57 protein-coding genes and 2 pseudogenes (1 of these 59 only partly in view) are annotated in these 55917 nt (G+C 68.0%); 19 read left to right on the forward strand and 40 right to left on the reverse strand.

What is annotated here, in order from left to right; all coding sequences use genetic code 11:
* Positions 1-137: pseudogene (locus AC5Y4H_RS08475) on the forward strand (beta-ketoacyl-ACP synthase); the annotation flags it as partial.
* A gap of 71 nt (positions 138-208) precedes the next feature.
* On the forward strand, positions 209-1387 hold the full coding sequence (locus AC5Y4H_RS08480; protein ID WP_499980320.1) for an alpha-hydroxy-acid oxidizing protein: 1179 nt from the start codon (positions 209-211) through the stop codon (positions 1385-1387).
* Here AC5Y4H_RS08480 and AC5Y4H_RS08485 read toward each other — a convergent pair.
* From AC5Y4H_RS08485 to AC5Y4H_RS08500, 4 genes are all read right to left on the reverse strand, one after another.
* Positions 1378-2919 (reverse strand): DNA polymerase Y family protein, encoded by a 1542-nt coding sequence (locus tag AC5Y4H_RS08485; protein ID WP_499980322.1) that lies wholly within the window; start codon positions 2917-2919, stop codon positions 1378-1380. The two genes, AC5Y4H_RS08480 and AC5Y4H_RS08485, sit on opposite strands and share 10 nt — an antisense overlap.
* 55 nt (positions 2920-2974) lie before the next feature.
* Entirely contained in the window at positions 2975-3658 is a 684-nt protein-coding gene (gene imuA' / locus AC5Y4H_RS08490) for a DnaE2-dependent mutagenesis accessory factor ImuA' (RefSeq protein ID WP_499980323.1), read from the reverse strand.
* A 182-nt stretch (positions 3659-3840) separates the two neighbouring features.
* The gene (gene guaA / locus AC5Y4H_RS08495) at positions 3841-5421 is read right to left on the reverse strand and encodes a glutamine-hydrolyzing GMP synthase (RefSeq protein WP_499980711.1); all 1581 of its coding nucleotides are present in this window, start codon (positions 5419-5421) and stop codon (positions 3841-3843) included.
* A 78-nt stretch (positions 5422-5499) separates the two neighbouring features.
* The gene (locus AC5Y4H_RS08500; protein WP_499980325.1) at positions 5500-6141 is read right to left on the reverse strand and encodes a winged helix-turn-helix transcriptional regulator; all 642 of its coding nucleotides are present in this window, start codon (positions 6139-6141) and stop codon (positions 5500-5502) included.
* Positions 6142-6221: 80 nt separating this feature from the next.
* Between AC5Y4H_RS08500 and AC5Y4H_RS08505 the strand changes: the two genes are divergently transcribed.
* The 6 genes from AC5Y4H_RS08505 to AC5Y4H_RS08530 all read left to right on the forward strand — a co-directional run bounded on the left by AC5Y4H_RS08505 (position 6222) and on the right by AC5Y4H_RS08530 (position 13171).
* The gene (locus tag AC5Y4H_RS08505) at positions 6222-7751 is read left to right on the forward strand and encodes an MFS transporter (RefSeq protein ID WP_499980326.1); all 1530 of its coding nucleotides are present in this window, start codon (positions 6222-6224) and stop codon (positions 7749-7751) included.
* A gap of 11 nt (positions 7752-7762) precedes the next feature.
* Positions 7763-8059, forward strand: a complete 297-nt coding sequence (locus AC5Y4H_RS08510; protein WP_499980328.1) for a hypothetical protein — start codon at positions 7763-7765, stop codon at positions 8057-8059.
* A complete protein-coding gene (locus AC5Y4H_RS08515; RefSeq protein WP_499980329.1) occupies positions 8056-8886 on the forward strand; it encodes a methyltransferase domain-containing protein in 831 nt (276 codons plus the stop codon). Before AC5Y4H_RS08510 ends, AC5Y4H_RS08515 begins: the two co-directional genes overlap by 4 nt.
* Positions 8883-9686, forward strand: a complete 804-nt coding sequence (locus tag AC5Y4H_RS08520; RefSeq protein ID WP_499980330.1) for a class I SAM-dependent methyltransferase — start codon at positions 8883-8885, stop codon at positions 9684-9686. The genes AC5Y4H_RS08515 and AC5Y4H_RS08520 overlap by 4 nt, the downstream gene beginning before the upstream one ends.
* A 315-nt stretch (positions 9687-10001) precedes the next feature.
* On the forward strand, positions 10002-10808 hold the full coding sequence (locus tag AC5Y4H_RS08525) for a beta-phosphoglucomutase family hydrolase (protein ID WP_499980332.1): 807 nt from the start codon (positions 10002-10004) through the stop codon (positions 10806-10808).
* Entirely contained in the window at positions 10805-13171 is a 2367-nt protein-coding gene (locus tag AC5Y4H_RS08530; RefSeq protein WP_499980333.1) for a glycoside hydrolase family 65 protein, read from the forward strand. The genes AC5Y4H_RS08525 and AC5Y4H_RS08530 overlap by 4 nt, the downstream gene beginning before the upstream one ends.
* On the opposite strand, the gene AC5Y4H_RS08535 is transcribed toward AC5Y4H_RS08530, so the two are convergent.
* Positions 13165-13740, reverse strand: coding sequence for a TetR/AcrR family transcriptional regulator (locus AC5Y4H_RS08535; protein ID WP_499980335.1), 576 nt, complete (start codon positions 13738-13740; stop codon positions 13165-13167). The genes AC5Y4H_RS08530 and AC5Y4H_RS08535 overlap by 7 nt on opposite strands.
* A 61-nt stretch (positions 13741-13801) precedes the next feature.
* On the opposite strand from AC5Y4H_RS08535, the gene AC5Y4H_RS08540 reads away from it, so the two are divergent.
* The gene (locus AC5Y4H_RS08540; protein ID WP_499980336.1) at positions 13802-14707 is read left to right on the forward strand and encodes a TauD/TfdA dioxygenase family protein; all 906 of its coding nucleotides are present in this window, start codon (positions 13802-13804) and stop codon (positions 14705-14707) included.
* Positions 14708-14756: 49 nt separating this feature from the next.
* On the opposite strand, the gene AC5Y4H_RS08545 is transcribed toward AC5Y4H_RS08540, so the two are convergent.
* From AC5Y4H_RS08545 to guaB, 3 genes are read right to left on the reverse strand one after another with little or no spacing between them, the layout of a single operon-like run.
* Positions 14757-16502 carry a GMC family oxidoreductase N-terminal domain-containing protein gene (locus AC5Y4H_RS08545; RefSeq protein ID WP_499980337.1) on the reverse strand — a complete coding sequence of 582 codons (1746 nt, stop codon included), beginning with the start codon at positions 16500-16502 and terminating at the stop codon, positions 14757-14759.
* Between the two features lie 47 nt (positions 16503-16549).
* On the reverse strand, positions 16550-17677 hold the full coding sequence (locus AC5Y4H_RS08550) for a GuaB3 family IMP dehydrogenase-related protein (RefSeq protein ID WP_499980338.1): 1128 nt from the start codon (positions 17675-17677) through the stop codon (positions 16550-16552).
* A 7-nt stretch (positions 17678-17684) separates the two neighbouring features.
* Positions 17685-19280 carry an IMP dehydrogenase gene (gene guaB, locus AC5Y4H_RS08555; protein WP_499980339.1) on the reverse strand — a complete coding sequence of 532 codons (1596 nt, stop codon included), beginning with the start codon at positions 19278-19280 and terminating at the stop codon, positions 17685-17687.
* 160 nt (positions 19281-19440) lie between these two features.
* Here guaB and AC5Y4H_RS08560 point away from each other — a divergent pair, with 160 nt between their 5' ends.
* Positions 19441-19854: a DUF5319 domain-containing protein gene (locus AC5Y4H_RS08560; RefSeq protein ID WP_007773416.1), complete on the forward strand. Its 414-nt coding sequence runs from the start codon at positions 19441-19443 to the stop codon at positions 19852-19854.
* Positions 19855-19875: 21 nt separating this feature from the next.
* On the opposite strand, the gene AC5Y4H_RS08565 is transcribed toward AC5Y4H_RS08560, so the two are convergent.
* From AC5Y4H_RS08565 to AC5Y4H_RS08575, 3 genes are all read right to left on the reverse strand, one after another.
* Positions 19876-20670 carry an anti-sigma-D factor RsdA gene (locus AC5Y4H_RS08565; protein ID WP_499980342.1) on the reverse strand — a complete coding sequence of 265 codons (795 nt, stop codon included), beginning with the start codon at positions 20668-20670 and terminating at the stop codon, positions 19876-19878.
* Positions 20657-21235, reverse strand: a complete 579-nt coding sequence (locus tag AC5Y4H_RS08570; RefSeq protein ID WP_499980343.1) for a sigma-70 family RNA polymerase sigma factor — start codon at positions 21233-21235, stop codon at positions 20657-20659. Before AC5Y4H_RS08570 ends, AC5Y4H_RS08565 begins: the two co-directional genes overlap by 14 nt.
* 90 nt (positions 21236-21325) lie before the next feature.
* A complete protein-coding gene (locus AC5Y4H_RS08575) occupies positions 21326-22150 on the reverse strand; it encodes a hypothetical protein (protein ID WP_499980344.1) in 825 nt (274 codons plus the stop codon).
* Positions 22151-22504: 354 nt separating this feature from the next.
* On the opposite strand from AC5Y4H_RS08575, the gene AC5Y4H_RS08580 reads away from it, so the two are divergent.
* Both AC5Y4H_RS08580 and AC5Y4H_RS08585 read left to right on the forward strand, forming a co-directional pair.
* On the forward strand, positions 22505-22813 hold the full coding sequence (locus tag AC5Y4H_RS08580; protein WP_499980345.1) for a WhiB family transcriptional regulator: 309 nt from the start codon (positions 22505-22507) through the stop codon (positions 22811-22813).
* Between the two features lie 83 nt (positions 22814-22896).
* Complete coding sequence (locus tag AC5Y4H_RS08585; protein ID WP_499980347.1) at positions 22897-23661, forward strand: superoxide dismutase family protein; 765 nt, start codon at positions 22897-22899, stop codon at positions 23659-23661.
* A gap of 74 nt (positions 23662-23735) precedes the next feature.
* Here AC5Y4H_RS08585 and AC5Y4H_RS08590 read toward each other — a convergent pair whose 3' ends face one another.
* The 6 genes from AC5Y4H_RS08590 to AC5Y4H_RS08615 form a co-directional block, all read right to left on the reverse strand.
* Positions 23736-24158, reverse strand: a complete 423-nt coding sequence (locus AC5Y4H_RS08590) for a Rid family hydrolase (protein ID WP_499980348.1) — start codon at positions 24156-24158, stop codon at positions 23736-23738.
* A 46-nt stretch (positions 24159-24204) separates the two neighbouring features.
* On the reverse strand, positions 24205-25413 hold the full coding sequence (locus tag AC5Y4H_RS08595) for an FAD-dependent oxidoreductase (protein ID WP_499980350.1): 1209 nt from the start codon (positions 25411-25413) through the stop codon (positions 24205-24207).
* Between the two features lie 50 nt (positions 25414-25463).
* On the reverse strand, positions 25464-26978 hold the full coding sequence (locus tag AC5Y4H_RS08600; protein ID WP_499980356.1) for an adenylate/guanylate cyclase domain-containing protein: 1515 nt from the start codon (positions 26976-26978) through the stop codon (positions 25464-25466).
* 119 nt (positions 26979-27097) lie between these two features.
* Entirely contained in the window at positions 27098-27295 is a 198-nt protein-coding gene (locus AC5Y4H_RS08605) for a cupin domain-containing protein (protein WP_499980359.1), read from the reverse strand.
* A gap of 1 nt (position 27296) precedes the next feature.
* Complete coding sequence (locus AC5Y4H_RS08610) at positions 27297-27566, reverse strand: cupin domain-containing protein (protein WP_499980362.1); 270 nt, start codon at positions 27564-27566, stop codon at positions 27297-27299.
* Positions 27567-27698: 132 nt separating this feature from the next.
* A complete protein-coding gene (locus AC5Y4H_RS08615; protein WP_499980715.1) occupies positions 27699-27899 on the reverse strand; it encodes a helix-turn-helix domain-containing protein in 201 nt (66 codons plus the stop codon).
* Positions 27900-27907: 8 nt separating this feature from the next.
* Between AC5Y4H_RS08615 and AC5Y4H_RS08620 the strand changes: the two are divergent.
* Positions 27908-28998, forward strand: a pseudogene (locus AC5Y4H_RS08620) (WS/DGAT/MGAT family O-acyltransferase); the annotation flags it as partial.
* A 26-nt stretch (positions 28999-29024) separates the two neighbouring features.
* On the opposite strand, the gene AC5Y4H_RS08625 reads toward AC5Y4H_RS08620, so the two are convergent.
* The 3 genes from AC5Y4H_RS08625 to groES all read right to left on the reverse strand — a co-directional run bounded on the left by AC5Y4H_RS08625 (position 29025) and on the right by groES (position 32666).
* Complete coding sequence (locus AC5Y4H_RS08625; RefSeq protein WP_499980365.1) at positions 29025-30551, reverse strand: adenylate/guanylate cyclase domain-containing protein; 1527 nt, start codon at positions 30549-30551, stop codon at positions 29025-29027.
* Positions 30552-30607: 56 nt separating this feature from the next.
* Positions 30608-32227, reverse strand: a complete 1620-nt coding sequence (groL, locus tag AC5Y4H_RS08630; RefSeq protein ID WP_499980368.1) for a chaperonin GroEL — start codon at positions 32225-32227, stop codon at positions 30608-30610.
* 136 nt (positions 32228-32363) lie between these two features.
* Positions 32364-32666: a co-chaperone GroES gene (groES, locus tag AC5Y4H_RS08635; protein WP_499980370.1), complete on the reverse strand. Its 303-nt coding sequence runs from the start codon at positions 32664-32666 to the stop codon at positions 32364-32366.
* 281 nt (positions 32667-32947) lie between these two features.
* Between groES and AC5Y4H_RS08640 the strand changes: the two genes are divergently transcribed.
* Positions 32948-33577: a C39 family peptidase gene (locus tag AC5Y4H_RS08640; RefSeq protein WP_499980371.1), complete on the forward strand. Its 630-nt coding sequence runs from the start codon at positions 32948-32950 to the stop codon at positions 33575-33577.
* On the opposite strand, the gene tsaD is transcribed toward AC5Y4H_RS08640, so the two are convergent.
* The 11 genes from tsaD to glmS form a co-directional block, all read right to left on the reverse strand.
* The gene (gene tsaD / locus AC5Y4H_RS08645; protein WP_499980372.1) at positions 33574-34599 is read right to left on the reverse strand and encodes a tRNA (adenosine(37)-N6)-threonylcarbamoyltransferase complex transferase subunit TsaD; all 1026 of its coding nucleotides are present in this window, start codon (positions 34597-34599) and stop codon (positions 33574-33576) included. The two genes, AC5Y4H_RS08640 and tsaD, sit on opposite strands and share 4 nt — an antisense overlap.
* Positions 34596-35063, reverse strand: coding sequence for a ribosomal protein S18-alanine N-acetyltransferase (gene rimI / locus AC5Y4H_RS08650; RefSeq protein WP_499980373.1), 468 nt, complete (start codon positions 35061-35063; stop codon positions 34596-34598). Before rimI ends, tsaD begins: the two co-directional genes overlap by 4 nt.
* Positions 35060-35683 (reverse strand): tRNA (adenosine(37)-N6)-threonylcarbamoyltransferase complex dimerization subunit type 1 TsaB, encoded by a 624-nt coding sequence (tsaB, locus tag AC5Y4H_RS08655; protein WP_499980374.1) that lies wholly within the window; start codon positions 35681-35683, stop codon positions 35060-35062. Before tsaB ends, rimI begins: the two co-directional genes overlap by 4 nt.
* The gene (tsaE, locus tag AC5Y4H_RS08660) at positions 35680-36174 is read right to left on the reverse strand and encodes a tRNA (adenosine(37)-N6)-threonylcarbamoyltransferase complex ATPase subunit type 1 TsaE (RefSeq protein ID WP_499980375.1); all 495 of its coding nucleotides are present in this window, start codon (positions 36172-36174) and stop codon (positions 35680-35682) included. The genes tsaB and tsaE overlap by 4 nt, the downstream gene beginning before the upstream one ends.
* Positions 36167-37216 (reverse strand): alpha/beta fold hydrolase, encoded by a 1050-nt coding sequence (locus tag AC5Y4H_RS08665; RefSeq protein WP_499980376.1) that lies wholly within the window; start codon positions 37214-37216, stop codon positions 36167-36169. The genes tsaE and AC5Y4H_RS08665 overlap by 8 nt, the downstream gene beginning before the upstream one ends.
* Before the next feature lie 52 nt (positions 37217-37268).
* A complete protein-coding gene (gene alr, locus AC5Y4H_RS08670; RefSeq protein ID WP_499980377.1) occupies positions 37269-38435 on the reverse strand; it encodes an alanine racemase in 1167 nt (388 codons plus the stop codon).
* 102 nt (positions 38436-38537) lie between these two features.
* Positions 38538-39902 carry a glutamate decarboxylase gene (gene gad, locus AC5Y4H_RS08675; RefSeq protein ID WP_499980719.1) on the reverse strand — a complete coding sequence of 455 codons (1365 nt, stop codon included), beginning with the start codon at positions 39900-39902 and terminating at the stop codon, positions 38538-38540.
* A 45-nt stretch (positions 39903-39947) separates the two neighbouring features.
* Complete coding sequence (locus AC5Y4H_RS08680; RefSeq protein ID WP_499980379.1) at positions 39948-41369, reverse strand: NAD(P)H-hydrate dehydratase; 1422 nt, start codon at positions 41367-41369, stop codon at positions 39948-39950.
* 126 nt (positions 41370-41495) lie between these two features.
* Positions 41496-42212 carry a rhomboid-like protein gene (locus AC5Y4H_RS08685; RefSeq protein WP_499980380.1) on the reverse strand — a complete coding sequence of 239 codons (717 nt, stop codon included), beginning with the start codon at positions 42210-42212 and terminating at the stop codon, positions 41496-41498.
* A 70-nt stretch (positions 42213-42282) separates the two neighbouring features.
* Positions 42283-43170 (reverse strand): DUF4436 domain-containing protein, encoded by an 888-nt coding sequence (locus AC5Y4H_RS08690; RefSeq protein ID WP_499980381.1) that lies wholly within the window; start codon positions 43168-43170, stop codon positions 42283-42285.
* Positions 43171-43292: 122 nt separating this feature from the next.
* Positions 43293-45179 (reverse strand): glutamine--fructose-6-phosphate transaminase (isomerizing), encoded by a 1887-nt coding sequence (gene glmS / locus AC5Y4H_RS08695; RefSeq protein WP_499980383.1) that lies wholly within the window; start codon positions 45177-45179, stop codon positions 43293-43295.
* A gap of 83 nt (positions 45180-45262) precedes the next feature.
* Here glmS and AC5Y4H_RS08700 point away from each other — a divergent pair, with 83 nt between their 5' ends.
* From AC5Y4H_RS08700 to AC5Y4H_RS08720, 5 genes are all read left to right on the forward strand, one after another.
* On the forward strand, positions 45263-45664 hold the full coding sequence (locus AC5Y4H_RS08700; protein WP_499980385.1) for a DUF2510 domain-containing protein: 402 nt from the start codon (positions 45263-45265) through the stop codon (positions 45662-45664).
* Between the two features lie 367 nt (positions 45665-46031).
* Positions 46032-46229 (forward strand): Rv1535 family protein, encoded by a 198-nt coding sequence (locus AC5Y4H_RS08705; RefSeq protein WP_499980387.1) that lies wholly within the window; start codon positions 46032-46034, stop codon positions 46227-46229.
* A 70-nt stretch (positions 46230-46299) separates the two neighbouring features.
* Complete coding sequence (locus tag AC5Y4H_RS08710; RefSeq protein ID WP_499980389.1) at positions 46300-47139, forward strand: dienelactone hydrolase family protein; 840 nt, start codon at positions 46300-46302, stop codon at positions 47137-47139.
* A 31-nt stretch (positions 47140-47170) separates the two neighbouring features.
* The gene (locus AC5Y4H_RS08715) at positions 47171-47521 is read left to right on the forward strand and encodes an ester cyclase (RefSeq protein WP_499980391.1); all 351 of its coding nucleotides are present in this window, start codon (positions 47171-47173) and stop codon (positions 47519-47521) included.
* Between the two features lie 38 nt (positions 47522-47559).
* Positions 47560-48600 carry an LLM class F420-dependent oxidoreductase gene (locus AC5Y4H_RS08720; RefSeq protein ID WP_499980393.1) on the forward strand — a complete coding sequence of 347 codons (1041 nt, stop codon included), beginning with the start codon at positions 47560-47562 and terminating at the stop codon, positions 48598-48600.
* Between the two features lie 4 nt (positions 48601-48604).
* Here the strand turns inward: AC5Y4H_RS08720 and AC5Y4H_RS08725 are convergent, their stop codons facing one another.
* The 9 genes from AC5Y4H_RS08725 to eccCa all read right to left on the reverse strand — a co-directional run.
* A complete protein-coding gene (locus tag AC5Y4H_RS08725; RefSeq protein ID WP_499980394.1) occupies positions 48605-49948 on the reverse strand; it encodes a hypothetical protein in 1344 nt (447 codons plus the stop codon).
* Between the two features lie 3 nt (positions 49949-49951).
* A complete protein-coding gene (locus AC5Y4H_RS08730; RefSeq protein ID WP_499980395.1) occupies positions 49952-50281 on the reverse strand; it encodes a type VII secretion target in 330 nt (109 codons plus the stop codon).
* A 43-nt stretch (positions 50282-50324) separates the two neighbouring features.
* A complete protein-coding gene (gene glmM / locus AC5Y4H_RS08735; protein WP_499980396.1) occupies positions 50325-51671 on the reverse strand; it encodes a phosphoglucosamine mutase in 1347 nt (448 codons plus the stop codon).
* Between the two features lie 149 nt (positions 51672-51820).
* Entirely contained in the window at positions 51821-52285 is a 465-nt protein-coding gene (rpsI, locus tag AC5Y4H_RS08740) for a 30S ribosomal protein S9 (protein ID WP_499980723.1), read from the reverse strand.
* Positions 52286-52365: 80 nt separating this feature from the next.
* Positions 52366-52809 carry a 50S ribosomal protein L13 gene (gene rplM / locus AC5Y4H_RS08745; RefSeq protein ID WP_499980398.1) on the reverse strand — a complete coding sequence of 148 codons (444 nt, stop codon included), beginning with the start codon at positions 52807-52809 and terminating at the stop codon, positions 52366-52368.
* Positions 52810-53070: 261 nt separating this feature from the next.
* Complete coding sequence (locus tag AC5Y4H_RS08750; protein WP_499980729.1) at positions 53071-53373, reverse strand: WXG100 family type VII secretion target; 303 nt, start codon at positions 53371-53373, stop codon at positions 53071-53073.
* An 11-nt stretch (positions 53374-53384) separates the two neighbouring features.
* Complete coding sequence (locus AC5Y4H_RS08755) at positions 53385-53702, reverse strand: WXG100 family type VII secretion target (protein WP_499980399.1); 318 nt, start codon at positions 53700-53702, stop codon at positions 53385-53387.
* Between the two features lie 43 nt (positions 53703-53745).
* The gene (locus AC5Y4H_RS08760) at positions 53746-54987 is read right to left on the reverse strand and encodes a type VII secretion-associated protein (RefSeq protein WP_499980400.1); all 1242 of its coding nucleotides are present in this window, start codon (positions 54985-54987) and stop codon (positions 53746-53748) included.
* Positions 54984-55917 carry the final stretch of a type VII secretion protein EccCa gene (gene eccCa / locus AC5Y4H_RS08765; protein ID WP_499980734.1) on the reverse strand. 2723 nt of this gene lie beyond the right edge of the window, so 934 of the gene's 3657 nt are visible here — the last part of the coding sequence; the start codon falls outside the window, past its right edge; it ends in the stop codon at positions 54984-54986. The genes AC5Y4H_RS08760 and eccCa overlap by 4 nt, the downstream gene beginning before the upstream one ends.

Raw genomic sequence — 55917 nt, forward strand, 5'->3', positions numbered from 1 at the left:
ACCTGGTAAACCTCGACCCCGAAATCGACCTCGACGTCGTGGCCGGCACACCACGACCGGGCAACTACGAGTACGCGATCAACAACTCGTTCGGGTTCGGCGGACACAACGTGGCCATCGCCTTCGGGCGGTACTAGCGGCGGAGCAGACCGCGGGGTTCATCCTCGAGCGCTCGTTTGGTGATCGAAGCACGGGGAAGTCGGCGACTATGGCTTTCGCCGAGTATCAAAACGAGTTGTACGACCAGTCGCTGCACGGCAATCAGCCGCAGTACCCGATCAGATTCGAGGAGCTGGAGAAGAAGGCCGCGGCGGCGATGACGCCGAAGGTGCTGGGATATGTGGCCGGCGGCGCCGGCGACGAACACACCCAGCGCATCAACTGCGAGGCTTTCAAGCGGTGGGGGTTGTATCCGCGCATGGGGATCGCGCCCGAACAGCGCGATATGTCGGTCGAGTTGTTCGGCCTCACGTTTCCGTCCCCGATATTCATGGCACCCATCGGCGTCATCGGGGTGTGCGACCCCGGCGGCCACGGGGACATGTTGTGTGCGCGGGCCTCGGTCCGCACGGGTGTGCCGTTTTTCGTGGGGACACTGTCGGCCGACCCGATGGAGGATCTCGCCGCCGAGCTCGGCGACACCCCCGCGTTTTTCCAGCTATACACGCCGCCGGACCGCAAGATGGCCACCAGCCTGGTGCACCGGGCCGAGGCGGCGGGCTTCAAGGGCATCGCCGTCACCCTCGACACGTGGGTCACCGGCTGGCGCCCCCGCGACCTGAAGGGCGGGAACTACCCGCAGGTGCCCAGCGGCTGCCTGGCCAACTACACCAGCGATCCGGTTTTCCGCGACAACCTGGGCCCGGACGAAGACGCCACCGAGGCGGCGGTGCGCAAGCTGCCGATCTTCGGTGGGCCGTTCCGGTGGTCGGACCTGGAATGGCTGCGGTCCGAGACCAGCCTGCCGTTGATGGTCAAGGGCATCTGCCATCCCGACGACGTTCGCCGCGCCAAAGATATTGGTGTGGACGGCATTTACTGCTCCAACCACGGCGGTCGGCAAGCCAACGGCGGGCTGCCCTGCTTGGATTGCCTGCCCGCGGTGATCGACGCCGCCGACGGGATGCCGGTGCTGTTCGACTCGGGGGTGCGCGGCGGCGCCGACATCATCAAAGCGCTGGCGCTGGGCGCGACCGCCGTGGGGATCGGGCGCCCCTACGCCTACGGTCTGGCCGTCGGTGGTGTGGAGGGCATCGTGCATGTGCTGCGTTCGCTGCTGGCCGAAGCGGATCTGATCATGGCGGTCGACGGATATCCCTCGCTCAAGGATCTGACCCCCGATACGTTGCGGCGCGTCGAATACGCTGAAGCGCAAAGTTATTCGTAACTTCCCTCCACATACCAGCGTCGCCGGCGGTAGCACAGCAGCAACGCACGCTCACTCTCCAGCAACACCTGGGCGCGGGCGGTGCCCCCCTTACTCAATTCGGGATCCCACCATCGCTCGTCGACCGGCCAGGGCCCGGACCACCAGCACAGCCGCTCGTCGCGGCCATGGGCGATCATGCGCGCGGGGTCGGCGGAGAACAGTCCCCGAATGGTCACCCGTATCGGGTTCCCCTGGGCGTCAAGCAGTTCCACCGGGTCGTCAAGCAGGACCGCCGGGGACGGCTCGGGCAGCCGGCCGGGCCACGGCCGGTCGGGATCGACCCGCGGCACCGGCTCGTCGCCGAGCGGGATCAGCGTGATGCGCTCGGCCGGGCCGCGCCCGCCGGACAGCACCGGCACTCGCACCGCCTCCGGACCGAGCAGGCCCTGCACCCGCACCAGCGCCCGGCGAGCCCGCAGCCTGTCCTCCTCGCCCAGGCCACCCCAGAGCGGCAACTGCAGCGCCTCGGCGGATACCACCTCCACCGCCTCGAGCCGCAACAGCGTCACCGCGGCGGTGGGACGGGGATTGCGCGCGGTGCGGCTGCTCAACCATCCGTCGAGCTGCCAGCGCACCCGGTCGGCGGTGGCGTCCTCGGTCAACGGCTCGGCGCACCGCCACACCCGGTGCAGTTCTTCGCCGTTGGCGGTGACGGCGTGGATGGCCAGCCGGGTGCATCCCACGCCGGCCGCCATCAGCGTCTGATGCAGCCTGCCGGCCAGTGAGCGCCCGGCGAACGCCGCGGCATCGACCCGGTCGATCGGCGGGTCGCAGTCCAGCACGGCCTCGAGTTCGGCCGGCGGCTCCCGGCCCGACGGCGGGCGTTCGGGTTCGCCACGGGCCAACCGGTGCGCGGTCACCCCGTCGGCGCCGAACCGGGAAGCCACGTCGCTGCGCGACAGCGCGGCGAACTGCCCGATGGTGCGAATCCCCATCCGCCACAACAGGTCCGTCAGCTCTTCGCGGCCGGCACCGGACAGGCTCGGCTCGGTGGCGAGCTGGCGGATGGACAGCACCGACAAAAACTTCGCGTCACCCCCCGGCTCGACGACCCGGCCCGCCCGCGCCGCGAAGACCGCGGTGGACAACTGGTCGGCCACCCCGGCCTGACACTCCGCGCCGGCCACTGAACTCACAGCCACCGCGTCGATCAGCCGCTCGGCGGCGATGGCCTCGGACCCGAAATAGCGGGCCGCACCGCGCACCGGCAACACCAGGAGGCCGGGCCGCAGCACCTCGGCGCGGGGCACCAGGTCGTCCACCGCCGCGATCACCGCTTCAAAAAGGCGGGCGTCGCGGTCCGCGTCGGCGGCGGTGACGTGCAGTTGCGGGCATCGGGCGGCCGCCTCCCGGCGTCGCAGCCCCCGCCGCACCCCCGCCGCGCGGGCGGCCGACGAGCAGGCGATCACCCGGTTGGCCAACGTGACCGCGATCGGGGCGGTGGCGGACAGACCCGCGGCCGCGGCCGCCGCGACCGCGGGCCAGTCCATACACCAGATCGCCAAAACCCTTGCTCCAGAAGGGTCAGAAAGACCAGCCACCGGTTTACCCGGCTCGCGCTGGGGTCATCACCTGTCGTCCCGCGCATGTCCCAGTGACCTGCAACCGCACCCCGTCGATCCGGCCGAATCCGGGACGACCGTCTGCGGTGATCTCATAACCACAGACCCGGGCGGCAAGGCGCGTCGGTGCCCCCTGCCAATCGCCGCCGGTGACCAACAGGGTGCAGCCCCTGTTCCGGGCGCGGGCCACCACCGCCCGCGCCCGGGTGGGCGGCACCCGGAGCCCACCCAGCCCCAGGACCACCAGATCCATGCCGTCGACGAGCACCGCGGCGACTTCCACCGGATCGGTGCCGGGATCCGGTATCACCGCGAGCCGGCTCAGATCCGCCCCCATCTCCGCGGCGGCCAGCAGCCCGATATCCGGCTGGCCGACGATTGCGGCGTTGCCGCCGGCCGCCGTGACGGCGGCCACCATGCTCAACAGCAGCGACCGGGCACCCGAGAGCACCGCAACCGATCCCCGCGGCACCGGCACGGGCAGCAGCTCGGCCAGCCACGGCGGGAGGGCCAGCTGGGATTCCGAGTTCGGCAGCAGGTCCTCGGCGGGCGCGGCGGCGGCGGGCGCGGCCTTCTTCCCGGAGATGCTCGCCATCCGCCGGCGAAGCGATTCCAGCTGCTCAGCACGGGTTTCTCGAGGGCGACTGGAGGCAAAAGCCGCGGTCATGACCAGCCTCCTATCACCACGCTTTCCGGGAGCTTCCGGGATGTATTCGAATGTATGTTCGATACATTTCGAAGTAAACACCCGCCCTCTGACAACCGTCAAGCGACGTGAGGGACAGCGTTATGCGATCGGTACTGGTGTGGCTGATGGGTGCAATGTGGCCGCTTTTTCCCGGCGGCCGACTACTCCCATTCGATGGTGCCGGGAGGTTTGCTGGTGATGTCCAGCACCACCCGGTTGACCTCGGCCACCTCGTTGGTGATGCGGGTCGAGATGCGCTCCAGCACCTCGTAGGGAACCCGGGTCCAGTCGGCGGTCATGGCGTCCTCACTGGTCACCGGCCGCAGCACGATCGGGTGCCCGTAGGTGCGGTTGTCGCCCTGCACACCCACCGATCGAACCTCGCCCAGCAGCACCACCGGGCACTGCCAGATCAGGGTGTCCAGGCCCGCCGCGGTCAGCTCCTCGCGTGCAATCGAATCCGCACGCCGCAGGGTGTCCAACCGCGCCGCGGTGACCTCACCGACGATCCGGATTCCCAGGCCGGGGCCCGGGAAAGGTTGGCGCGCAACGATTTCCTCCGGCAGGCCAAGCTCGCGCCCGACGGCCCGCACTTCGTCCTTGAACAGCAGCCGCAGCGGCTCGACGAGTTTGAACTTCAAGTCGCCGGGCAGGCCGCCGACGTTGTGGTGGCTCTTGATGTTCGCGGTGCCGCTGCCGCCACCGGACTCCACCACGTCCGGATACAGCGTGCCCTGCACCAGGAACTCAACGTCGGAGTCCCCATCAGAGCCACTGTCCTGCACGATGTCTCGCACCGCGCCCTCGAAGGCCCGGATGAACTGGCGGCCGATGATCTTGCGCTTGCCTTCGGGATTGGTCACCCCCGCGAGCGCGTCCAGGAAGGTGTCGGCCGCATCGACGGTGACCAGCCTGGCGCCGGTGGCGGCCACGAAGTCGCGTTGCACCTGTGCGCGCTCCCCGGCGCGAAGGAGCCCGTGGTCGACGAAGACACAGGTCAGCCTGTCCCCGATGGCCCGCTGCACCAGCGCGGCGGCCACCGCGGAATCCACGCCGCCGGACAACCCGCAAATCGCCCGGCCGTCACCGATCTGGGCGCGCACCTGCTCGATCAGCACACCGGCGATGTTGGCGGCCGTCCAGTCCGCGCCCAGCCCGGCGAAGTCGTGCAGGAAGCGGCTCAGCACCTGCTGCCCGTGCGGGGTGTGCATGACCTCGGGGTGGTACTGCACGCCGGCCAGACGCCGCTGCCGGTTCTCGAAGCCGGCCACCGAAGCACCGGAGCTGCTGGCCACCACCTCGAACCCGTCCGGCGCGGCCGTGACCGCATCGCCGTGGCTCATCCATACCGGTTGCGAACTCGGTAATCCCGAATGAAGTTCTCCGCCAAGGACTTTCAGCTCGGTGCGTCCGTATTCGCTGGTGCCGGTGTGCGCGACGGTCCCACCCAGCGCCTGCGCCATGGCCTGGAACCCGTAACAGATACCGAAGACCGGGATCCCGAGATCGAACAGGGCGGGATCGAGCTGGGGCGCACCGTCGGCGTAGACACTCGACGGGCCGCCGGAGAGCACCAGCGCCAGCGGGTCGCGGGCCTTGATCTCCTCGACCGTGGCGGTGTGCGGGATGACCTCGGAGAACACCCGCGCCTCGCGGACGCGGCGCGCGATCAGCTGCGCGTACTGCGCGCCGAAGTCCACGACGAGGACCGGCCGGGCCGGCGCTCCAGACGCGTCGGACACCTCGAGTTCAGGGGTTTCGGTGGGGTCGGCCACGCACGCGAGTCTAGTGGCTGGCGGCGTCGTCTCCGCCCCGCAGGCCTACAGCGCAAACGCGGTGCGCAGCGCGTCGACGGCTGCGGCGTCGCCGTCGTACTCGATTCGCCGCAGGGCGGCGTTGCGCTCGGCTTCGTCGGCCCCGAGCCGAGCGGTGACGAGATCCGCCGCCGCGGCGGTGAGGGTCACCGCGGGCTCGCCGCGAGCCGCGCCCAGGCGGCCGTGCGTGACGGCGAATTCGAAACGGCGACCGTCGATCTCGACGCGGAATGTCGCCTCCAGGCCCCCGGCGCCGCCGGAGTCGAAGCCGAGCAGAATCCCGGCCAGGAACCCATTGAGCGGTGATACCGGCGCGTCGCCAACCGGGTCCATGTGATCCACCCCGAACCATGCGAGGCCCCGCAGGATGGGGAGCACCCGCTGCCAGCCCAGGTCACTGAGCGTGTAGACGGTGCGGCCGATCGGCGCCGGCAGGTCGGCGCGCTCGACGAGCCCGGCGTCCTGCAGCTCCTTGAGCCTCTCGGCGAGCAGATTGGTTGCGATACCGGGCAGTTCGGCCCGCAGGTCGCCGTAGCGGCGGGCTCCGCCGACCAGCTCACGCAGGATCAGCAACGTCCACCGCTCGCCCAGCACGTCGAGGCCCCGCGCGATGGGGCAGTTCTGGTTGTAGTTCCTGCGGGACGCCACCCTGCCACCTTACCCGTCTGCAGACATCTTTTTCAACTTACTACTTGATTTATTTGTCTAATAGATTTACTGTCTTGTCCATGCGCACCGACCCAACGTTTCGCAATCACCCCATCGCCGCGCTCGGCGTCATCTGCATCGGCGTCTTCGTCATCAGCGTTGACGCCACGATCGTCAACGTCGCGCTGCCCACGCTGTCGCGCGAACTCGCCGCCGACACCGCACAACTGCAATGGATCGTCGACGCCTACACCCTGGTGATGTCGGGACTGCTCCTCTCGGTGGGCAGCCTGTCCGATCGCTACGGCAGGCGAGGCTGGCTCAATTCCGGGCTCGCGCTGTTCGCCGTCACTTCCGCGGTTGCCGCACAGATGAATTCGGCGGATGCGTTGATCGCGGCGCGAGCGGCCATGGGTGTGGGCGCCGCCGTGATCTTCCCGACCACGCTGGGTCTGATCACCAACATCTTCACCGATCCGATACCACGCGCCAAGGCGATCGGACTGTGGGCGGCCATGGTCGGCGTCGGGGTTGCCGTCGGGCCGATCAGCGGCGGATGGCTGCTCGAACACTTCTGGTGGGGCTCGATATTCATGGTCAACATTCCGATCGCGGCGCTGGCCATCATCGGCGCCAAGCTGTTCGTTCCCACCTCACGCGACCCTGCGGCCCCCCGCGTCGACCTCCCCGGCCTCATCCTGTCGGCGGCCGGGGTCACGACGCTGGTCTACACGGTCATCGAGGCGCCCACCTGGGGGTGGACCGACGGCCGTACGGCGGCCGGATTCGCACTCGCCGCAACCTTTCTCACGGTGTTTGCGCGCTGGGAACAGCGCAGTACCCATCCGATGCTCGATGTCTCGGTCTTTGCCAACCGCCGGTTCTCCGGCGGCAGCCTGGCGGTGACCGCCGGGTTCCTCACCCTGTTCGGCTTCATCTTCGTCATCACCCAGTACTTCCAATTCATCAAGGACTACACCGCGTTTCAGGCCGGCGTGCGCCTGCTACCTGTCGCCGCCTCGATCGCGCTCGCCAGCATCCTGGGCCCGCGGCTGGTCGAACGCGTCGGCACCACCGCCGTCGTCGCCGCCGGCCTCGCCGTATTCGCCGCCGGCCTGGCCTGGGCGTCCACCGCAGACGCCGCCACGCCGTACGTCCAGATCGCCACACAGATGCTGCTGCTCGGCGGCGGCCTCGGCCTGACCTTCTCACCGGCCACGGAGGCGATCATGGGATCGCTGCCCGTCGACAAGGCCGGCGTGGGTTCGGCCGTCAACGACACGACACGCGAACTGGGCGGCACCCTCGGCGTCGCCATCGCGGGCAGCATCTTCGCATCCGTGTACTCCGGACACCTCGGCGGGCCCGCGCTGACGGGACTACCCGCCGAAGCGATGCGCCACTCGATGGCTCTGGCGCACACAGTGATTCAGCGGCTGCCCGCACAGCAAGCCGGCCATGTGCGCGCCGCTGTCGATCGCGCGTTCCTGGACGGGATGCGGGTGAGCTCGCTGGTGTGCGCCGGCATCGCGCTCGGCGCGGCGATCGTCGTCGGCTGGCTTCTCCCAGCAAGGGAGCCGGCGCTTCAACAGGAAAGGACACTCCGATGAGTAGGCGAATATTGGTCACCGGCGCCACGGGCAAGATCGGCGGCGCGGTCGCCGCCCAGCTGCTGGAAACGTCCGCGATGTCGCGGGCGTCGATCCCGAGGACTTCCTCACCATCGCGCGCCGCTACGTCAGGCCCCGAATCCCATGGTGCCGCAACCAATTTCATGCGTCAGGTCAGTAATTTCATGTTGACCGCATTGACACCGATGCACCGGCTGGACAAGTTCGATCGTATCGAGCAACATCCCCGGCCCGCACACCCCCGGTTTTCGGGCCGATCGATCACAGAAAGGACGGGAACGCAATGAGCACCGCACCGCAAGGCAGCACCTACGTCTTGGGCCACGCCGACGCAGAGGTGCAGCGACTCCTCCTGCAAGGACGGCTGTACGACCACTACACCGAGCACGCGCTGCGACTCGCCGGGCTGCGGCCGGGCATGCGGGTGCTCGATATCGGGTCCGGGCCCGGCGACGTGGCGTTTGTCGCCGCGCGGCTGGTCGGTCCGACGGGGACCGTTCTGGGCGTCGACGCCGCACCCGCGATGGTCGAGCTTGCCCGCGCCCGCGCCCACGAAAAGGGCTTATCCACAGTGAGATTCCTGCATTCCGGCGTCGATGAGGTTGTGCTGGACGAACCGGTGGATGCCGTGATCGGCCGATTGATCCTGATGCATTTGCCGGAACCCGCCGCGACACTGCGGCGCCTCAGTTCCTACGTGCGCCCCGGCGGCGTGATCGCGTTCTCCGAGAACGACATCACCGGCGCGCACGGTGTTCCGGACACGCCGCTGTTCCGGCGGGTGACGGGTGGGATCGTTCGCGCCTTCGAGGCGATGGGGCTCAGCCCGCGGTTCGGCACCACGCTGCACACGCTTTTCGCCGACGCCGGCCTTGGCGCGCCGCGGTTGGCCCTCGGCACGCCGATCGGCACGGCCGCGGACGCCGACCTCCTGGCCTACCTAGCAGAAGTGTGGCGGCTGGTCTCCCCTATCGCCGAACAAGGGGGCTTCGCCATCGACGAGTTCGCCGACATCGACGAGTTCGTGCCAAGATTCCACGAAGAGGCGCAGGCCGCCGACGCCATCATCGCGATGCCACCCCTGATCACCGCATGGGCTCAGGTGCAGCGATGAACGACACCATCCAAACCCAGTACTCGACGGGCCTGGCGCGCAATAACGTCGAACGGGCACTCGTCTCCGCCGGCAAGGACCTCGACCGCCTAACCCCCGCCGACCTGGCCTTGCTGGAGGACTTCCACACCATGGGCCGTATCGCGACCGCCCAGTTGGCGGACCTGGCGGGGATCACGAGTGAGAGCGAGGTTCTAGACGCCGGCAGCGGGGTCGGCGGCACCGCCCGCTACGTCGCAGACCGCTACGGCCCGCGGGTCACCGCCGTGGACCTCACCGACGAGTACTGCGAGACGAACCGTTGGCTCAACCGGCTCGTCGGGCTCGACGACCGGATAGCGGTTCGCCAGGCGGACGTCACCGAACTACCCTTCGGCGATGCGACTTTCAACGTCGTCTTCAGCCAGCACGTGCAGATGAACGTGGCCGACAAGGCGCGCCTGTACTCCGAGGCGCGCCGCGTGCTGAAACAAGGCGGCCGGCTTGCACTGTGGGACATCACGATTGGAGACGGCAGCGAACTCGACTACCCCTTGCCGTGGGCCGACCACGCCGCACGCAGCCACCTGGTCACCCCCGCTGAGCTGCGTGCCGTCGTCGAATCCGCCGGCTTCGCCGTCGTGGCGTGGAGCGACCTCACCGACCAGGCGGCCGAGCTCATGCGGGCGATCCTGGCCCAGCCCGCCGCCCCGCTGGGCCTGCATGCCTTTGTCACCGATTTTGCGCGGAAAGCCGAAAACCTCACGCAGGCCCTGGCCGACGGCCGCCTGCGCGCCATCCAGGCCGTATTGGAAGCGTGAATGTCTGGCACCCCAACGGGATTCCGGACCATCGCTACACGTCGGCATGGAGTGGCGACCGCGGCGAAGTCAAGCGCCTCGTCGCGGGTGCGCGATTGACAGCCTCTCCCGCTTCGTCGCGGCACGAAGCCGCTACGCCCAGGTCAAGACCCCCGGCACGCTGACCCACAGCGAGCACGACTGGTCACGTTCGTCCGAGCGCGATCACGTCGTCGGCAAACTCGGTGTCAAAGCCCCCACGATTCCCCGCGCGGGTCATTTCTCGGCCCACGGCGCCATCGCCCGGCGCTGAAGCTGGCGACACGCATAGCAAGCATGGTGAAGTGGGTATCGGTTAACCATCCCCCGAGACCAGGAAGCGAGGAACCGCCGGTGAGCTCAGCGCTGGGTCTGCCCGATAAAGTGCGCGCCTGCCTATTCGACCTCGACGGCGTGCTCACCGACACGGCCAGTGTGCACACCAAAGCGTGGAAGGCCATGTTCGACGCGTACCTGTCCGACCGGGCCGAGCGCACCGGCGATAAGTTCGTTCCCTTCGACGAGGCCGCCGACTACCGCGAATACGTCGACGGCAAGAAGAGAGAGGACGGCGTCCGCTCGTTTCTGGAAAGCCGCGACATCCATCTGCCCGACGGTGGCCCCGACGATCCCGACGACGCGGAGACCGTCTACGGACTGGGCAACCGCAAGAACGACATGTTCCAGAAGGTCTTGAAGGAGGACGGCGTCAAGGTGTTCGACGGGTCGCGCCGCTACCTCGAGGCGGTGTCGGCAGCCGGGCTGGCGATCGCCGTGGTGTCGTCGAGCGCCAACACCCGCGACGTCCTCGAGATCACCGGCCTGGACCGGTTCGTGCAACAGCGGGTGGACGGCATCACCCTGCGCGACGAACACATCGCCGGCAAGCCGGCCCCCGACTCCTACCTGCGGGGGGCGCAGCTGCTCGACGTCGCCGCCGACGCCGCGGCCGTGTTCGAGGACGCCCTGTCCGGAGTGGAAGCCGGGCGGGCCGGTAACTTCGGTTTCGTGGTAGGCGTCGACCGGGTGGGCCAGGCCGAGGACTTGCGCCGCAACGGCGCCGACGTGGTGGTCACCGACCTCGCCGAGCTGCTGCAGTCATGATCACCGACGAATCCTTTCCCGTTGACCCTTGGCATGTGCGCGAAACCCAGCTCGACCTCAATCTGCTGGCGCAGTCGGAGTCGCTGTTCACCCTGTCCAACGGGCACATCGGACTGCGCGGCAACCTCGACGAGGGTGAGCCGTACGGCCTGCCGGGCACCTACCTCAACTCCTTCTACGAGATTCGGCCGCTGCCCTACGCCGAGGCCGGGTACGGCTACCCCGAAGCCGGCCAGACGCTGGTCGACGTCACCAACGGCAAGATCATCCGGCTGCTGGTCGAGGACGAGCCATTCGACGTCCGCTACGGCGAATTGCTTTCCCACGAACGGAATCTGGACCTGCGCGCCGGAACGCTGACCCGCACGGCGCACTGGCGCTCGCCCGCGGGCAAAGAGGTCAAGGTGGTCTCCACCCGGCTGGTGTCCCTTGCCCAGCGCGGCCTCGCCGCCATCGAGTACTGCGTGGAAGCGGTCCAGGAGTTCGTGCGGGTGACGGTGCAGTCCGAGCTGGTCACCAACGAGGACCAGCCGCAGACCTCCGGCGACCCGCGGGTGGCGGCCATCCTGGAGAACCCCCTCGAAGAGGTCGCGCACGAAAAGACCGACACCGGAGCGGTTCTCATGCACCGGACGCGCAGCAGCGCGCTGATGATGGCCGCCGGTATGGACCACGAGGTCGACGTGCCCGGGCGCGTCGAGGTCGGCACCGATGCGCGCGCCGACCTGGCGCGGACCACCGTCATCTGCGGTCTGCGCCAGGGGCAGAAGCTGCGCATCGTCAAATACATCGCGTACGGCTGGTCGAGCATGCGTTCGCGTCCGGCGCTGCGGGACCAGGTCGCCGCCGCGCTGCACAGCGGTCGTTATACCGGCTGGCAGGGCCTACTGGATTCCCAACGCAAGTATCTCGACGACTTCTGGGATTGCGCCGACGTCGAGGTCGAGGGCGACTCCGAATCCCAGCAGGCCGTGCGATTCGGGCTCTTCCACCTGCTGCAGGCCAGCGCCCGCGCCGAACGCCGCGCGATCGCCGCCAAGGGTCTCACCGGAACCGGCTATGACGGCCACGCCTTCTGGGACACCGAGGGTTACGTGCTGCCGGTGCTCACCTACACCGCGCCGCACACCGTGGCCGATGCGCTGCGCTGGCGCGCCTCCACCCTGGATCTGGCCCAGGAGCGGGCGGCCGAGCTGGGCCTGGAGGGCGCCGCCTTCCCGTGGCGGACCATCCGCGGGCAGGAGTGCTCTGCCTACTGGCCGGCCGGCACGGCGGCCTGGCACATCAACGCCGACATCGCGATGGCCTTCGAGCGCTACCGCATCGTCACCGGAGACCACGATCTGGAAGCCGACTGCGGCCTGCAGGTGCTGGTCGAGACCGCCCGGCTCTGGCTTTCCCTCGGCCATCACGACCGGCACGGCGTGTGGCACCTCGACGGCGTCACCGGGCCCGACGAGTACACGGCGATCGTGCGCGACAACGCCTTCACCAACCTGATGGCCGCAAACAATCTGCGCGTCGCCGCCGACGCCTGCAACCGCCACCCCGACGTGGCCAAGGCGTTGGGAGTCACCACCGAGGAGACGGCGTCCTGGCGCGATGCGGCCGAGGCCGCCAACATTCCCTACGACTCCGGCCTCGGGGTGCATCAGCAGTGCGAGGGCTTCACCACCTTCGCCGAATGGGACTTCGAACGCAACACCACCTACCCGCTGCTGTTGCACGAGGCCTACGTGCGGCTGTATCCCGCGCAGGTGATCAAGCAGGCCGACCTGGTGCTGGCGATGCATTGGCAGAGCCACGCGTTCACGCCCGAGCAGAAGGCCCGCAACGTCGACTATTACGAGCCTCGCATGGTGCGCGACTCGTCGCTGTCGGCCTGCACGCAGGCGGTGATGTGCGCCGAGGTCGGGCATTTGGACCTCGCGCACGACTACGCGTATGAGGCCGCCCTGATCGATCTGCGGGACCTGCACCACAACACCCGCGACGGTCTGCACATGGCCTCGCTCGCGGGTGCGTGGACCGCGCTGGTGGCCGGCTTCGGCGGCCTGCGCGACGACGAGGGCTTCCTGTCGCTGGATCCCCAACTGCCCGATGGCATTTCGCGGCTGCGGTTCCGGCTGCGGTGGCGCGACTTCCGCGTCACCGTCGACGTCAACCACGCCGAGGTCACCTACACGCTGCGCGACGGCCCGGGCGGCGAGTTGACCATCCGGCACGCCGGGGAAGAGCTCGAGCTGAGCACGGAATCCGCGACGACAGTCGAGATAAATTGCCGCAAACCACTGCTACCGACGCCGCAGCAACCGCCCGGCCGCCAGCCCATGCACCGACGGGCGCTGTCGCGGGGTCACTGAGGGTCGGCGGGCTCGAGAATCCGTTGCACCTCGGCACCGACGGCCTGGCGTAGTTCGGCATCCGTGAGGTCTTCGATCCCGGTGGCCGAGCGAAGGATTGGCGCGAACAACCGCCAACCGAATTGCAGGGCAAGGGCATTGGCGATCGCAACCCGGGCTTCGACCTCGTCGTCGTAAAGCGGTCGCACGCCGTCGAGCAGCGTCGCGATGTTGGGAAAGCGTTTTTGTAGCTGGCCGGCCGGATAGCCGTCCAGGACGGTGCGGGCCATCACCCGCATCTGCCGATCCAGGGCACTCTCCAGCACGGCCGCGGGCGCATCGGTGCCCAGCAGGGCGCTCAGGCCGGCGCCGAGATGATCGAGCACGGCACCCACCAATTGCTCCTTGGTGCCGAAGTGGCGGAACACCAAGCCGTGGTTGACGTTGGATCGCGCGGCGATGTCGCGGATGGACGTCGCGGCCGGACCGCGCTCGGCGAACAGGTCGGTGGCCGCCTCGAGGATCGCCGCGGCCACTTCCTCGCGCCCGCTGGGCGTTTTCTCGCGACCCGTTGCGGAAGCTGTAGTCATCTGACTACACTACCAAATGTAGTCAGTTGACTACACCATTTTGATCCCTAAGGACGACGACATGACAGGTCAGACAACCGTCACCAAACTGGGCAGCCGCATCGGCGCCCGGGTGGACGGGGTTCGCCTCGGCGGCGACCTCGACCAGGACGCGGTCGAGGAGATCCGCCGGGCGCTGTTGGCCCACAAGGTGATCTTCTTCCGTCACCAGCACCACCTCGACGACTCCCAGCAGCTCGCCTTCGCCGAGCTGCTGGGCACGCCCATCGGCCACCCGGCCGCCGGCGCCCTGGCCGCGAAGAACGTCCCGGTGATCACCCCGATCGACTCCGAGTACGGCAAGGCAAACCGCTGGCACACCGACGTCACGTTCGCCGCCAACTATCCGGCGGCGTCCATCCTGCGCGCGGTCAAGCTGCCGACCTACGGCGGTTCCACGCTGTGGGCGTCGACCGCGGCGGCCTATCAGGACCTGCCCGAGCCGCTCAAATGCCTGGTGGAAAACCTGTGGGCGGTACACACCAACCGCTACGACTACGTGACCACGGAAGCGGCCGTGTCGTCGATGAGCGAGGCCCAGCGGGCGTTCCGGCAGGCGTTCGAAAAGCCGGACTTCCGCACCGAGCATCCGGTGGTGCGCGTGCACCCGGAGACCGGTGAACGCACCCTGCTGGCCGGCGACTTCGTGCGCGGCTTCGTCGGCCTGGACAGCCACGAGTCCAGCGTCCTGCTGGAACTGCTACAGCGGCGAATCACTCTGCCGGAAAACACAATTCGCTGGAACTGGGCTCCCGGCGATGTAGCCATGTGGGACAACCGCGCGACCCAGCACCGGGCTATCGACGACTACGACGACCAACCGAGGCTGATGCACCGGGTCACCCTGATGGGCGATGTGCCGGTCAACGTGCGCGGGGAGCGCAGCCGGGTGGTCAGCGGCGCACCGCTCGAGGTGCTGGCCAGCTAATGGTGACGACCCGCAGCGCGGGCTTCGCCGCGCTCGCGATCGTCACAAGCTAACTGGCGTCGGCGGTGGAGTTGATGTGATTGCTCGGCAACCAGCGCAGCGCGCCGGGCGCTTCGGCCGGGACGACGGGCGCCTTGGGCGGGATCGGCTCCAGCCGGCGATACGGCTCGCCCTGCGCCGGCCGCTGGTCGCTCTCGCCGACGTTCGGCCACAACGACGCGGCGCGCTCGGCCTGGGCGGTAATTGACAACGAGGGGTTGACGCCCAGGTTCGCCGAGATGGCCGCGCCGTCCACCACGGACAGCGTCGGGTAGCCGTAGACCCGGTGGTACGGGTCGATCACCCCGTGCTCGGCGTCGTCGCCGATCACGGCGCCGCCGAGGAAATGCGCGGTCAGCGGGATGTTGAACAGCTCACCCCAGGTGCCACCGGCCACGGCGTCGATTTTGTCGGCAATGCGGCGGGTGACCTGGTTCCCGACCGGAATCCAGGTCGGGTTCGGCTCGCCGTGTCCCTGCTTGCTGGTGTACCAGCGGATGCCCAGTTTGCCGCGTTTGGTGTAGGTGGTGATCGAGTTGTCCAGGTGCTGCATGACCAACGCGATGAGCGTGCGTTCGCTCCACTGATGCACGTTGAGCAACCGCATCAAGCGGCCCGGGTCCTCGCGAGCCTGGTCCAACAGCTGCTTCCAGCGCGGCACGTCGCTGCCCTCGGGGCCGGTCCCGTCGGTCATCAGCGTCTGCAGCAGCCCCATCGCGTTGGAGCCCTTGCCGTAGCGGACCGGTTCGATGTGGGTGTCCGATGTCGGGTGGATCGACGACGTGATCGCCACCCCGTGCGTCAGGTCCAGGTTCGGGTCGACCTCGAGCTTCCCGGCGCCGACGATGGACTCGGAATTGGTGCGGGTGAGCATGCCCAGCCGATTCGAGAGCCGGGGCAGCAGACCCTGGTCGCGCATGTTGAACAGCAGATGCTGGGTGCCCCAGGTTCCGGCGGCCAGGACCACATGCTTCGCCGTGTAGGTGCGCCGGTCGCGGCGCAGCCAACTTCCGGTGCGCACGGTGCGGACCTCCCACAGCCCATCGGGACGCTGCTGGAAGCGCTTCACTGTGGTCATCGGAATCACTTGCGCCCCGGCGGATTCCGCGAGAGCGAGATAGTTCTTCAGCAGAGTGTTCTTGGCGCCGTACCGGCAGCCGGTCATGCAGCAACCACACTCCAGGCATCCGGTGCGCTCGGGGCCCGCGCCACCGAAGTAGGGGTCCGGCACGGTCTTGCCCGGGGCCTTGGTGCCGTCGGGGCCGAAGAACACGCCGACGGGCGTCGGCACGAACGTGTCGCCACAGCCCATCTCGTCCGCCACCTGTTTGACGATCCGGTCGGCGTCGGTGAAGGTCGGGTTCTCCACCACGCCGAGCATCCGCTTGGCCTGCTCGTAGTGTGGCATCAGCTCGTCGCGCCAGTCGGTGATGTGCTTCCACTGCGGGTCGTTGAAGAACGGCTCCGGCGGCACATACAGGGTGTTGGCGTAGTTCAGCGAGCCGCCACCCACCCCGGCGCCGGCCAGGATCAGCACGTTCTTCAGCGGGTGGATGCGCTGAATCCCGTAGCAGCCCAGCTTCGGCGCCCACAAGAACTTGCGCAGATCCCAGGACGTCTCGGCGAAATCCTCGTCGGCGTACCGGCGCCCGGCCTCCAACACGCCGATGCGGTAGCCCTTCTCGGTCAGTCGCAACGCGCTGACGCTGCCCCCGAAACCCGAACCGATGATCAGTACGTCGTAATCCGGCTTCATCGCACCAGTATGGCCTCACCCGCAGGTGACAAGCCAGCGGCCCGGAATCAGCTGCCGACCGTCAGGCCGACCTTCTGGAACTCCTTGAGGTCGCAATACCCGGCCTTGGCCATCGACCGGCGCAGCCCACCGACCAGGTTGAGGCTGCCGAACGGGTCGTCGGACGGCCCGTTGAGCACCTGGTGCAGCGGCGGGCGCTCGCCGACGGCGATCTGCAGCAGCGCCCCCCGCGGCAGCGACGGGTGCGCCGCGGCGGCGGGCCAGAACCATCCCTCACCCAGCGCCTCGGCGGACTCGGCGAGCGGCGTGCCCAGCACCACCGCGTCGGCGCCGCAGGCGATCGCCTTCGCCAGTTCGCCCGAGGTGTGGATGTCACCATCGGCCAGCACGTGCACATAGCGGCCGCCGGTCTCGTCGAGGTACTCGCGCCGCGCGGCGGCGGCGTCGGCGATCGCCGTGGCCATCGGGACGCTGATCCCCAGCACCTCGTCGCTGGTGGTCACTCCCCTGGTCGCGCCGTAGCCGACGATGACGCCCGCGGCGCCGGTGCGCATCAGGTGCAGCGCGGTGCGGTGGTCCTGCACCCCGCCGGCGACCACCGGGACGTCGAGCTCGGAGATGAAGGTCTTGAGGTTCAGCGGTTCGCCGTCGCTGGCCACCCGCTCGGCCGACACGATGGTGCCCTGGATGACCAGCAGGTCGATGCCTGCCTGCACCAGCACCGGCGTCAGCGCCTGCGCATTCTGCGGGCTGACCCGCACCGCGGTGGTGACCCCCGCCTCCCGGATCCGGGCGACGGCGGCGCCGAGCAGGTCCGGATTGAGTGGTGCCGCGTGAAATTCCTGCAGCAGCCGGATCGCCGCCGAGGGTTCGGGCTCCTTGCTGGCGGCCTCGACCAGCTGCGCGATCTTGGCCTCGACATCGGAGTGGCGCCCGATCAGCCCCTCGCCGTTGAGCACACCCAGTCCGCCGAGTTTGCCGAGTTCGATCGCGAACTCCGGCGACACCAGCGCATCGGTCGGATGGGCCAACACCGGGATCTCGAACCGGTAAGCGTCCAGCTGCCAGGCGGTCGACACGTCCTGTGAGGAGCGGGTGCGCCGCGACGCCACGATGCTGACTTCGCTCAGTTCATAGCTGCGACGGGCGACGCGGCCCATCCCGATCTCGACCATGTGGGCCTCAGCGTGCGTAGTAGTTGGGGGCTTCGACCGTCATGGCTACGTCGTGCGGGTGGCTTTCCCTCAGGCCCGCCGCCGTGATCCGGACGAACTGCGCCTGTTGCAGCGCCTCGATGCTCGGCGAACCGGTGTAGCCCATCGCCGCGCGCAGTCCGCCGGTCAGCTGGTGGATCACGGACGACAGCGGGCCACGGAAGGGCACCCGGCCCTCGATTCCCTCCGGCACCAACTTGTCTTCCGAGAGCGCGTCGTCGGCGAAGTAGCGGTCCTTGGAGTACGACTTGCCGCCGCCCGAACCGCGGCCGGCCATGGCGCCCAACGACCCCATGCCCCGATAACTCTTGAATTGCTTGCCGTTGACGAAGATCAGCTCGCCGGGGGCTTCGGCGGTGCCCGCCAGCAGCGAGCCCAGCATGGCCGTCGACGCGCCGGCGGCCAGCGCCTTGGCGATGTCGCCGGAGTACTGCAGTCCGCCGTCGGCTATCACCGGCACGCCCGCCGGGCCGCAGGCCGCGACCGCCTCCAGAATCGCCGTGATCTGTGGTGCGCCGACGCCGGCCACCACCCGGGTGGTGCAGATCGAGCCCGGTCCCACGCCGACCTTCACCGCGTCGGCACCGGCGGCGACCAGGGCCGCGGCCGCCGAGCGGGTGGCGACGTTGCCGCCGATCACCTCGACCTTCTCGCCCACCTCGGCCTTGAGCTTGCCGACCATGTCGAGCACCAGCCGGTTGTGCGCGTGCGCGGTGTCGACGATCAGCACGTCGACCCCGGCGTCGACCAGCATCATCGCGCGCACCCAGGCGTCGCCGCCGACGCCGACGGCGGCGCCAACCAGCAGCCTGCCGTCACTGTCCTTGGTGGCCAGCGGGTGTTGTTCGGTCTTGACGAAATCCTTGACGGTGATCAGACCGGTCAGCCGGCCGTGGCCGTCGACGATGGGCAGCTTCTCGATCTTGTGGCGCCGCAACAAGCCCAGAGCCGCGTCGGCGGACACGCCCTCCTGCGCGGTGATCAGCGGGGCCTTGGTCATCACCTCGGCGACCTTCTTGGTCTGGTCGACCTCGAACCGCATATCGCGGTTGGTGATGATGCCGACCAGAGCGCCCGACTCGTCGACCACCGGCAGCCCGGAGATCCGGAACCGCGCGCACATCGCGTCGACCTGCGCCAAGGTGTTGTCCGGGCGGCAGGTGACGGGATCGGTGACCATGCCGGCCTCCGAACGCTTGACCATCTCGACCTGGCCGGCCTGCTCGGCGACCGGCAGATTGCGGTGCAGCACACCCATTCCGCCGGCCCGGGCCATCGCGATCGCCATCCGCGACTCGGTGACCGTGTCCATCGCCGAACTCACCAGCGGCACTTTGAGCCTGATCTTCTTGGTGAGCTGGCTGGAAGTGTCCGCGGTAGCGGGGACCACGTCGGAGGCCGCGGGCAGGAGCAACACGTCGTCGAACGTCAGCCCCAGCATCGCGATCTTGTTTGGGTTGTCGCCCCCGGTGGGCACCGGGTCATCGACCAGGCCACCTACCCGCACATAGGCACTGCCGACGAGGTCAGAACTGTCCTCCAGGTGGGACGTGCCACGGGTCATCTCCTGCGCCCTCCATGCGATGCGGCGTGAGAGACCCATCCTATCGGCTCACCCCCGGCCATACTTCGCTTGCTCGGGCGCGCCGCCCGCACCAAACGAAGGGAATGGCGCGAGGGCTCCCTGCTGGCGTTATCCCGGGCGGGCTGCGTAGGCTAGGGGCGTGCGCGACCACCTCCCACCGGGTTTGCCGCCCGACCCTTTCGCCGACGACCCCTGTGATCCGTCGGCTGCGCTGGAAGCCGTCGAGCCGGGCCAGCCCCTGGATCAACAGGAGCGGATGGCCGTCGAGGCCGACCTCGCCGATCTGGCCGTGTACGAGGCACTGCTGGCGCACAAGGGCATTCGCGGACTCGTGGTGTGCTGCGACGAATGTCAGCAAGATCACTACCACGACTGGGACATGCTGCGCGCCAACCTGCTGCAGCTGCTGATCGACGGAACCGTGCGTCCGCACGAGCCCGCCTACGACCCCGAGCCGGATGCCTACGTCACGTGGGATTACTGCCGGGGCTACGCGGACGCATCGCTCAACGAGGCGACGTCCGACGCCGACGGTTTCCACCGCCGGCACTGATCAATTACTGATTCGGGTCAATTACTGATTCGGGCTTAGCGGCGCCACCGGGGGTGGCGTCTGGCCGTGATGGTGATGCTTGCCCGGACTCGGCGGCACGCTCGGCGGGCTGAGCGGCGCCGGTGGCGGGCTGAGCGGCGCGGGTGGCGCCGCTTGCGGCGGTGCGATCGAGGCGGCGGGCGGCGGCGCCGGAATCGCGGTGGCAGGCTCGGGTGGTGCCGCGGGGGGCGGGGCGACCGGCAGCGTCGCATTCGGATCGCGCGCATCGACCTTGGCGTTCAACAGCTTCAGCTGGTTCGTCAGGTCTTGTTTGCTGGCCGGGTCGTTGATCGACTGCACGAGGCTGCTCACCTCGGTCAGCTGATTCTTGGCCTGGTCCCACTGACCCTGGTCGATCGATTCCTGAACCTTCGCGAGGTCGGCCTTGGCGGCCAGCATTTCCTGACTTCCGTGCACCTGGGGCTCGTCGAAGAACATCGCGTGCAACCCGTACAGGGTGCCGCCGGGCCGCGCCTCGACCACCATGGCGCCAAAGCCACTCAGCAATATCAGCGCCGCGGCGACCGACCCGACGACGGCCAGGCCACGATGACCCCGCCGGCGCTCGGCCAGCCCGGCGCGCAACGCATTCACCGCCTCTTCGGGCGTCACCAGCGCGCTCGCCGGCGGCCACCTCAGGTTGTCGCGCCAGTCCTCCAGCAGGCCGGTCAGCACGTCGACGTCGGGATCCTCGGCGTCGACCGGCCGGCGCTGGGCGAGCGCATCGAGCAACAGGTCGCTGCGGGCGAATTCATCCAGGGATTCAGGCACAGTCACCTGCCGCGATCATCTCGGACTTCAGCCGCGACAGTGCGCGGTGTTGGGCAACTCGGACCGCCCCGGTGGTGCTGCCGACGGCGGCGGCGGTTTCCTCGGCCGACAGACCGACCACGACACGCAGGATCAGGATCTCGCGCTGCTTGGCGGGCAGGATCTCGAGCATTTCGCTCATCCGGCTCACCGAATCGGCTTCGATCGCACGCTGTTCGGGCCCGGCGTCGTTCGACCACTGCTCGGGAATCGTGTCGGTCGGGTAGGCGAGGTCGCGTCCCGCGGCCCGGTGCGCATCGGCGACCTTGTGGGCCGCGATGCCATACAGGAAAGCCAGGAATGGGCGTCCGCGATCGCGATAACGCGGCAGTGCCGTGATAGTCGCCAAGCACACCTCCTGTGCCACGTCATCGGCTGACAGGCCACCCCGATCGACTGTGCCGACTCGCGCTCGGCAATATCGCACGACGATCGGACGGATGGTCTCCAGCACCTCCCTCAATGCGTTGTGGTCTCCGGTGACGGCCTGGGCGACCACAGCGTCGAGACGTTCCCCTGCTGGAATTGTCATCGACGGTGATCTCTCCAACGTTACGAAGCGGACACATCGCGGCCCAACGGGGCTAACTTACGAAATGACGATAACGGGCGGAGAGCCGTTTCAAGCGGAACGCCACGTCCCACCGGCGCGCCGCACCTGGCCTGCGCAGACATCGCGGATTTCGTGCAGCTGATGTGTTGGAAACGTGACACTTTCGATATCGATCAGCAAGCAAGCCAGTGCCCAACGAAGTGGAATCAGCCCCAACCGTTCGGTGGTCTGCAGCGCGGCGTCGGCGACCGTGCGCGCGCGCCCGAGATCGCCCGCGCAGCACAGCGCGGCGGCCAGCACCACATCGCTTTTGGCCCGGTGCCGCGGCGACGCGACGGCCATGGCCGCCGCCAGCTCCACGCCTTCGCCGGCAAGGCGGACGGCGGCGTCGCCCTCGCCGCGGGCCATCGCGAGTTCGGCCGCCACCCACCGTCGACGCACCGGCAGCCGATCGGGCATCGCAGGGTCGCGCGAGGCCAGCAGCGGCTCGGCGCGGGCCAACAGCGTTTCGGCGGCGGCGAAGCGCCCGACGCCCAACGCGTCGGCGGCCAGCCCGATGAGTGCGTCGGCGCCGGCCTCGGGATCGCCGGCGGCCAGCGCCAGGGCCCGCCCGTCCCAGCCCCGGGCCAAGGCGTGCCAACCGAGTTGGCGCAGGAACGACGCTCGCGTGCTCATGCCCAACGACACCAGCCGCCCGGCCGGCGCGCTGCGCCGCAACGCCGCGAGGTCGCGGACGGCAGCGCCGTAGCGTCCCTGTCCCCCGGCCGCGACGGCGCGCAGCCACAATTCGGTTGGCGTCGTCGCCGAGGGCAGCGGCCAACTAGCTGGCCGGTCGCCGAAGGCGGCGTCGGCCAACTGCCGCCCAATCAAGGAAGTGTGACGAGTTTCAATCACAATGATGTAGTAAACAGTTTGTGGTCTTCATGTTACCGAATAGTTAATCACTATAGCCCATGGATAAATTTGCCTAATCCGACGTCAGCCCGCTGAGCTGGGAAATCACGGTTCGGTCAACTGCCTGGTAGCACGGCGCGGGTTTCGCATTATCTATCGAAGTGAACGTAAAGTTAATTCTGCTCCAACGGGTACATAGTTTGTCCGGCTAAGTGGCTATTGACGGAAATTCACCGTCGCCCCTAACGTCTACGCATGACGGGTAGTCATCGGTGACCCCACTCCATTTTTAGTCGCATCCAATCGCTTTCACGAACCTGACTCGGGCGGACGGTGCAGAGAGGGAACGAACCAATGCCACAGCCGGAACAGCTACCCGGACCCAACGCCGACATCTGGAATTGGCAACTGCAGGGCGTGTGCCGCGGCGTTGACTCCTCGATGTTCTTCCACCCCGACGGTGAGCGCGGCCGGGCACGCATGCAGCGCGAGCAGCGCGCGAAGGAAATGTGCCGGCAGTGCCCGGTGATCCAGGAATGCCGCTCGCACGCCCTCGAAGTCGGTGAGCCCTACGGGGTTTGGGGCGGTCTGTCGGAGTCCGAGCGCGATCTGTTGCTCAAGGGCGACATCGGGCGCGGGCGCGCCATCCCCCGCTCGGCCTGAGAACGCTCACGGCTCAACGGCCGTAGGGCGTCAACAGCTGTTATCGCCGTTTCGCCGCGGGCTGATGCGGGTAGGTACCGCAAATGAACAAGGCCGCATCTTTTGCGGTCGCGGCGCTCACCGCGACCATCGCACCGCTCGCCGCGTGCTCGAATCAGCAAGGCACTCAGCCCAACACCTCGCCGCTGACCAGTCCGACCTCCGGGGCGGAGCGGCTGACCACCCAACTGAAGACTGCCGACGGCAGTCCGGTCGCCAACGCCACCTTCGAATTCGCCAACGGCTACGCGACGGTCACCGTGGAAGCCGGCCCCAACCAGGTGCTCAGCCCCGGCTTCCACGGCCTGCAAATTCACGCCGTGGGCAAGTGCGAGGCCAATTCGGCCGCGCCGACCGGGGCCTCGACCGGCGACTTCGACTCCGCCGGAGGCGTGTACCAGGCGGCCGATCACACGAGTTACCCTGCCAGCGGCGACCTGACCGCGTTGCAGGTGCGCTCCGACGGTTCGGCGAAACTGGTGACGACCAGTAATGCGTTCACCTCGGCCGACCTGCGCAACAGCTCGGGCACCTCGCTGATCATCCACCAGACGGCGGACAATCTGGGCACCACCGCGCCCACGGGCGAATCGGGCAAGCGGTTGGCCTGCGGTGTGATCGCGGCGTCGTCCGCGACGACGACGTCGTCGTCGACCACCAGCGTCACCACCAGCACCACCACCACCGTCGTGCCACCGGCGTCGACGAGCACCAGCACCAGCACGGTGACGGTCACCAGCACCCCGACCACGACGTCCATGCCGACAACGACCGCGACGACTCCGCAGTACTATCCGCCGGGGCGCTGACGCTCAAGCCACCATGGTAGGAACACCCCCGATCCGCAAGGGAACGGGGGTGTTTCGCTGCCGCGGCACTGCGCTCAGTCTTGGCCCGCAAGGACGGCGGTGGCTTGGATCTCGACGCGCATCGCCGGGCTCGCCAAAGCGGCGACGCCGATGCACGTCCACAGGGGCGCGCGGTCGCCCATGCGCCGGCGGAACTGTTCGACCATGGTGTCCAGGTGATCGCGCCCGATCTGGCCGTCCGCGCCCGGCAGGTGGTACGAGTGCACATGCACCACGTCGCGCCAGGATGCTCCCGCGGCCGCCAGTGTCCGTTCGACATTGTCGAACGCCTGAACCACTTCGTCGCGAACCGATTCGGGATACCGCCAGAGTTCGTCCCACCCTCCTTGACCGGCGGTCTCCACCCGGTCCCCGTACCGAACAACTTGTGAATAGTGGTACTCCCGGAGCTGGTGGTTGCCGTAGCCGGGAGTGACGGAGAAAATCGGCCTACCCATGTGGACCATCTTCGTCGCCGCCGGCGTCGCGGACACTCACGACGCGCTACCCCGCGTGTACGTCGGGCGTGCGGACATGCTCAGGACGGAAACCGCGGCCAACCAAAAGCGCCGGAATCGCCTGCAGCGGACCGAATCCCACGATCCTCGGAACGCGAATCGTGGACAAATCGCCACTCAGATTGGGCGCGACAACGTTGTCCTGCACGAGCACCTGAAAAGCCTGGACGATCCGAGTGGGCAGCTCGCGTCGCCGTTGCACCCTTGCGAGATCGTTGTCGGTCACGCGGCCCTGGCGCAGCGGGGCGCACAAGATGTTGGCCGCGGCCACCGCGTCGGCGACAGCAAGGTTGATGCCGACACCGCCGGCCGGCGACATGGCATGCGCGGCATCACCGATGCACAGCACCCCGGTCCGCCACCACGTATCGAGCCGATCCACCCGCACGTCGAGCTCGCTGGTGTCGTCCCAGGAACTCAAGTCATCGACGTGCTCGCGCAGCCGAGGCTGCGCGGTGACCAGCCGCTCCTTGAACTCCGCCAATGACCCGCCCCGGGGGTTCGAGCCTTTCGGCATCAGATAGGCGACTTGCCAATAGTCGCCCCGGTAGATCATGACCATCAACAGGCCTTTACGGGCCACGCCGAACAGTTCCTCAGGGTCGCCGGGACGCCACTTGAGCCGAAACCACAGCACGTCCATCGGGGAGTGCGCCGCAGCGGTCTGTAGCCCGGCCGCGGCACGCACCGCGGACTTGCGCCCGTCCGCGGCGACGACGAGATCGGCGCGCACCTCCAGATCCGGCGTGCGCACCCCGGTCACCCGATCGCCGTCGAATACCAGGCCGGTGACTTCGGCGTTGCGGACCAGGGTGAATTCCGGGTAAGCCGAGGCCTTTTCGGCGAGGAAGTCGAGAAAGTCCCACTGGGGCATCATGGCGATGTAGGGCTGCCGGAAGCCGAGCCGCTTGAGCACCTTGAAGTTGCCGAAGGTGCGAATCGAACCATCGGTGTCGAAGGCGACGCGGTCGATCTTGGTGTGCGGTAGCCGCAGAAATTCCCCGATGAGGCCCAGCTCGTCCATGATCCGCAGGGTGGTCGGGTGCACGGTGTCGCCGCGGAAGTCGCGCAGGAAGTCGTTGTGCTTCTCCAGGACGACGACCCGGATACCGGCCCGCGCCAGCAAGAGAGCATGAACCATGCCGGCGGGACCGCCGCCGGCAACGCACACCTGGGTCTGCATCACTTGCGCCATGGTTCTGACACTCCTCGTGGAGTATGGATTACGACTGCAGACTACCTCGATTAATGCGGCCGCACCGAGTCGATGGCGAACACCTGCACCTCGGTGGACTTGCCCTTCAAAGCATGGAAACCCCTGTCCCTCAGCCCGATTGGTTGAGATGACAATGCGTCGATGGTCTGCTGGGTGAGCAGGATCGTGTCGCCGGTGGTCTTGGTGAGTTGCTCGACGCGGGCCGCGACGTTGACCGTGTCACCGATCAAGGTGAACTCCAGCTTGCTGCCGCCGCCGATGGTTCCGGCGATCACCTTGCCGGTGTTGATGCCGATGCCGATGCGAAGCTCTCCGCCGAATCGCTCCGTGACCAGACCCTGAATACGTGCGGCGGCGTCCGCCGCGGCGTCGGCATGATGGACAAGATCGTTGGGGGCACCGAAGACGGCCAGCGCACCGTCACCGAGGAACTTGTTCACATGCCCGCCGGCATCGACGACAGCGGGCACCACGATCTCGAACAAGGCGTTGAGGCGAGTCACCGTGTCCTCGGCGGTGTTCGCCTCGGCGAACGGCGTGAAATCGCGGATGTCGACGAACATCACCGTCACCTCGCGCCGCTCCCCGGTGAACACGTCGTCACCCTGCTCGAGCAGCCGCGCCGCCAAAGCGGGATCGACATAGGTGCCGAACGCGCCCTGAAGCCGTTGCCGCTCAGCCAAACCCGCCTGCATCCGGTTGAACGACGCCGCCAGTGCGCCCAAATCATCATCCTGAACCACCGGCAGCCGTTGGCTATAGTCGCCCGCCGCAACACGTTCGGATCCTGCCGCGAGGTCGCGAATCGGCTGCAGCGACGGTGAGAATCCGGCGCCGACCGTAATCGGCACCGCGAATCCGACCGTCAATGCGCCCGCGATTACCGCGCACAGCAGGGGCACTTCAGGCGTGCGGTGAATGACGGCAGCCAGCATGGCCCCGCCCAGTGCGAACGCGAAGGCGCACGCGAGCATGGACACGTTCGACCAGGCCGCGAACGTCGGCCGCGAGCGCGGGAGGTCGTCACCGAGGCCCGTGTCACCGGCGAGGGCCGCCCTGGCTGGTCGCAGCGCCGTCTCCGGGAAGCTGTGCACAGCGATCGCCGCGACGGCGGTTCCGGACGCGGCGCCCAGCACCGCATATTGAATGAGGCGAGATCCAGTAGCCCCGGCCATCGCACCGACTGCGAGGAACTCTACGGCGATCACAATGACGTTGGCGCTCACCGCCCGGGGAGCGGCGGCCCGCGTCCAGGAGTAGGCGGCGTTCAATACCTTTACCTGGTCTGGCTCGTGGCCGGCTGCCCACCGGTCAATGAGGCGGCTGCGCCCCAGGCCGGGAAGGATCATCGCGTACACCAGCACCAGTACGAGGCCGACGGTCATCAAAGCCGCCTGGGCATAGTGATCCGACCTCTCGAACGCGACAACGACCATTGCGAGTACGAGGTAGATCGGCAGCAACGTGGCGACGGTGACCGCGTAGATCACCCACGAGTACCGTCCCGCGTGCCGATTCCACCCCCATTGCCAAATGCGATCCATGGCGCGAGATTAGACGCGCAAAGCCCTCGAGCCGACGAAATCGCCCCCAACTTGCCTTTCAGTTCATGTGAGCCCCGGTCGACGAGCGCCAACCGATCGCGGCCCGCGGGTGTGGGTGATCAGGCGTCCCAGCTTGTCAGGTCGCGGGCTGGGATGCCGTTGCTCTCGCAGTAGCTGATGTAGCGCTCGACGGACGTCGTGTGGTTTTCCTGCCACAAGATCGTGTTGTTCTCATCGATGAACAGAAGCTCGCCGACGATGAAGAAGAACACCTCGGTGTCCTCCAAGCTCTCCGGGGTGTGGCGGGAGCCAGACACCTCATAAACGGTGTCGCCCGCGCGGGAGACCCAGTTGTTTTCCCTGTAGCGCCACGCACCGGTGACGGTATGCCCGACCAACGATTCCCGTGTGGTAGTGGGCGGCCAACTCCAGTCCGGCCGGAAACTTCATCGAGACGACGATCTCGCCGCGGACCGGGTCGACCTTCCAGTACTTCAGGAACACTTGGTCGCTGAGCGGGGTGAACGGAATCCAGGGGTTGTCGGCGCCGCTCATGTAGTTGACGTCGAGCTCTTGCAGTGTCTGCATCGGGGTTGCCTCGGTTCGTGGCTGGTGGCCAGTCGGCCAACTGCCGAAAACGGTAGGGGCGGCCGCGGTGAATTCCTTGGCGCGCGGCGCCAACGTTGGCGTCCCGGTTTGTACTGCCGTCACAGTCCGAAGTCACGTGACGGTCTGGCGGCTGCGGCGCTCATGAATCAGCCCCGGCAGCAGTAGCAGCGCCACCGCGAGGTCGATGCTCTCGGTGTCGATGCTGCGACCGAGGATCATCTGGGCCTGATCGACGCGGTAGCTAATGGTATTGGGATGCACGGTGAGTCGGCGCGCGGCGCGGGCCCGGCTGCGGTTCTCTTGCAAATACACCGACAACGTCGTCGCAACCCGGTCCCGGTCGCGTGAGGGAACTACTCGAGCTGACTTCGCGACTGCATTCCGGCATGCTCGACCGGCACCGTCCATTGTGGGAGTCACACGTCATCGAGGGGCTCAACGACGGACGCTTCGCGGTATACACCAAGATTCATCATGGTCTTGTCGACGGGATAGCGACGATCAACCTTCTTCAGGGGTCGCTCAGCGCGGATGCACGCGACCAAGAGATCCGTGCGCCATGGGGATTGGCGAATCGCGCTGACGATCGCCCCGGCGCGTCGTCGCGGCTGCAGACGCTGGCGGGTGCCATCAAATCGGTCCCGCGCCTTGGCGTCTCGATGCTGGGCTTGGCGCGCTCTGCCCTGCTCGAACAACAATTGACATTGCCGTTTCGGGCACCCAGCACCATGCTGAACGTCCCGATCGGCGGTGCTCGGCGCTGCGTCGCCCAGTCCTGGCCGCCGCAACGCATCAAAGACGTCAAGAACGCCGCCGGCGCCACCGTCAACGACGTCGTACTCGCAATGTGCGCCGGAACTCTGCGCGCCTACCTCACCGATCACAACGCGCTGCCCGGAAAGCCCTTGGTGGCAATGGTTCCGGTGAGCCTACGGACCACTGACGACGCCGCAGGGGGCAACGCGGTGTCAGCGGTACTGGCCAATCTTGCCACGCATATCGACGATCCCGCCCAGCGTCTGGCTGCGATCAGCGAATGCATGCGGAACAACAAGGCCGTCATCGCCCAGCTGCCGAGGCCGCAGGCGATAGCGTTGGGGATGATGTTGCTCTCGCCGGTCGCCCTGGGCGGAGTGACGGGAGCCGCCATCAAGCCACCGCCCTTCAACGTGTGCATCTCCAACGTCCCGGGTGCCCGAAGCCCGCTGTACACGAAGGGCGCTCGGCTTCAAGGCAGCTATCCGATGTCCATCGCAGCCAACGGCCAGGCGCTCAACATCACGTTGGTGGGAAGTGGCGACAGCCTCGACCTCGGCCTGGTGGGCTGCCGCCGCGCCGTGCCGCACCTGCAGCGCCTGTTGGCCCACCTGGAGACATGCTCAAAGACCTGGAGCAAGCCGTCGGGGTATGACGGGTCCATCCCCCGGCTTCGGCGACTCAGCCCTGGCGATGCGAAGGCGCGACCGCTGGGTCGAGGCCGAAAAGCTGTGTGGGTGTCGACTTTCCCTTTAGGGCGTGAGACCCCCTGTCCGTCAGCCCGGTCGGCTGAGCTGGCAACGCGTCGACGGTCTGCTGGGTGAGGAGGATCTTGTCGCCGGTGGTCTTGGTGAGTTGCTCGACGCGGGCCGCGACGTTTACCGTGTCACCGATCAAGGTGAACTCGAGTTTTACTCCGCCGCCGATGGTTCCGGCGATCACCACGCCGGTGTTGATCCCGATGCCGATCCGAAGCGCGCCGTCGAAACGCTCGGCGACGAGGCGATGGATCAGCACCGCTGCGCTCACCGCCGCACCCGCGTGATCGGGGAGATCGTTGGGGGCGCCGAACACAGCGAGTGCGCCGTCCCCGAGGAACTTATTGACGTGGCCCCCGGTGTCGACCACGGTGGGAACCACTATCTCGAACAATGCATTGAGCCGCGCGACGGTGTCCTCAGCGCTGTTGGCCTCGGCGAACGGAGTGAAGTCGCGGATGTCGACGAACATCACGGTCACCTCGCGGCGCTCGCCGGTGAAGACGTCGTCGCCCTGCTCGAGCAGCCGCGCCGCCAAGGCCGGGTCGACGTAGGTGCCGAACGCGGCCTGAAGTCGTTGCCGCTCAGCCAAACCCGCCTGCATCCGGTTGAACGATGCCGCCAGCGCACCCAGGTCATCGTCCTGGACCACTGGCAAGCGCTGCGAATAGTCGCCAGCCGCGACACGTTTGGTCCCTTCGGCGAGGTCGCGAATAGGTCGGAGAGAGGGCGCGACGATGCCGCCTACGGTGATCGGCACCGCCAAGACTGTCCAAAAACATCCGATTGCAACGAAGAGCACCGGGACCTCACTGGCCCTACGCAGCACGACCGCCAGCATCGCGCCCCCGACGGCGAAGGTGAACAAAGAGCCCAACATGGACAGGTTCAGCCACGCGGCAAATGTCGGACGAGAACGAGGAAGCGTGTCGCCGAGCCCCGTATCCCCGGCCAAGGCGGCCCTGACGGGTCGCAATGCTCCCTGCACAGAGGTGTGCACACCGATCAGCGCCATGGCGATTCCCAAAGCCGCGCCCAGAATCCCGTACTGGAATACCCGCGGCCCGCCGGCCCCGGAAATCCCACCGACAACCATCAAAAGCATTGCGGTCCAAGCTGGTTCAAACGCCAGTGTTCGAACTCCCGCCGCGCGAGTCCAGGTGTACGTGTCCTGCAGTGCTTTCACACAATCGACCTCACGGCCGGCGGCCCACTTTTGCGCCATGCGGAGCAGTGGGCTACTGGGACGAATCACGACGAACGCGTTCAGCGCCACGGCGGCACTGGTGACGACGGCCGCCTCGGTGTAGTGATTCGACTTCTCGAAGGCGAGCACAAGAAACGAGAGAAGGAGGTAGACGAGCAACATCGGGCCGAACACGATTGACCAGACGACCCACGAGTACCTCGATCCGTGCCGATCCCACGCCCACTGCCAGATGCGGTCCATGCCTAAAACAAAACACCCCCGGTCGCGTGAACCGGGGGTGTTTCGCCTAGCAATTCTTAGTGGTGGTGATGATGACCGTGGCCGTGGCCATCTTCCTGATCGGCCGGCTTGTCGACGACCACCGTTTCGGTGGTGAGGACCATCCTGGCCACCGAGGCCGCATTGAGCACCGCCGAACGGGTGACCTTCACCGGGTCGATGACGCCGTCGGCGATCAGGTCGCCGTAAGTCAGCTTGTCCGCGTTCAGCCCGTGCCCGTTGGGCAGCTCGGTCACCTTGTGCACCGCCACCGCGCCGTCGAGCCCGGCGTTGGTGGCGATCCAGTACAGGGGTGCCGCCAACGCCTCGGAGAAGACGTCGACGCCCAGTGCCTGATCGCCGCTCAGGGACTTGCGGAGCTTTTTCAGCGCCTCGCGGGTCTGCAGCAGTGCCGAGCCGCCGCCCGCGACGATGCCTTCCTCGACAGCCGCTTTCGCGGCCGCGACGGCATCCTCGACGCTTTCCTTGCGTTCCTTGAGCGCGGTCTCGGTGGCCGCTCCGACCTGGATCACGGCCACGCCGCCGGCCAGCTTGGCCAGCCGCTCCTGCAGCTTCTCGCGGTCCCAGTCGGAGTCGCTCGCCTCGATCTCGGCGCGCAGCTGCTTGATGCGGTTGGCCACCGCATCCTTGGGGCCGCCACCGTCGACGATGACGGTGTCGTCCTTGCTGACCACCACGCGGCGGGCCGAGCCCAGCACATCCGTGCCGACTTCGCGCAGCAGCAGGCCCGCGTCGGGGTTGATCACCTGGCCGCCGGTCACCACCGCCAGATCCCCGAGGAACGCCTTGCGCCGGTCGCCGAAGAACGGCGCCTTGACCGCGACGGCCTTGAGCGTCTTGCGGATGGAGTTGACGACCAGGGTCGCCAGCGCCTCGCCCTCGATGTCCTCGGCGATGATCAGCAGCGGCTTGCCCGATTCGGCCACCTTCTCCAGCATGGGCAGCAGGTCGGGCAGCGAGCTGATCTTGTCCTGGTGCAACAGGATCAGCGGGTCGTCCAGGACGGCCTGCTGGGAGTCGAAGTCGGTGACGAAATACGCCGACAGGAAACCCTTGTCGAAACCGACGCCTTCGGTGAACTCGAGCTCGGTGCTCAGCGTCGAGGATTCTTCGACGCTCACCACTCCGTCGGCGCCGACCTTGGTCATCGCCTCGCCGACCAGCTCGCCCAACAACTGGTCGCGCGACGACACGGTCGCCACCTGCGCGATCGCGTCCTTGCCGGAAACCGGGGTGGCCGACGCCAGCAGCGCCTCGGACACCGCGTCGGCGGCCTTGCTGATTCCCGCGCCCAGTTCGATGGGGTTGGCGCCGGCCGCGACCAGCCGAAGGCCGCCCTTGACCAGCGCCTGCGCCAGAACGGTCGCGGTGGTGGTGCCGTCGCCCGCTACATCGTTGGTCTTGGTCGCCACCGACTTCACCAGCTGGGCGCCCAGGTTCTCGAACGGGTCTTCCAGGTCTATCTCACGCGCGACGGTCACACCGTCGTTGGTGACGGCCGGGCCGCCGAATGCCTTGGCCAGCACCACATGCCGGCCCCGCGGCCCGAGGGTCACCCGCACCGCGTCGGCGAGCGTGTTCACGCCCGCCTCGATGGCGCGCCGCGCTGTCTCGTCGTACTCAATGATCTTGCTCATCAGGCTCCTTGTTTGAATGGTGGCGACCCGCTTCGCCCGGCTTCGCCGCGCTTGCGATCGCCACTAGCCCCAAACGCATGCCGCCCCGGAAATCACCCGCGCAGGACGCGGGGATCGCCGGGGCGGAACACGGTTCTTACTTGGAGACGACAGCCAGCACGTCGCGTGCCGACAGGATCAGGTACTCCTCGCCGCCGTACTTGATCTCGGTGCCGCCGTACTTGCTGTAGATGACGGTGTCGCCTTCCGAGACGTCCAGCGGGATGCGCTTTGCGCCGTCGTCGTCCCACCGGCCGGGGCCGACTGCGACGACGGTGCCTTCCTGCGGCTTCTCCTTGGCGGTGTCAGGAATGACCAGACCAGACGCGGTCGTGGTCTCGGCCTCGTTGGCCTGCACGAGAATCTTGTCCTCGAGTGGCTTGATCTTCACCTTCGCCACGATTGGAGCCCTCCAGTGTTTGGGTCGGGTCCGGGGGTCCCCGGACCGGAGTTGACGGCCGGTACGGGTTGGCCCCGAACCTTCCGAGTTATCAGGTGTTCGGCATCCGTCCGTGCCCGAGCGCCGTCGTCGCGGGTGCCGACACAGGGCTTGGCCGATTGCCACCTAGCACTCTATACACGAGAGTGCTAGCACTCAAGGGCGGCCCGTTGCTTCCCCTGAGATCGAGGTCGTCACGGCGAGTCGCCTTGCTCAAATCGGCCGAAGTGAATAATTGATCCGTGCACTCGCGCATCGGGCGCGCCGTTGGCGCCGCCGTCGCTATAGCGAACATCATGGCGTTCCCCGCGGTCTGTGCCGGGGTGGCCCACGCCGACCCGAACGGCCAGATGTACGGCAACCCCCAGGCCGCCGCGCCCTACTGGCGCTATCAGATCGGCGAAGACTGCGGCTTGATGGCCGTCGCCGACGTGGTCGGCCAAGTCACCGGCAAAGAACCCAGCCAGGTCGGCATCGAGCTACGCGGCGTGTTCACCAGAAGCGAAGTCCACCACGGCGGTGTCTACTTTTTCGACGGCACCTCCCCGCAAGACATGGTTCTGCTGCTGAGCAAGTACGGTGTCCAATCCCAGCTGACGACGGGCAACACCTTGCAGGGAATGGAGCAGGACCTGGCCGGCGGCCGCAAGGTGATCGCGGCGATCAACGCCGAAACCATCTGGAACTACCCGCAGGGTCAGGGACAGCGGACCAACGCCGATCACGCCGTCGTCGTCACCGGCGTCGACACCCGCAACAACATCGTTCACCTCAACGACAGCGGCACACCCAACGGCCGCAACGAGCAGATCCCCTTGGGCACCTTCACCCGGGCCTGGGCTACGAGCAACAACCTGCTCATCATCGCCTAGGCCACCTGCCCGCGAACCACCGGCAACCCAGGATCGCTGGGCACGTCCAACGGCGACTGCGGCGCCCCGGCGGCCACCAGGTGCGCGGCGAAGGACGCGATCATCGCCCCGTTGTCGGTGCACAGTCTGGGCTTGGGGATCCGCAGGACGAGTCCGGCCGCCGCGCTGCGCTGCTCAGCCAGCTCGCGCAACCGCGAATTCGCGGCGACCCCGCCCGCGATGAGCAGGTTCTGCACGCCCAGATCCGTGGCCGCGCGCACCGCCTTTTTGGTCAGCACGTCGGCGACGGCCTCCTGGAACCCCGCCGCGATGTCGGCGTTCACCGCATCCGGGTGGCTTTCCAAGTAGCGCGCGACGGCCGTCTTGAGCCCGGAGAAGCTGAACGCGTACGGGTCGTCGCGCGGCCCGCTCATGCCGCGGGGGAAGGCGATGGCGTCGCGATCACCGGTACGGGCCAGCTCGTCGAGGACCCTGCCGCCCGGATAGCCCAGCCCGAGCAGCCGCGCCACCTTGTCGTACGCCTCGCCGGCGGCGTCGTCGACGGTGCTGCCCAGCTCGACGATCGGTTCGCCGAGCGAACGCACATGCAGCAGGTGGGTGTGGCCGCCGGAGACCAGCAGCGCCACACACTCGGGCAGCGGCCCGTGCTCGTAGACGTCGGCGGCCAGATGTCCGCCCAGATGGTTCACCGCGTAAAAGGGCACACCCCACGCGGCCGAATACGCTTTGGCCGCTGCGACTCCCACCAGCAGGGCGCCCGCCAGCCCGGGGCCGATGGTGGCCGCGACGACGTCGGGCTTTTCCATTCCGGCGGTCGACAGCGCGCGGCGCATGGCGGGCCCCAGCGCCTCCAGGTGCGCGCGCGAGGCGATCTCGGGAACCACGCCGCCGAACCGCACGTGTTCGTCGACGCTGGACGCAACCTCGTCGGCCAGCAGCGTCACCGTGCCGTCGCCCTCCAGCCGCGCGATGCCGACTCCCGTTTCGTCGCAGGAGGTTTCGATCGCGAGGACGTTTGTCATGTGGCCTCCCTGCGCATCGTGTACGCGTCGGCGCCGCTGACCCGGTAGTAGCGGCGGCGCAGGCCGATCTGCTCGAACCCGACGCTGGTGTACAACCCGATGGCCGCCTCGTTGTCGGTGCGGACTTCCAGGTACACGGCGCCGCCGTCGGCGAACCTCAGCAGCTCCTCGAGCAGCCGGCGGCCGATCCCCCGGCCCTGGTAGGCGGGATCCACACCGATGGTGTGCACCTCGTACTCGTAGGGCGGGGTACGGCCCAGCCGCGAGATACCGGCATAGCCGACCAGCATGTCGCCGATCCGCGCGCCGACGTAATGGTTGTGGGCACTGGCCAATTCGCGGTGAAACGCCGCCGCGGGCCAGGGATCGTCGCCTTCGAAGAGCTGCGCCTCCAGCTCCGCACAACGCCCCGCGTCGGCCCGGGTCAGGTCGCCGAGGGTCACGGCCTCGCTGTGGGCGGTCATCGGCGCGTCGCCAACGGTTTGGCATCGGGCCGGCGCAGATACAGCGCAACCAGCGGCTCCGGTTCGATGAGCCAATCAGCCACCGCCGCAACCAATCCGGCCGGCGTTGGGCAGCTCGGCTCGGACACCGGCAAGCCGAACAGGGTGGCGTGTTCGGGTGAGCCGGCGACGGCCGCGGCGGTACCCGGGTCGACGTCGGCCGCGGCGTTGACGGCCGGTCCGTGGGTGCGTACGCCGTCGCGATAGCGGGCCCAGTAGACCTCGCGCCGGCGGGCGTCGGTGACCACCAACGTGTCTCCGGTCGTTCGCACGCCGATGGCGTCCAGGCTGCACACACCGTGCACCGGGATGTCCAGCGCGTGCCCGTAGGCGGCGGCGGTGGCCATTCCGGCCCGCAAACCGGTGAAGGGCCCCGGGCCGCAACCCACCACGACGGCATCCAGATCGGCCATGGTCAGTCCCGCATCGCCCAGGGCCGCAACGGCATTCGGGGTGAGGCATTCGGCGTGGGCCCTGGCGTCGACGGTAACCCGCTCGGCGAGCACGCACAGGTCTTCACGGCGTACGATCCCGGCCGTCACGGCCGGCGTGGAGGTGTCGAGGGCCAGGACGATGCTCATGAAAGAGCCTCGTGGTCGGTGCTGCCGGCCCACCGCCAGGTCGCGATTCGCACGTCGGATCCGGTGACGCGCTCGAGCCGGATGTCCAGATGGCGTTCGGCCAGCCGCTCGACCAGCCCCTCGCCCCATTCCACCACGACGACAGCGTCGTCGAGATCGCTGTCCAAGTCCAGCGAATCGAGTTCGCCGAGTAGGTCGGCGCCCTCATGGCCGGTGTGGTCGAGCAACCGGTACATGTCGACGTGAATCATGGTCGGTGTGCCGGGGCGCCGCGGCGGATGTACCCGCGCCAGCACGTACGACGGTGAGGTGACCGGCCCGTCGACATCCATCGCCGCAGCAATTCCCTTGGCCAGCACCGTTTTTCCCGCACCCAGCGGGCCGGAGAGTATCACCACGTCACCCGCACACAATTGTTGCCCCAGCCGCGAGCCCAGCGCCCGGGTGTCCTCGACGCGCTCCAGCGTCGCGGTGCCCGCCGCCTCAACCACGGCGCCGCAACCTTTCTCGCATCCGCCGCATCCGCAGCGCGACCTTGCCGGGGGTGGCCCGCCTGACCAATCGGACCAGCCCGCCATTGATGGCTTCGGGCTTGTCCAGCAGCGCCAGATGGCTGGCCCCGGCGACGATGACCAGCTCGGACTGCGGCAGGCTGGCGGCCATTTTTCGTGAATACTCGTCCGGGGTGAGCAGGTCGTGGTCGCCGCATGCGATCAGGGTCGGGATGCGCAGCAGCGTCCACAGCCCGGCGGTCTCGTCGTGCTTCTCCAACGCGTCCAGGAAGCCCACCATGGTGGGGATCGGGGTGCTGTTCATCATGCGCTGGGAAAACGCGTCCAGGCTCCGGCTGACCTGCAGGTCGCTGTAGGAGGCGGCCCGTAGCACCGGGCCGATCAACGACCGGGACACGTTGCGGCCGCGGTGCATCAGCTTCGGTGCGGATCGCGCCGCGACCCGGACCGCTTCCAGCGCAGGGTTTTTGAGTATCTCGCCCAGTGGCGACCTCGAAACCCCCTCCGCCGCCGAGGAGATTATCGCGGCGCCCACGACCCGGCGCCCGTACTGTTCGGGGAACTGGCGGGCATGCGACAACACCGTCATGCCGCCCATCGAGTGGCCCACCAGCACGATCATTCCACGCGGTGCCACCACGTTCAGCACGGTTTGCAGGTCCCTGCCGAGTTGGGTCAGCGTGTAGGTCTCGGGATCGGCCTCGCCGGATCTGCCGTGCCCGCGCTGGTCGTAGAAGACCATCCGGGTATCGGGCCCCAACTGTCCGGGCAGCCGCGTGCGCTGAAAATGAAAGGCACCCATCTGCAAACAGAATCCGTGCACGAACACCAGGGTCAGCGGTGCATCGGCCGGACCGGCTTCGCGGACCGCCAGCGGTATCCCGTCGGGAGTGGTCACCACGCGGCTGATGTCGTCCTCGAGCCTGTTGAAATCCTCATGGGCGTACGGGTCTTCGGCCGTGGCACGCTGGGTCATCGACCGGCGGGCCGAGGCTCCGATGATGGTGGCGACGGCCGTCACCCCCGCGCCTCCCGCAAGCCAGGCCCTACCCTTGCGGCGCCTGCGGGATTCCTCAGGACTCAACGGTTCGCGCCTCGCGGTAGGTCCTGGTGATCCGGCCTCGGGGGCTGGTCACCACTTCGTAGTGGATAGTGCCGAGGAGATCCGCCCAATCCTGCGCCGTGGGTTCACCACTGATGCCCGGCCCGAACAGGATCGCCTCGTCACCTTCGGCCACATCGGTGCGTCCGGGCCCGAGATCGACGACGAACTGGTCCATGCAGATTCGCCCGACGCCCGGTCGCCGCTTGCCGTTGATCAACACCTCCAGCCGACCGCCCAGTGACCGGAAGACGCCGTCGGCATAGCCGACCGGAATCAGGGCGAGGTTGGTGTCGCGCTGCGCGGTCCAGGTGTGGCCGTAGGACACGCTCTCCCCCGCGCCGATCGGCTTCACCAAGGCCACAGTACATTTCACCGTCATCGCCGGCACCAGACCCATGTCGCCGCGCTCGGGCACCGGGCTCAGCCCGTATATCGCGATGCCGGGGCGCACCATGTCGAAGGCCAGGTCCGGGCGGGACATCGTGGCCGACGAGTTCGACAGGTGTGCCACGTCGAACCGCACGCCCTGATCGCGCGCCTGGGCCAGCATGTCGCTGAATCGTTTCCCCTGAAGGTTGTTCACGGGGTTGGCGGGCTGGTCGGCGTACACCATGTGCGACATCAGCCCCCGCAGCACGACGGCCTCCTCGGCGGCGGCCCGGCGCAGCGCGGTCAGCATCGCGGGGTATTGCCCGGGCGGTACCCCGTTGCGGTTCAGCCCGGTGTCGACCTTGACCGTCACCGTCGCGGTCCGGCCGGTGCGGCGCGCGGCCTCCAGCAGCTCGTCGAGCTGACGTTCCGACGACACCGCGATCTGAATGTCGGCCAGCAGCGCCGGCCCGAAGTCGATGCCGGGCGGGTGCAGCCAGGCCAGCACCGGCGCGGTGATTCCGGCCGCGCGCAGCGCCAGACCCTCGGCGACGGTGGCGACACCCAACTCGGTGGCCCCCCCGGCCAGCGCTGCGCGCGCCGTCTGGGCGGCGCCGTGGCCGTAGCCGTCGGCCTTGACCACGGCCATCACCTGCGCGTCGCCGGCCTGCTCGCACAGCAGCCGCACGTTGTGTTCAATCGCGCCCAGGTCGACCAGGGCCTCGGCGAGGACACCCGGTGTCAGGGATATCGGCGTAACGGCCAACTAAGTCGCGCTCCCACTCGTGAATCTGTCAGTTCGCAGCAGCCATTGTCCCAGAACGGGAGGGCCACCCCGGGCCCGCGTGACAAGCCGGCGTGACAGGCCTCAGTGCGCGAAGTGTTCGGCCCGGTAATGTCCGCCCGGCTTGATCTTGTCCAGCGAGGCCAGCGCGCTGCGGGCGTCGTCGTGCAGGGCGCGGGCCAGGTCGGCGGACAGGCCCTCACGCACCACGATGCGCAGGACCGAGATGTGGGTGGCGTTGTCGGGCATGGTGTAGGCCGGCACCTGCCAGCCGTAGCCGCGCAGCTCATGGGAGACGTCGAACTCGGTGTAGCCGCGGTCCTTGGCGAGCCGGAAGCTGACCACCGGGATGGCCGAACCGTCGGAGATCAACTCGGCATGCTCGCCGGTCCGCAGCTGTTCACCCAGCCACCGCGCGGTCGACGACAGCGTCTGCATCACCTGCGTGTAGCCCTCGCGGCCCAGCCGCAGGAAGTTGTAGTACTGGCCGACCACCTGGTTGCCGGGCCTGGAGAAGTTCAGCGTGAAGGTCGGCATGTCGCCGCCGAGGTAGTTCACGTGGAACACCAGGTCCTCGGGCAGGTACTCCTTGCTGCGCCACACCACGAACCCGACGCCCGGGTAGGTCAGCCCGTACTTGTGGCCGCTGACGTTGATCGAGACCACCCGGGGCAGCCGGAAGTCCCACTTCAGTTCGGGATGCAGGAAGGGCACCACAAACCCGCCGCTGGCGGCGTCGACATGGACCGGAACGTCCACCCCGCCCCCGGCGGCCAGCTTGTCCAGCGCCGCGCAGATCTCGGCGATCGGTTCCAGCTCGCCGGTGTAGGTGGTGCCCAGGATCGCCACCACCCCGATGGTGTCCTCGTCGACGGCGTCGACGACCTGCTCGGGCGTGATGACGTAGCGCCCCTCCTCCATCGGCAGGTAGCGCGGTTCGACGTCGAAGTAGCGGCAGAACTTCTCCCAGACCACCTGGACGTTGGAGCCCATCACGAGGTTCGGGGTGCGTCCCTTCCAGTCCTTGCCCACCTTCTCGCGCCACCGCCACTTCATCGCCAGACCGCCGAGCATCACCGCCTCGCTGGACCCGATCGTCGACACTCCCGTGGCGCTCGACGGGTCGTCGTCGCGCAAGCCGTCGGCGTGGAAGAGGTCGGCCACCATGCACACGCAGCGCTGCTCGATGGCCGCGGTCGCCGGGTACTCGTCCTTGTCGATCATGTTCTTGTCGAACGTCTCGGCCATCAGCCGCCCGGCCTGAGGATCCATCCAGGTGGTGACGAAGGTGGCCAGGTTGAGTCGCGAGCTGCCGTCGAGCATCAGCTCGTCGTGGATGAAGCGGTAGGCGGCGTCCGGGTCCATCGACTCGTCGGGCATCCGCAGCGCCGGCACCGGCGCGGTGAACAGGCGACCCGTATACGCCGGGGCGATGGAATGCGCGGGCATGGAAGGGTGTTGGGGCACAACGAGTTCCTTTCTGAAGGTCTGCTGCTACAGGGCCGCTAGGGCGGCTCGGATGTGCGGCACCATGCGCGATGCCGAGGTGGGCGCTTCGCCGGGGCCCGGGTCAGCGGCCGACAGGGCCGCCGCGCGTGCGTGCACGAAGGCCGCGGCGGCCGCCGCCTCGGCCGGCGGCAACCCCGACGCGAGCAGGGCGCCGATCATGCCGGACAGCACGTCACCGGAGCCGGCGGTGGACGCCCACGACTGCCCCGCGGGATTGAGGTAGACCGGGCCGCCCGGATCGGCGATGACCGTGACATTGCCCTTGAGTAATACCGTGGCGCCGAACGCGTCGGCCAGCTTGCGGCACGCACCGACCCGGTCATCACCGGGTGGATTACCCGCCAGCCGGGCGAATTCACCCGCGTGCGGGGTCAGCACCGTCGGCGCGGTGCGGTTGGCCACCAGGTCGGGATGGGCCGCCAGGATCGTCAGCCCGTCGGCGTCCACGATCACGGGCAGGTCGGTTTCCAGCGCGAACCACAACGCCGCGGCCCCGGTGTCGTCGGTGCCCAATCCCGGCCCGACGATCCAGGACTGCACCCGTCCGGCGGAGGCGGGGGTGGGTGACGCGATCACCTCGGGCCAGTGCGCGAGCACCTCGCGGTGCGCGCTGCCGGCGTAGCGGACCATGCCGGAGGTCGCCGCGACGGCGGCGCCGGTGCACAGCACTGCGGCGCCCGGATAGGTCGACGAGCCGGCCATCACGCCGGTGACGCCCTGGGTGTACTTGTCGTCGTGCGGCCCCGGCACCGGCCAGCGGGCGGCCACGTCGGCGGCCTCGAAGCCGAACACGTCCGTGCCGGGCAGATCGAGCCCGATGTCGATCAGCCGCACCCGTCCGCAGTCGGCGAGCGCGTGCACGGGTTTGAGCCCGCCGAAGGTGACGGTCAGCGCGGCGTGCACCGCGGGACCGGTGATCGCCCCGGTCGCCGCGTCGATCCCGCTGGGGATGTCGACCGCGATCACCGGAATTCTCGCGTCGTCGACGGCGGCGAACACCTCGGCAGCGGCGGGTCGCAGCGCCCCGGAGCCGGAAATGCCCACCACCCCGTCGATGACGAGATCGGTTGTCGGCGAGACGCTTTCGACGATTTGTCCGCCGGCCCGCCGAAACGCCGCCAGGCCCTTGCGATGGGTGCGCTCGGGGTTCAGCAGAATCGCGTCGGCGCCGGCGCCGCGACGGCGCAGGAAGGTGGCCGCCCACAGCGCGTCACCGCCGTTGTCCCCGGAGCCGACGACCGCACACACGCGTCGCCCGGCTACCCCACCGGTGCGGGCGGCCAACTCGCGGATGATCTCGGTGGCCAGCCCATAGGCCGCGCGCCGCATCAGCGCACCGTCGGGCAGGCTGGCCAGCAGGGGCGCCTCGGCCTGGCGGATCGCGTCTACGGAGTAGTAATGCCGCATCAGAGTCAGATTACGTGTCGCCGTCGCGGTGGACGGCGACGCTCCGATCGGCGGAGCCCACGGCGACCCGCACCGCTTCAAAGTGGCTTGGCGCCCACTGTCTTTCGGTGCGGGCCGGTGCCGGCATCAGGCCGAGGTCTCCGGTGGCACATTGCGGCGCGCCATGGCCCGCAGGCGCGCGGGGCTCAACGGGCTGCTGCGTTTGGAGCGCGTGCGAGTCAACGGGTAGAAGCACAAGCCAATCAGGATCGAGGTGAAGTGCCCGATCGCGGTGAAGTTCAATTCGTTGCCCATCGTGATCAGCGGGAAACCGAAGATGATGAACAACACCCCGAGATATCCCCAGCGCCACGGCCGGATGATGTGGTAGCTCAACACGGCCATCACGCCGACGAGGAAATAGCTGACCCCGATGTCGCGGGCGTGCACCAGCCGCTGCGGGGCGTCATGGTCCTCGATCGCAAAGTAGAGGATGCCTTCGCTGATGTAGGTGGCAAGGATGTGTGAGCTCAATCCCACAGTGAGCCAGCGGAGCTGGCCGAGCCAGTGTTCGGCCGGCGCGAGAAACAGCGTGAACAGCAGCAGGTAGGGCTCGAAATTTTTGCCGTCGATCCACAGCAGGCTGGCGAACAGGACGCCGAGCGGGTCGCTGCCCAACTCGTGAATGTTGGTGGAGCGATGCAGCAGTACCGAATGCAGCTCCCGGCCGGTGAGATGGGTCTGGATGAACGTCGTGATCATCAGCACCAACAGCCAGCAGTAGGTCAGTGGCGCGCTGATGACGAAATGCCAGACCACCAGCGTCATGCTGCGCACTCGACTGCGAACCGATGGACCCGCCACGCCATCAACCTTCGCACGAGTGGCGGGGCCGTCGGACGACTTCGGCGGCAAACACGCCGCCGGCGACGGGTTACTTCGCCGGCGTGGGGGCCGGATCCGTCGGCGGGGGGGCGGCCACCGGGTTCAAATGCCGCCACCAGCAGCTGATGTAGAGAATCATCGAGACCGCCAGCGCGACCAGCACCCAGATGACGACGGTGATATCAACCCAGCTGCCGAACGGCGGCGAGCCGGGTAGCGCGTTTCGCAGGGGCACCACCGCGAACAGCATGGCCGCGTACCACGTCGTCATCGGTGGCTGAAACGGCCGCCGGTCGCGCGCGGTCTGAATCGCCACGACCAGCGCCAGACTGGCGATCGTGATGAGCACGCCGAGGATAACGATGGCGAACGCCGCGGTGCTCAGCGAGCGCCGCACATTCAGTCGGTACGGACCGTCTGCCTGGGATCGGGCGGCGGATAGGTGCCACCCCGAAAGGTGATCGACGAAGGTGACCGGCACGTGGTCGGGCGCCCGGTCGGTGTCGGGCCCGTAGAAGATTTCGACTTCGATCGGCCCCGAGCGGTATTGATCGAAGGGCCAGCGCTCGATCTGGCCCGCGATGGTCAGCGGGACGGCCATCAGGCCGGGAAGCATGCCCTTGGTCCAGGTATGCCGGGATGGCATCGCGGCGGACCTGACCCGCAGACTGAGATCGTCCTTGAGGTGGTGGGTTTTCGGGTCCAGCAACGCCGATCCGGGATTGAACGCCAGGTTGACGGCGAGCACGCTGTTGTTGGACTGGATGTCTTCGACGTTGATCGTCGCCGACGGCTTGTCGCCGTCGCCAGTCTGGGCGGCAACCTCCAGACGCCGGCCGGTTCCGTTCTGCGCGTACATCGCGACCGCTACCACGTATGCCGCGAGGACCAGGACGATGAGACCAACGACGCCGTATTTCGTGCCGGCCGATCGCATAGTTCCTCCCGTACGGACTTCACCCCAACCCACCTGCCGCAAATGCTGCCCCAGGGCAATGTAATGGATCGGCCGGATGTCCGCCGGTGATACGGCGAAGAAGCGGCGCGAGCTATGCGCGCCTATTCAACGGTGACGGACTTGGCCAGGTTTCGCGGCTTGTCGACGTCGTAGCCGCGGGCCTGTGCCACCGACGCGGCGAACACCTGCAACGGGATGGTCGACAGCAGAGGCTGCAGAAGCGTTGACACAGAGGGGATTTCGATCAGGTGGTCGGCGTACGGGCGCACGGTGTCGTCGCCTTCCTCGGCGATGACGATGGTTATCGCGCCGCGCGCCTGGATCTCGCGGATGTTGGACAACAACTTGGCGTGCAGCACGGCCGACCCCTTGGGGGACGGCATGATCACGATGACCGGCAGATCGTCTTCGATCAGCGCGATGGGGCCGTGCTTGAGTTCGCCGGCGGCGAATCCCTCGGCGTGCATGTACGCCAATTCCTTCAGTTTCAGCGCACCTTCCAGCGCCACCGGGTATCCGACGTGGCGCCCCAAGAACAGCACCGTTGGGGACTGGGCGAATTGATAGGCCAATGCGGCCACCGGCTTGATCGTCGCGATCACCCGCGCGACGAGGTCCGGCATCGCTTCCAGCTCGTGGTATTCGCGTTCCACCTCGTCGGGGTACTTGGTCCCGCGGGCCTGCGCCAGCGCCAGCCCGACCAGATAGTTGGCGGCGATCTGCGCCAGGAACGTCTTGGTCGAGGCCACCCCGATCTCCGGGCCGGCGCGGGTGTACAGCACGGCGTCGCACTCGCGCGGAATCTGCGAGCCGTTGGTGTTGCAGATCGCCAAGACCTTGGCCTTCTGCTCCTTGGCGTGCCGGACCGCTTCGAGGGTGTCCGCGGTCTCGCCGGACTGCGAGATGGCGACCACCAGGGTGCTGCGGTCCAGAACCGGGTCGCGGTACCGGAATTCACTGGCCAGCTCGACCTCGACCGGCAGCCGCGTCCAGTGCTCGATCGCGTACTTCGCCAGCAGGCCGGAGTGATACGCGGTGCCACATGCCACCACGAACACCTTGTCGATCTCGCGGAGTTCCTGATCGGACAGCCGCTGCTCGTCGAGCACGATCCGGCCGTTGACGAAGTGTCCGAGCAGGGTGTCCGACACCGCTGCGGGCTGCTCGGCGATCTCCTTGAGCATGAAGTACTCGTAGCCGCCCTTTTCGGCGGCGGCCAGGTCCCAATCGATGTGGAACTCGCGGTATGCCCCGGGTCCCAGGTCGTCGTTGCCGTCGAAGTCGGTGATCCGGTAGCCGTCGGCGGTGATCACCACGGCTTGATCCTGGCCGAGTTCGATGGCGTTGCGGGTGTGCGGGATGAAGGCCGCCACGTCGGAGCCGACGAACATCTCGCCGTCGCCGATGCCGATCACCAGCGGGGTGGAGCGGCGGGCGGCGACGATGGTGCCCGGGTCGTCGGCGTTGGCGAATACCAGCGTGAAGTGGCCGTCCAGGCGGCGCAGCACCGCGAGCACCGAGGCGGGGAAATCGCCCGCGGTGTCGCCGTGGCGGTAGGCCTGCGACACCAGATGCACTGCCACCTCGGTGTCGGTGTCGCTGGCGAACTCGACGCCCTGGGCCTCCAGCTCGTGCCGCAGTTCCGCGTAGTTCTCGATGATGCCGTTGTGGACCACCGCGATCTTGCCGGCGGCGTCGCGGTGCGGGTGGGCGTTGCGGTCGGTGGGGCGTCCGTGGGTGGCCCACCGGGTGTGGCCGAGGCCGGTGGTTCCGGTCAGCGACGACGCCGGCATTGCGGCGATCGCCTCCTCCAGGTTGGCCAGCCGGCCGGCACGCCGGCTGACCGTCACGGTGCCCTTCGAGGGGCCGTCGCCGTTGACCAGGGCGACGCCCGACGAATCGTAGCCGCGGTACTCCATCCGGCGCAGCGCGGACATGACGACCTCACAGGCGGGCTGCTGCCCGACATAGCCGACGATTCCGCACATTCTGAACAGGGTAGTGCAGGTGGAGTACCAACCCCGCACTCCGCGGTTAGGGTTAGGCCGCCCACCTGCGCGAAAGGACAACTGTGACCTATCCCTACCGTCAGTTCTCCGTTCGGCTCACCGAGCACATCGGCGCGGTCGTCATGTTTTCGCAGCGCACCTACACCTTCACCGGCACCCTCGAGCAGTGCGAACGCGCGTACCGCAGCGCGCAGACCCACAACTTGCTGGCCGGCTGGTGGAGCGTGTTGTCGCTGTTGGCGATGAATTGGGCCGCGCTGATCTCGAATTGGACCGCTATCCGCCAGGTACGCAAGTTGGCCGCACAACCGGCGACGGCCGGCTACGCCCCCACCGCGTCCGTGCCCGCCGGGCCGCCCCCGGGTTGGTATCGCGACCCGTCGGGGCCGGGGCAGCGCTATTGGGACGGCGCCGGCTGGACGTCCTGGATCCATCCGCCGAGCCCATTCACTCCGTCGTCATAAAGGCGTAATTGTATTTCACCTGATGTATTTGCGACGTTTTCGTTCACATCGGTATCCACGGGACGCACCGCCTTAACATCCGAAATATCAGCAAAGACCGGGAAGAACCTCAAGGCGCTGCGGGGCCGAGCTGCTTGAAGCCCGTCCGATCACGATTGCGGAGCGTGACAGCCACAGAATTGTCGTCATCGATTTGCGGGCAGGCCTTTATCAGGCACAGGTCAGATATTCTGGCTACCTGGGACCACGCTTTTAGCCGACATATGAATTCTCATCGTCAGTGGTTGTTAACCGGGAATTGTGCAACGGGTCGTATTGAGATGCGTAACTTTTTGGACCGCCCGCCGGGCACCATGAGGAGGCAATCGTGACCGCAGTTCGCTACGACGATCTGGTGCCCGCCCCCATGGCGCCGGCGTCCCACGAGTCGCCCAAGCCACGCCCGCAGGCGTCGGCCGATTCCGGAAACCCCTTGATGGACATGACCACCAAACTGCTGTCAGTCCCGCTGCACCAGCTCTACGCGGCTTTGTGGCGGATCGGTGTCATTGAGGTCAGGGGCTAGAACGCACCGGCGCGGCCGGGCGGCGTTCCGTCTCGCCCGACGTCCCCTTGCGATGCGCTAACGTCAACGCGTGGCCCGCACCCGCAAGCTCGTCGCAGCTCTCAGCCGCCGTGGCCCCCATCGGGTTTTGCGTGGTGACCTGGCCTTCGCCGGCCTGCCGGGCGTGGTGTACACCCCCGAAGAGGGACTGAATCTGCCCGCGGTGGCGTTCGCCCACGACTGGCTCACCGGCGCGGCCCGGTATTCGAACTTGCTCGAGCATCTGGCGTCATGGGGCATCGTGGCCGGCGCTCCCGACACCCAGCGCGGCCTGGCTCCCTCGGTGCTGAACCTCGCCTTCGATCTCGGCACCGCCCTGGACATCGTGTCCGGCGTGCGCCTGGGCCCCGGCAAGATCAGCGTGCATCCGGCCAAGCTCGGCGTGGCCGGTCACGGCTTCGGCGGCTCGGCTGCGGTGTTCGCCGCGGCCGGGATGCCGGCCAAGCCCGCCGCGGTCGCGGCGATTTTCCCGAGCGTCACCAGCCCACCGGCCCACCAGCCGGCCGCGGGGTTGAAGGTTCCGGGGGTGATCTTCACCGCGCCCGGCGATCCGAAGACGCTGACCTCCAACGCATTGGCGCTGGCCGACGTGTGGGACGCGGCCACGCTGCGCATCGTCAGCAAGGCCGAATCCGGTGGGCTGGTCGAGGGCCGCCGACTGACCAAGGTGCTCGGGCTGGCCGGTGCGCACCGGCGCACCCAGCGGTCGGTTCGGGCGCTGCTGACCGGTTACCTGCTCTACACCCTGGGCGGCGACAAGAAATATCGCGAGTTCGCCGATCCGCAAGTCCACCTGCCGGGCACGGATGCGATCGACCCCGAGGCCGAAGCGATCCCGCTGGAAGACAAGATCGTCGCGCTGCTCAAGTGAGACGGCAAGGCTGACTGGGTAATTGACCTTCATGTCGACCGTGCAAGCGCTCTACGACCGCTGGATCATCGAACTGTGGAACGGCCGGCCGATCGCGGCCGAGATCGTCACCGACGACTTCGTGGGCCACTGGCCAGGCCGGGAGGTGTGCGGACCCCAGGAGCTTGCTCAAGTAATCGAGCAAACGCGAAGCATGTTCTCGGACTTGAGTTTTGCCATCGAGATCGGTCCGCTGTCGGATGGCGAGCTGGTCGCCGGGCGCTGGGTGGGCACCGGTCTGGGTCCCGATGGCCCGGTCTCGTTCACCGGCAACGACATCCTTCGCCTCGCCGCCGACGGCCAACGGTTCGCGGAGTACTGGACGGGCACTTCGGCGGGCTGAGGATCCCGGCCCGCGCGACAGCGTGGTAAGTGTCATTGATGCGAATCGGGATCGCTCTGAATTATTCGGGTGGCTTTCACGAGGCCGTGGAACGTGTGGTCGAACTCGAGAAGTCGGGGATCGAGGTCGTGGTGGTCGCCGAGGCGTACGCCTTCGACGCCATCAGCCAACTGGGCTATCTGGCCGCCAAGACGAACACCGTCGAGCTGGCGTCGGGGGTGCTGCCCATCTACATCCGCACGCCGTCGCTGTTGGCGATGACCGCCGCGGGACTGGACTACGTGTCCGACGGGCGGTTCCGCCTCGGCATCGGCACCTCCGGGCCGCAGGTGATCGAGGGGTTCCACGGCGTCCCGTTCGACGCCCCGATCGGGCGCACCCGCGAGATCGTGGAGATCTGCCGCAAGGTGTGGCGCCGCGAACGCGTGCAATACGACGGCAAGCATTACCAGCTGCCGTTGCCCGCGGATCGCGGAACGGGTCTGGGAAAGTCGCTGCAGCTCATCAATCACCCGGTACGCGAACGCATTCCAATCAGCATCGCCGCGTTGGGCCCCAAGAATGTCGAACTCACCGCCGAGATCGCCGGGGGCTGGCAGCCCGTCTTCTACCTGCCCGACAAGGCCGCATCGATCTGGGGCGAGTCGCTGGCGGCCGGTGCCGCCAGGCGTGATCCCGGGTTGGGGCGCCTCGATGTGATGGTGAACGCGTCGCTGGCCATCGGGGACAACGTCGACGAGCGGCTGGCGTGGGTCAAGCCGCAGCTGGGGCTCTACATCGGCGGGATGGGCGCCAAGGGCCGCAATTTCTACCACAATCTGGCCACCCGGTATGGGTTCGGTGAGGTCGCCGACCGGATCCAGGAGCTGTACCTGTCCGGCCGCAAGCAGGAGGCCATCGACGCGGTGCCCGACGAGCTGGTGCGCGGCATGTCGCTGATCGGCCCGCCCGGATACGTCGCCGAACGCATGGCCGCCTTCGCCGAGGCGGGTGTGACCACACTGTTGGTGAACCCGCTGGCCGCCGACCGCGACGAGTCCATGCGGTTTGTCGAGGAAGCCCTGAAGCTGCAGCCCTGAGCCGTCATTGCCCCGCCTGCGGAAGCTGGTCGGCGGCGATCTCGCACGGCGTCGATCCCTGGTCGGCCGCCGGTGCCGGTTCGGCGACGGGGGCGGCCGGAGGTAGCGGCGGCGCGTCCGGTGCCGGTGTGTCGGCTGGCGCTGGGGCCCCGACCGGTTGAGCTGTGTTGTCGTCCTCGGGCTGAGGATCGTCGATGGGCTGGTTGGTTTCATCTGGATCGTCTGGCTCATCGGGGGCCTTGTCGGCGACAGCATCCTCGGGATCGTCTGCGTGAAAAGGCCTTTCGTCGAAAGGGTCCTCGCCGTCGTCGAAAGCGTCCGAGCCGTCCACCCCGTCGCCGGCTGATCCGATCAGCCCGCCGACCGCGTCGACGATCCGGCCGGCCAGTCCGAAAAGGCCGCCGCCGCCACCGAGCCCACCCAGATCACCCGCCGGCATGCCCAGGCCATCACCGAGCGCGGTTCCCCAGTCCCCGGGTGGCGCGGCGGCGGCCGTCGGCGGTGCCGGAGCCACCGGAGCCGGTGCGGCGCTGACCGGATCGGGCGCGGCGGCCGTCCACGTCGGCGCGGGATCCGCTGCCGGGCACGTCGGCGCGGGATCCGCTCCCGGGACGGATGCGGCGTCCACCGGCGGGGCGAGCTGCACCGGCGCGACTCCCGCCGCGAAGTCGCCGGGAAATTCGAAGCGCGCCGTCGGGACGGCCATCATCTTGTCGATGACCATGGCATAGGACGTCTCGACGCCGTCCGAGGCGGACCGCATCGCCGGTACCCAGTCGTTGCGAATGTCGTTGTCCACGTACGGCATCACCTGCTGGCGTATCACGTCGGCGGCGCCATCTCGGTCTCCGGCCAGCACCGCGGCAGCGGCGGTCAGCCATGCCGGTCGCTGATCGCGCACGCGGTCGTCGACGGCGATGGCGGTGGCCACCTCTGAATCAACCAGGTACCACAGGTTGTCGCGCAGCGACTCGCATCGTTGGGCCGCCGCGCGCAGCTCGGTGACAACGGCCTCCCCGGTGTCGCAATGCCGCTGCAACAGCTGCACCGCCGCGTCCCCGCCCGGGCCGGTCCACGCCGCGGCCAGCTCGGCGACCTGTGCGCGCTGCATCCGGAGCGCTTCGGCCGCCACCACGCCCGCCGCCCGCAACTCCGCGCAGTCGCGGTCCAGCGCGCGCAGGTCCAGGCCGTCCTCGGCCGCATACCGCTCGCGGACCTGCGCGGGATGCGTTGTCAGATCTGGGTTTTGGTACCCCAGGGCATGGCAGGCCTGCACGTAGGTCTGCGTGTGCTCGACGGCGCCCCGGCCCTCGGCGAGGCGCGCGGCCACATCCAATCGGTCGGCCATGGGCTAAGCGATCCGCGCCGCGGCATACAGTTCGGCGTCGGCGTAGCGTTCGGCGCTCGACCGCAGCGCGGCGGCGATCTCGGCCGACACGCGAGACCACTGCGACACCTGTGCAACCAACCGCTCCAACTCCACGCGAAGCGCGTCGCCGCGCGCGGTGTGCGTCCGCCCCGCGTCGGCCCCGCCGAAAGCCAGCCTGGACAAGTGGTCACTCACCGCGCGGTCGATGAAGTCGGCCGCCATCGCGAATTGGTTAGCGACGCGCCGCGCCGCCGATGGGTCGAGCTGCGTGCGGGCGATGGCTACAGGACGTGTTCCCCCAACGGATTTCATGCCTTATCCGACGCCACCGGGCGCGGCGAGGTTCCGGGAAGATCTACAGCGCGTCGCTGACCGCTTCGGCGACCCGCGTGGCGACCCGCTGAGCGATATCCTTCTCGGGCGCTTCCACCATGACGCGAATCATCGGTTCGGTTCCAGAGGGGCGCAACAGAATTCGGCCGGTGTCGCCCAGCTCGGCCTCGGCCTGCCCGACGGCGCTGCGCACCGCGGGCGCGCTGGCGGCGGTGTCCTTGTCGGCGACCGTCACGTTGATCAGCACTTGGGGCAACGTCGTCATCGCGGATGCCAGCTCGGCCAGCGACGAGTCGGTCTGCACCATGCGGGTCATCAGCCGCAGTCCGGTGACGATGCCGTCGCCGGTCGAGCCCAGGGCGGGCATCACGATGTGCCCGGACTGCTCGCCACCCAGGCTGTAGTCGCCGGCCCGTAATTCCTCCAGGACGTAGCGGTCGCCAACTCCCGTGGTGCGCACCGTGATTCCGGCCGAGCGCATCGCCAGATGCAGCCCCAGATTGCTCATCACGGTTGTCACCAACGTCTTGGACGCCAGTTCGTCGGCCTCGTGCATCGCGAGCGCGAGCACCACCATGATGTGGTCGCCGTCGACCAGGTTGCCTCCTGCGTCGATCGCCAGGCAGCGATCGGCGTCCCCGTCGTGGGCCAGGCCCAAGTCGGCGCGGTGCGCGACGACGGCCGCGCGGAGCGAATCGAGGTGTGTCGAGCCGCAGTCGTCGTTGATGTTGAGCCCGTTGGGGTCGGCGTTGATCGCGATCACCCGGGCACCGGCCGCGCGGTAGGCGCGCGGGGCCACCGCGGAGGCCGCGCCGTGCGCGCAGTCCACCACCACGGTCAATCCGTCGAGGCGCAGCGCGCTGGCCTTGCTCAGGTGGCGCAGGTAGCGGTCGGCCGCGTCTTCGGCATCGATGACCCGGCCGATCCCCGCGCCGACCGGACGCGATCCGGATTCGGCACGGACACCGGCGACCAGCGCCTCGATGTCGTTTTCGGTGCCGTCGTCGAGCTTGTGTCCGCCCGGGCCGAAGATCTTGATGCCGTTGTCGGGCATCGGGTTGTGCGACGCGGAGATCATCACCCCGAAGTCGGCGTCATAGGCGCCCGTCAGGTAGGCCACCGCGGGGGTGGGCAACACCCCGACGCGCAGCGCGTCGACGCCTTCACTGGTCAACCCGGCGATCACGGCGGCCTCCAGCATTTCGCCGCTGGCCCTCGGATCGCGACCGATCACCGCGACTCGCCGGCCCGGCGCCGGCGTGCTCGCCAGGTGCCGCGCCGCCGCCGAGCCCAGCGCGAGCGCCAGCTCGGCGGTCAGCTCGCGGTTGGCGACCCCACGGACACCGTCGGTGCCGAATAGTCGACCCATGCGACCAAACCTCTCACAATTGACGGGCTAGCACCTAACGTGCCCGTTCCTTTGTGGCGGAAACCGGACACGTCCGGGCGCGGACACGCCGCAACCGGCCACAACTTGTGCACCACGATGCCAAGTTGTGGCCGGATAGCGACTGCTGATCAGCGCTTGCTGTACTGAGGCGCCTTGCGCGCCTTCTTCAGGCCGTACTTCTTGCGCTCGGTGGCACGCGGGTCGCGCGTCAGGAATCCCGCCTTCTTCAATGGGGGCCGGTCCTCGGGCTGGGCCAGGATCAGTGCCCGGGCGATGCCCAATCGCAGCGCGCCGGCCTGCCCCGAGGGGCCGCCGCCGTGCAGCAGCGCGTAGATGTCGAAGCTGTCCACCCGGTCGACGGTGACCAGTGGCGCCTTGATGAGCTGCTGGTGCACCTTGTTGGGGAAGTAGCCCTCCAGGGTGCGGCCGTTCAGGTTGAACTTGCCGGTGCCCGGCACCAGGCGCACCCGCACCACGGCCTCCTTGCGGCGGCCGACGGTCTGGATGGGCCGGTCGAACACGAAGGACGCGGCCGGCGCGGCGGCTTCGGCGGGCTCAGCGGCCTCGACCGGGGCTTCCGTGACCTCGGCCACCGCCTCGACGGCTTCTGCGGCTTCCGGTGTCTCCGGGTTTTCCGGGTTCTCGGGGTTTTCCACGGCCTCGGTCGTTTCGGTCACTGGGCCACCTGCTTGATCTCGTACGGAACGGGCTGTTGTGCGACGTGGGGGTGCGTCGGGCCGGCGTAAACGTGCAGCTTGCGCGCGATCTGACGGGCGAGCTTGTTCTTGGGCAGCATGCCGACGATCGCGTCCTCCACGACGCGGTCGGGGTGCTTGTCCATCAGCTCGCGGATGGTTCGGCTGCTCAGACCGCCGGGGTACCCCGAGTGGCGGTAAGCCAGCTTCTTGTCCAGCTTCTGGCCGCTGAAGGCGACCTTGTCGGCGTTAATGACGATGACGAAGTCACCGCCGTCGACATTGGGGGTGAACGTCGGCTTGTGCTTGCCGCGCAGCAGGGTGGCTGCCGCGACGGCGAGGCGGCCAAGCACCACGTCCGTGGCGTCGATGACGTGCCACGACCTCGTGGTGTCACCCGCCTTTGGCGTGTACGTAGGCACAGCGCTTACCACTTTCTCTTTGCGAGCCTCTTGGCTCGGGGTGATCCCGGTGCGACCCGGGGGCCGGTCAGGCGTCGCGGCCGGGCTTGGTCTCGGCGACCGACATTGACCCGAGGCCCCGGCGTACCGCACGCCAACAGAGCAGCTTACCGACCGCCATCCCCGCAGGTCAAAATGACTGTGTGGTCCCAACGGCTCTCCTCCGCCGGGACCACACAGTCTCACAGCGCGGCTACCTCCGCGCAGTGGTCTATTCGGCCGCTACCGCGCCCAGACGCCGGCAGCCCGGCGGTCGGCGTTGGCCACCTCTTCCGCACCGTCGCGGACCGCGTTTCCCAGAGCGGCCAGAATCTCGTTGAGCGCGGTCGCCGACTGGTGCCATTTGAGCTGCTCGGCTTGGTATGCGGCGGCCGCTTCGCTGGTCCAGAGCTGCCGTAGCGGTGCGATCTGGGATCTCAGCTCCTCCAGCGCGGCATTGAAGCGGGCCGACGTGGAGTGAATTTCCTGACGCACCGTGTGTTCGATTTCGCCGAAGTTATAGGAAAGCACCGGGTCCACGGGAATCCTCTCTCTCGTCACAGGTCCCCGCCGGCGGCGGCGATGTGGTGTGCATGGTTTTGGCCGGCCTCCTGTAGGGCGGCCGCGTTGTGCCGAATGGTGTCGGCGATGGCGCTCAGGGCGTGATAGAGCCGCACCGACTCCGCGTTCCAGCGATCCATCACGTCTTTGAAGCGGGCGGCCGCGAGCCCACCCCATGCCGACGGCGGCACGTCGTTCATGCGGCCGACGAACGCCTGCAGCAGCGCCCTGATTTCCTCGTTGCGGGCGTCGGTGGTGCCGGCCACCGACCGCATCAGGTCCAGATCGGTGCTCAGAGTGTTCATTGCAGCCATACCAGATACGACCCCGGCGGCGGCCCCTAGGTTCCACCGATTTTCATCCGATCGCGTGGGCGGATCGCACCGCCTGATCGCAGGCATCGCGGACGGCGTCTTCATCGCCGGCCCGGCTCTGGCAACCGATGCTGATCCGAACCGGACCGTCCAGGAGCACGGTCCAGCGCACCTGATGACCGGGGCGCACTTCGCGGTAGGTCACCGCCGGGCGCCCGGCGCTGGTTCCGGACGGGTTGAAGTCGACGAACACCCCCGGGGCCTCGGCGTCGATCGCGTGCTTCAACCGCTCGGCGGTGCCGGCGAGTGTCTCGCCGGCGACCGGTGACTGGGTGATGTGCAAGGCAACGTCGGGATCTGCCTGCGACGTGACCTGTACCCGGGCCGAGCCTGGTCCGCTGACCACCCGCTGCGCCGCCCACGTCGCCGGCACCGACAGCGCCACCCGGCCTTCCACCAGAAAGGTCATAGGTGCCGTTTGCACCGGCTTCGATGCCACCACACCGGGTCGGCCCATCGTCAACGCGGTGGGCGCCGCCGCGGCGATCACGATCGCGGCCGCCACGAGCCCGCCGCGCGTCCGGCCGTGCGGTCCGCCGGCGCCGGCGCGTGCGGTGGCGGGCGGCGGCTGCGGATCGGGCGTTGCCGGATAGCTCGACCGTGCGAACCCGGCCAGCCGAAAGTCGTTGATCTGGACGATGTCTGGGACGTTGTGACCGCCCCCGCGTACCGCGTCGGCGATCATCGCCGCCAGAGCCGGCGCACCGGCAACGGTGCTTGGGGCGTCGATCAGCACGGCGTCGGGCGCCGTCGCCGCGACGAGGCCCGCAACGTCGCGGGCGACGGCCTGCGGTTCGGCGGTGCGTGGTACAGCCGTGACCTCGCCCGCGGTGATCGCCACCAGCCGCTCGGCTATCTCGACCACTACGGCCGCATCGGATGTGGCGCGCGAGGCCTGCCTCAGCAGCGACGATCGCGTCCGCGTCTGACCTGCCACGGCCCCGGCGGCCTCGCTCACCACACCTACCCGCGACGCCGACCACCAGGATGGATGCACGACGACCATTCCGTCGCAGTGACCGCGGGTTGTTGATCGCAATGCCGCTGCCCACAGTGCGTCGACGGCCACGGGCCGCCCCCCTACCAGGGCCACCCGGTCGTCTATCGCATCAAGCGCCGCCGAAACGATCTCAGCCATCTCGTCGCCGGCGACGGCGCCTGTGGCGCAACATAACCGCCGAATGGTGCCGGGCCCGGCTTCGACAACCGCGGGGTGCTCGCTCACGCTGGGCTCCAGGCAACCTGGACAAGTTCCTCGTCCCCGGCCCGAGTGGCCAAGAAACCGCGGCCCGGCGGCAGTCGCACCGGCGTACCGGCGGCCAACGCCCCCTGCCCTGGGCACCCGCTCATCATCAGCGACGCGCACCCGAGGTCGCGCAGGCTCGCCAACAGCGGCTCGAACATCGCGCGCTCGAGTCCGCCGCTGCGGCGAGCGATGACCAGATGCAATCCCAGATCCGCCGCATACGGCAGAAATTCGACGATCGGTGCCAGGCCGTTACCCGCCGGCCCGGCCACCAGGTCGTAGTCATCGACGATGACGTAGAGGTCCGGTCCGGACCGCCAAGGGCGAGTGAGCAAGTGAGCCTGGCTGGCGTCGGGCGGTGGCATCCGCGCCTGCAGAGCCGCGAGCAGGTCGGACAGCGACACAGTCAGGGCGGCGGGTGACATGGCGTAACCGCTGAGATGTTCCGACTCGACGACGGCGAGCAACGCGCGACGAAAGTCGACAATCAACAGCTGGGCTTGGGCGGGCGTCCTCGTCCGGACGATCTCGCGGCACAACGTCCGCAGCGTCGCGGTCTTCCCGCACTCGTTGCCGCCGAGAATGAGGAGATGCGAACAGCGTTCGAAATCGACTGCGAATGGCCGCAGTTCGTGCTCCCGCACACCGAGCAGTATCCGCGTACCCAACTCGGAACCCCACCGGCGCACCATCGCCTCGCGATCCACGTGCTCCGGCAGCAGCGGTATCGGCGGAGCAACCGATTCGCCCACAGGCACGTCGGCGATGGGCAAGGCGATCACCATGTGCAGGCCCTCACGGGAAAGACCACGACCCGCGCCGTCACGCGGAACATGCTGCGCCGCCTTGCGGTCGATTTCGGAGTCGGCGGGATCACCCAGCCGCAACTCGATGCGCGTACCGATCTGA

Source organism: Mycobacterium sp. NGS58 (assembly GCF_059812385.1).

Excerpts from the sequence above, each read along its gene's own strand:
- AC5Y4H_RS08480 (WP_499980320.1), top strand. The coding sequence starts at position 209 with ATGGCTTTCGCCGAGTATCAAAACGAGTTGTACGACCAGTCGCTGCAC.
- AC5Y4H_RS08485 (WP_499980322.1), bottom strand. The coding sequence starts at position 2,919 with ATGGACTGGCCCGCGGTCGCGGCGGCCGCGGCCGCGGGTCTGTCCGCC.
- imuA' (WP_499980323.1), bottom strand. The coding sequence starts at position 3,658 with ATGACCGCGGCTTTTGCCTCCAGTCGCCCTCGAGAAACCCGTGCTGAG.
- AC5Y4H_RS08505 (WP_499980326.1), top strand. The coding sequence starts at position 6,222 with ATGCGCACCGACCCAACGTTTCGCAATCACCCCATCGCCGCGCTCGGC.
- AC5Y4H_RS08515 (WP_499980329.1), top strand. The coding sequence starts at position 8,056 with ATGAGCACCGCACCGCAAGGCAGCACCTACGTCTTGGGCCACGCCGAC.
- AC5Y4H_RS08520 (WP_499980330.1), top strand. The coding sequence starts at position 8,883 with ATGAACGACACCATCCAAACCCAGTACTCGACGGGCCTGGCGCGCAAT.
- AC5Y4H_RS08525 (WP_499980332.1), top strand. The coding sequence starts at position 10,002 with ATGGTGAAGTGGGTATCGGTTAACCATCCCCCGAGACCAGGAAGCGAG.
- AC5Y4H_RS08530 (WP_499980333.1), top strand. The coding sequence starts at position 10,805 with ATGATCACCGACGAATCCTTTCCCGTTGACCCTTGGCATGTGCGCGAA.
- AC5Y4H_RS08535 (WP_499980335.1), bottom strand. The coding sequence starts at position 13,740 with ATGACTACAGCTTCCGCAACGGGTCGCGAGAAAACGCCCAGCGGGCGC.
- AC5Y4H_RS08540 (WP_499980336.1), top strand. The coding sequence starts at position 13,802 with ATGACAGGTCAGACAACCGTCACCAAACTGGGCAGCCGCATCGGCGCC.
- AC5Y4H_RS08545 (WP_499980337.1), bottom strand. The coding sequence starts at position 16,502 with ATGAAGCCGGATTACGACGTACTGATCATCGGTTCGGGTTTCGGGGGC.
- AC5Y4H_RS08550 (WP_499980338.1), bottom strand. The coding sequence starts at position 17,677 with ATGGTCGAGATCGGGATGGGCCGCGTCGCCCGTCGCAGCTATGAACTG.
- guaB (WP_499980339.1), bottom strand. The coding sequence starts at position 19,280 with ATGACCCGTGGCACGTCCCACCTGGAGGACAGTTCTGACCTCGTCGGC.
- AC5Y4H_RS08570 (WP_499980343.1), bottom strand. The coding sequence starts at position 21,235 with ATGACAATTCCAGCAGGGGAACGTCTCGACGCTGTGGTCGCCCAGGCC.
- AC5Y4H_RS08580 (WP_499980345.1), top strand. The coding sequence starts at position 22,505 with ATGCCACAGCCGGAACAGCTACCCGGACCCAACGCCGACATCTGGAAT.
- AC5Y4H_RS08585 (WP_499980347.1), top strand. The coding sequence starts at position 22,897 with ATGAACAAGGCCGCATCTTTTGCGGTCGCGGCGCTCACCGCGACCATC.
- AC5Y4H_RS08590 (WP_499980348.1), bottom strand. The coding sequence starts at position 24,158 with ATGGGTAGGCCGATTTTCTCCGTCACTCCCGGCTACGGCAACCACCAG.
- AC5Y4H_RS08595 (WP_499980350.1), bottom strand. The coding sequence starts at position 25,413 with ATGGCGCAAGTGATGCAGACCCAGGTGTGCGTTGCCGGCGGCGGTCCC.
- AC5Y4H_RS08600 (WP_499980356.1), bottom strand. The coding sequence starts at position 26,978 with ATGGATCGCATTTGGCAATGGGGGTGGAATCGGCACGCGGGACGGTAC.
- AC5Y4H_RS08610 (WP_499980362.1), bottom strand. The coding sequence starts at position 27,566 with ATGCAGACACTGCAAGAGCTCGACGTCAACTACATGAGCGGCGCCGAC.
- AC5Y4H_RS08625 (WP_499980365.1), bottom strand. The coding sequence starts at position 30,551 with ATGGACCGCATCTGGCAGTGGGCGTGGGATCGGCACGGATCGAGGTAC.
- groL (WP_499980368.1), bottom strand. The coding sequence starts at position 32,227 with ATGAGCAAGATCATTGAGTACGACGAGACAGCGCGGCGCGCCATCGAG.
- tsaD (WP_499980372.1), bottom strand. The coding sequence starts at position 34,599 with ATGACAAACGTCCTCGCGATCGAAACCTCCTGCGACGAAACGGGAGTC.
- rimI (WP_499980373.1), bottom strand. The coding sequence starts at position 35,063 with ATGACCGCCCACAGCGAGGCCGTGACCCTCGGCGACCTGACCCGGGCC.
- tsaB (WP_499980374.1), bottom strand. The coding sequence starts at position 35,683 with ATGAGCATCGTCCTGGCCCTCGACACCTCCACGCCGGCCGTGACGGCC.
- gad (WP_499980719.1), bottom strand. The coding sequence starts at position 39,902 with ATGCCCGCGCATTCCATCGCCCCGGCGTATACGGGTCGCCTGTTCACC.
- AC5Y4H_RS08680 (WP_499980379.1), bottom strand. The coding sequence starts at position 41,369 with ATGCGGCATTACTACTCCGTAGACGCGATCCGCCAGGCCGAGGCGCCC.
- AC5Y4H_RS08690 (WP_499980381.1), bottom strand. The coding sequence starts at position 43,170 with ATGCGATCGGCCGGCACGAAATACGGCGTCGTTGGTCTCATCGTCCTG.
- glmS (WP_499980383.1), bottom strand. The coding sequence starts at position 45,179 with ATGTGCGGAATCGTCGGCTATGTCGGGCAGCAGCCCGCCTGTGAGGTC.
- AC5Y4H_RS08715 (WP_499980391.1), top strand. The coding sequence starts at position 47,171 with ATGTCGACCGTGCAAGCGCTCTACGACCGCTGGATCATCGAACTGTGG.
- AC5Y4H_RS08720 (WP_499980393.1), top strand. The coding sequence starts at position 47,560 with ATGCGAATCGGGATCGCTCTGAATTATTCGGGTGGCTTTCACGAGGCC.
- AC5Y4H_RS08725 (WP_499980394.1), bottom strand. The coding sequence starts at position 49,948 with ATGGCCGACCGATTGGATGTGGCCGCGCGCCTCGCCGAGGGCCGGGGC.
- AC5Y4H_RS08730 (WP_499980395.1), bottom strand. The coding sequence starts at position 50,281 with ATGAAATCCGTTGGGGGAACACGTCCTGTAGCCATCGCCCGCACGCAG.
- glmM (WP_499980396.1), bottom strand. The coding sequence starts at position 51,671 with ATGGGTCGACTATTCGGCACCGACGGTGTCCGTGGGGTCGCCAACCGC.
- AC5Y4H_RS08755 (WP_499980399.1), bottom strand. The coding sequence starts at position 53,702 with ATGGCTGCAATGAACACTCTGAGCACCGATCTGGACCTGATGCGGTCG.